Genomic DNA, 57,671 nt, shown 5'->3' on the forward strand with positions numbered 1-57,671 from the left:
CCTGGCTGTTCCGGTTCTGGCTGCTCTAATTCGACAATTGTAATCGAGCTTTCATCGAAAGCTAGTTGAAGCTCATGATCCATTCCATAGCTCATCGACATTTTAATATTTGTCGGAGTAGATAAACTATCAATCACAAACCTAATATTTCTTGAATTATCTTCCACATTGTCGCTAATAATTTCAACGTCTTGATAAGCTCCGTTTACTTGTGTTTGAAACTTATTAATAACATGCCTAGCTCCAAGCTTGAAAGAAACACTATGTTTACCATCCTTCACAACTAAAGTGGCAGGCTTTGAAAAATAGGCTGCCCATCCGCTCGGAGCAGGCTGACCATTGTAGATCACATCATAGTTGATTGTATATTCTCCATTTGGAAGAACCTCTGCAGCTTGTGCTTGATGTGGTGCAATATTCTGGATAATTCCTAAAGCAAAAATAAAAAGTGCGACGATTGCTTTAAAGGTTTTTTTCATTTTTATCCCCTTTTAACCGTAATTTTACGAATTAATACAGCACTAGACCCGATTAATAATGCCAACAGGATGTAAAGATTTGTTGTGTCACCAGTTTCAGGGTTGGGCACGGTGCCGTTTGCGCTATTACCGCCTTCACTATTTCCTGACACAGCTGCAGCATCATCTTTATCTTTACTTTTACTGTCGTTATTTGTTTGAGCGGTTTCAATCACCTTCATGCTTCCTTCATTAAATGAAAGTCTGATAGAATACCAATGATCATATGAAGCATCCGCAATGACGTGAATTTTTGCATTAACTGGACTCGAGATAGAGTCTACTGCAAATTGAACCGTTTCATTTTCCCCATTTTGAGAAACAGTTGTTACATTTTTCAAGCTTCCTGCTGACTCAACTTGGAACTCTTTAATCATTGAGCTTGTTGTTGTTAATTCCACCAGCGTTTGCCCATTCTTTACAGTCACCTTAGCAGGTTTAGCAAAATAGCCGTCTGCCATAGATGCCGAACCGCTATCAGGCTTGATGACGGAATATGGAACACTATAGCTTCCATCTGCCAGCTGCGCGGATGTATGTATAGTTGGCGCTAAAAAAAGAAATAAGCCAAATAGCATAGCTAAACATGAACGAAATGTTGTATTCTTATTCAACTCTTAAATTCCTCCTTCATAAATGATTATCATTCTCAATTATATTGAAATAAAAAAACTTATTATCATCCTATTAAATAAGCCTTCTCCATCTAATTGATTATCATTCTCAATATTATTCAAAAAAAATAATCCTCTTGCAATCCTCCTCTTTCAAAAATCATCTAGGTAAATAGGATGACACACCTTACGAATCCAATTGTAATTGATAATGATTATCATCGTCAATAGTTTTTCACACTTTCCCCACATTTTTTAAAATAAATTAAAATTTGCCAACACTTTACCTCTCTTATCCGTTATCTATATGAAGCTGATAAAATAAAGCATTATGTATCGAAAATGGGTGATTTCATTGCAAACCATGTATGAAGATTTAAAAGCTGATTTGCGGCGCTTTGCTCTCTCTATTGCCAGCCATCAGCAAGATGCACACGATTTAATCCAAGTAGCCTTGGAAAAAGCATTATTTGTCGAAGATATAGAAAGCTGGCCTCGCTATAAACAAAAAGCATGGTTTTATCGGGTAATGAAAAATCATCTTATCGACGAGCGCCGAAAACATCAACGTGAAATGGAATGGGATGAAATGATGGATTTAACTCTACCTTCAGGAACCATTAGTGCACTGGAAATGGTTGATTTATTAAAACGATTGCCGGAAATCCAAAGTGATATTGTCTTTAAAAAATATTGGGTTGGCCTAACGAGTAAGGAAATTGCCGAAAATCTCAACATTCCAGCTTCGACAGTCAGATATCATTTATCAAAAGCGATAAGTGCTTTAAGAAATTATCTTGAGGAGGAATAATTATGGGACAGCGTATTGGAAATATCGGATTATTAAACATAATGAACGCAACAGAAGAAAGTATTAAAAAGATTGACTATATAGAAAATGTAGGTACGCTAATGTATTCACCCAATAATGCACATTTATTAACAAGCTTGAGCATTGGAAATATTGGCGAATCGATTTCTGTAGAGAAGGACTATCAAGTAACAAATGGAATGATTTCATTGGATGCTGCATTTTTACAGGCTGTTAAAGAACCTCTCTCGATCCTTATTAATGGAGCTATTATCATCAACGAGGATGTTACAGCTGATTTACTGAAAACAGCTGAGATTCAAATCATTACCAATGGAGTCATCTATTCTCCACCGCATCTAAAAGGGGCTGTGCAGACGAAAATGAAAAAAACTTCAGGTACTATACTTACCTACGAAGGAAAAGAACCAAGACCTGAAATAGGGAAAGTAACGATTAATAACAGTTATCTTCAATCCCTTTCAGGAAATGAAAACATCATCGTCAACGGGGTACTCACTATGGATGAAATGCTTGATATGGATATGTTTGCTGAAAAACTAAACCGCATAGACGTCAACGGGGTTGTTGAACTTTACGAACATCAAAATGCCTACTTTACGAATAAAGGACTTGTTAACGGATCAAAAACAATCATTCCTAATGGGTATAAGCATATTAAATCAATGCGATCGCTTGACCGCCATTCTATTCGGCGTTTTAAAAGCCAATCTATTTTTACAAAAAAACCAATAGTACTCGAGAAAGATATTACGAGAGAGATGTATGCGAACGCCTTTCAATTTATCCATACAACGTCCTATATTGTATGTCATGAAGAAATTGAAGATTTAGTTTTTGAATCACTTCATAATTTTGAAAATGAAGTTTATATCTACCATGAAAACATGCGGTTTATTAACGAAGAGCAATGGGGAAAAATGGATTTCCAAATGTTAGATGATGGAACAACGCTGATTGTCGAAAAGGAATTAACGATTACGGCTGACCTTAGCATCGATGATTGCAAAAAAATCGATAGTATTATTCTGCTAGGAGAAATTCATGTGCCCAATTCCGAAGTAAAAGCTGTTTTACAAAAACATATAAAGGTTTTTAATGGTCTAATAATTGATGATTCACTTACAAATGAAACAGTAGAAATAAGAAATATTGGGGAGCTAACATTATAGAAAGGAGCAGTGTGATGGAGCATCCATACATGCTTGAAATTGCTAAACAAAAGGCTCAAGAGATGATTGATTCCGCTTCTTCTCCTAACTCGTATATTGAATTTCCATTTGAGCCCCATCGTCAGCCAAGGACAATTTGGGATGTGCCTGGATATAAAAAATTATTTTCATCATATAGTATTTCAATTATCGGACAATGGTTTGATATGGTTGCATTAATGGTAGTATTTGGTTATATTTGGGACGCGCATCCATTTATGCTCGCTTTAATTCCGGTAGCATATGGAGCACCCCAAGCCTTGCTGTCGCAATTCGCTGGCGTACTTGTTGACCGCATCAATAAAATCAGGCTGATGGCATTCGCTGATGCGGTTTCCGTACTATTAACTGTAAGCTTGTATTTTGCTGGTTCTCCATGGACTGCCTTAATTCTGCTTGCCATCCGAGCTTCAGTGAATGTTGTACATTACCCGGCACAAGCCAGTCTTATTCGCGAATTGATTCCTGACTCCATGCGGATCAAAGCGATTACATGGAATGGCGGAATCAACCAGGCGGCGAAGATTATCGCCCCTCTAGCCGGAGGTGCATTGCTCTCACTGTTTCCTGCTAAAAATCTATTATTGGTAACTGCGGCAGCATTCTTTATTTCAGCTTGCTTGTTGGTTTCACTGCAAAGGCAAATCCACTTAAAGAATAAAGCGCTTAATTTAACAGAAAATCAGCTTACCTTTATGCAGCAATGGCGGATTGGCTGGAAAAGTGTTGTCACGAACAGGATCTTAGCCATGACTGTCTCACTCTCATTATTAGGGATGATTGTTATTCAACTGGTGGATGCCCAATTCCCTGCTCTTTTCCGTGATATTGCGCCAAACAATCCAGAGTTTATGACTTGGATTATTTCAGCAATTGGCACAGGGTCAATTAGCTCTATGTATGTGCTCAATCGCTTAAAGGAATTTAAGCAATTGAGTTGGTGGCTATGCAGCTCACTCGTGCTAATTGGCATCGGATTCACCGGAATCGGTCTACTGCAGGCTGGCTTTGCAATCGGCCTCGCCATTCTATTAGGAGTATTGTGCGGTATTGGCTGCGGCATATCAATTATTATATCTAATTATGTGATTCAAACAGTCCCAGAAGCTGATCATGTCAGTACAATTGCAGGAATATTCCAAACTTTAATGAGTACTTCAGTATTTGTTTCCCCATTAATTGGCGCTGCAATAATTCAATTAACGAGTGTTCGTGCCGCATTTATCAGTTGTGGAACATTGCTGATTTTATTTGCGGCTGTACCGATTTTATTTAAAAAACGCCAACCGTCATTATTGAGGCAAAATTCTATTTAGAGCAATCACGGCACTTTTAAAAGTGCCGGATTTTATTTTGATATTTAAGCAGAACATTTTTTCAATTTTTCTATGTTAAACACTTTATCAACAACATGCCAGTCTAAACTGACCTCCACACCTTCAATATAACCATCAATAATCACCATCGTTTTATAAAAATAGGCTCATTCAATCCCCCACTCCCCTTTTAAATTGACCTTATTATAGTTTTCATTACTTAAAAAAGGGTAAATAAAAATTGAAGTTTCTAACAGGAGTGACTACGATGCTGAATAGGAGTGAAAAGCGCTTAATTATCCATGATTTGCTATATTTAAAAAATTTAAAATCAAGACTTCCATACGGGAGCAAGGAAAAAATTGATACACTGAATGAAGAAATCTCCTTCATCGAAAATATTATTCAATTGCACAATATGACACAGAAAGAGATTCAAGGATATATTTCATTTTTGCAATCCAATCAAAACAGAGAATATTATTATGAGTAAAAGATTTAGAAGTTTTTTTCGTCGTAGTCTTTATATTCATCACACTACAAAATATGATTATTTAATTCCTCAATTCGTTGAGGTTTTTTTTATTCATTAATATTTTCTAAATTCGTTAAATTTTCTAACAATTATATTGACAATCGTTAACATTATGATAATATTTAAAACATTGTATTGTATATAAAACTATCTTTCTTGAAGTTTTAATTAGGCAATACTTAAGCCATTTCTAAATGGTTACTTAGAAACGATAAAATAATATGATAAGGAGATTTCTACTATGAAAAAACTATTTTCCTTGCTTTCCGCATGCCTTTTATTTTTAGTCCTTTCTGCATGTGGAACAAACAGCTCTTCTGGTGCAAATAATGGAGAGGCAACACCGATTACATTTGCAGAACCTGCTAGAATCCTTTCATTTGCTCCGCTATATGTTGCTATTGAACAAGGCTATTTCGAAGAAGAGGGCATTGATGCCAAAATCGCATCCGGAGGCGGTGGCTCACAAGTAATCGCGACTGTTTTATCTGAAGATTCCCAATTCGCAATCAGCGCTCCCCGCGCTATGCTTTCTGCTATCGAAGCAGGAGAAGATTTGGTAGCTATCCAAGGGCTTAACTCTGCCTTAACCTACGAGGTTGCTTTTTCTAAAAAATTCATGGAAGAAAAGGAATTAACGAAAGATTCATCTTTAGAGGATAAAATGGCTGCTTTAAACGGTGCTACTATCGGCTCTAACCAAGTCGGGGATTCAGGAGATGTGTATCTGAGATACCTGATGGAAAAATATGGACAGGACCAAAAAACGCTAGAGACAGTAAAAATGGATGGAACTGGAGCTAAAGTCGGCGCGATGCAGGAAGGAATTATTGATGGCGGCATTGCCTCTGCCCCATTCTCTGCACAGGTAGAAGCGGAAAATGGCGGACTATTAGCCTTTAGACTAAGCGATGAGGATATGTATGCTGAACTTGCATGGGAAATCGTTTTTGCTAAGCGTGATTATATTGAAGAAAACCCGGAATTGGCTGCTAAAGTGGTGAAAGCTTTAGGTAAAGGAATTGAATTTACGAGAGAAAACCCTAAAGAGGCTGGTTCTGCAATCGTTTCTTATTTTGAAGGAGTAGATGAAGAAATACTGCAAGCTTCATTAAAAGGATTAAAGCCCACTTATGTCGGTTACGGTGAAATGACACAAGCCGCTTGGGACAATGCCCAAGATCCTTTAGTGGATTTAAGTGACATCTCAGGAGTTCCAACTAAACATGATACAACAGAGGATGTTCTTTGGACAAACAGCTTTATTAAAGAGGCTTTCTCTAAATAATTCATAAGGAAAGGATGATTCTTATGGCATCTGCTGCAGCCAGCAACCCAAAATTACAAAGCCAATTTTTAGACGTTACCTATGTAAACAATAAAACAGGCAGCGAAGTGATTGCACTAAAAAATATTAATCTCACAATTGAAGAAGGGGAATTTATTTGTATTGTAGGTCCATCAGGTTGTGGTAAAACTACTTTTTTAAATACGATCATCGGATTTATAAAACCGAGTAATGGATCAATTCTTTTAGATAACAAAAAAATTGAGGGGCCTGGGCGCGATCGTTCAATGGTTTTCCAATCACCCAGCCTGCTGCCTTGGAGGAATGTGAAGGATAACGTCATGTATGGGGTAGAACTGCAAAAAAGAGTCACATCCGAAACAAAAAAAATCGCATTAGAATATATTGAAATGGTTGGTCTTAAAGGGTTTGAAAATCATTTTCCTCATGAATTATCAGGAGGGATGCAGCAGCGTGTTAATTTAGCACGGGCATTAACTGTCGACCCCTCACTTTTACTATTAGATGAACCATTTTCTGCACTTGATGCTCAAACTCGTGAATTCATGCAACAGGAACTATTGCGCATTTGGAGTGAAACTAAAAAAACAAGTATTTTTATTACTCACCAAATAGATGAAGCTGTCTTTTTAGCTGATAGAGTCTTTGTGTTCGGTGCCCGCCCTGGACATTTAGTAGATGATATCAAAATACAATTAAACCGTCCTCGTGCGTTAAAAATTAAAAGAGAACCTCAATTTTTAAAATATGTTGATCATATTTGGGGGTTAATTGAACATGAATCATCTAAGCAAGGATTTGAGGTGGAGTAGAGAATGAAAAAAGACGAAACGATAACCCTCGGTAAATTTAAACAAACAAAGAAGAAAATCTCTAATTCACAGAGAAATTTTATGATAAGTACCTTTTCAGTCATCGCCTTTTTAATTTTATGGGAAGTCTGCTCATATTATAAACTAGTGAACCCTTTATTTATCAGCTCGCCCTTAAAGATTGTCGAGGCAGCGGGAGCATTATTTGTAGATTCGGCGTATTTGAATCATATTGGCGTAAGCACCTATGAGTTTGCGATAGGATTTCTTTTCGCACTCATAATCGGCATACCGATTGGCATTTTTGCTGGCTGGAATCAGATTTTTAACGCTATTATTAACCCGTTCGTATCTGCATTGTATGTAACACCAAAGGTAGCATTGCTTCCTATTATTATCATTGCTTTTGGCATAGGAATCACTTCAAAAATTGTCGTTGTGTTTTTAATGGCGTTTTTTCCTATCGTCATGAGTGCCCAAAAGGCAATGAGCACGCTTGATCAAAATTTAATTAAGGCTGCACGAAGCTTTACTGCATCGGAGTTTCAAATTTTCAGGACCATTGCCCTCCCTTCAACAGTCCCTTTTTTGCTTAATGGAATCCGAATTGGATTAGGACAAGGATTAATAGCCATTGTTGTAGGCGAAATGTACGCATCAACAGCTGGAATTGGCTATCACTTAACACATGCCGGACAAAACTTAAAAACAGCTGAAATGTTTGTCGGTGTTGCAGTCATCGCTATATCTGGTGTTATTCTTACAGGAATGATTGGGTTAATCGAGAAAAAGTTCTCTTCTTGGAAGCCTGAATGAGTGAAGATTAATGGGCGATCTTTCTAACAGTTACTTCTTAAAATAAATGAGCTGCCATTTAGACAGCTCATTTATTTTTCAAGCCCATGAACAATCATTTATATATCCTGAGCTATGCACGTAAGGTTCTCCGCGGTATAGGCGACCTCTTGAAAACTTTTTCCTAATATGTTAATCACTTCTACAATATCAGTAATCTCATTTTTAATTTTATTATTTTGCAGCATCGTATCTTCCATTGTTTTGACGATTTGTTCAAAATGACCCTCAGTTGACTTCATATAAATATGGCCATTTTCCACATCTTCACTTACCTTCTCCAATGATTTAGTCAGCTTATCTATTTGATCATTCGTATTAACAATAAGAGAGGACACATTTTCTACTGACTTTTTCGTTTGATCGGATAATTTGCGGACCTCACCTGCTACGACAGAAAAGCCTCTGCCAGCTTCACCCGCTCTTGCCGCTTCAATTGCAGCATTTAATGAAAGCAGATTCGTCTGATTAGATATATCTGTTACAATCTCAGTAATATCTTGCATTTGCCCTAACACTTCCAATAGCCCTTCTATATCCGTTTTAATATCTTTTACTGAATATTGAATATCAGACATAACTAACACTTGCTTATGAATATGGCTTTTTCCGTCCTCTGCATTCTCTTTAGCATGCATTGAATAATCCGTGCCTTTTTCTGCATGGATAACTACCTCATTAGACTGTGCAATTAACTCCTGAAAGGATGCATTCGTTTCTTCAGAAATAGCTGCTAGATTTTCAGTCTCTGCCGCAACTGCACTGCGAACCATGCTTTTTTGACTTTCAATCTGCGATTTTAGCCGTTCATTTTCAGCATCATAGGCTTCCAAAACTAATTGCTGTTCTAGATTCAAGATTTTTGTAACTGCTTTTATTGTCTGAAAATCTGTTTTTTTATCTATCGGCAGCTCTTCAATGATTTCCAATAAAGATAGCTGCAAGTCTTGAAATGCACACATATACCATTTCGTTTGCAGTCCGATTTTCAAATGAATATGAGCGATTTTTAATCGCTTTTCAAAATAATCGTCATTGACAACTCCGTCAAACATTTCAATAATATGTTGCTTAAGCGTCTTTTTTAACTTGTCTATAGAACTATGACGATTGATTATTTCCAGCAAGGAAGCTTCATAGTGCAGGTTTTCATAAAACCTCTCAACGACATCATCTATTTTCGCCATTACGTATGGCTGCAATGCTTTTATATATTGTAAATCTTCTATTGTAAGATGAATCATTTTTAATTGCCGTTCCACATCTATCCGTGTAGATAGAATAATTTCTCCGTCGTTCTTATCTATTTTTAACCCTATCGCTTGTTCTTTCTGCTTTGCGAAAAACATAAAAATTCCCCCGATAACAATTATATATAGGTCGATTATACTATATAAAAACATGAAAACAGCAAAAATTTGTGAAGATAAGGTGAGAGAAATTACCTATTTCTTCTTATTGGGAGAATTTGTTGTTATGGCTAAGCAATCCTTCTTACCAAACATTATTTTCAAAAATACCGCTAACTATAAAAATTATTTAAAACGCTGATCTATCTCAACACGAAAATATTCATTAACTAAGTCAGTGTATTTCTCATATATAGGACGTATTGTACCAATATCACTTGCGATGATTTCACACCCTCTATCATCATAAATGTAAAAAATAACATTGTTCGTGAGATTGATAAAGAATACATCTGGATGATATAGACGATAAGGATTATGCAATCTTGGTTTCAACACTGGAAAATCTTGGTTACAAATAGCTTTAATAAGTAACGGATAACGAATATCCTGTTTGCAACATTGTAACGAAAATTGGGAGGTACAATAGTCCTCCGTATTTTCTTCATCATCAAACATATAAGGAAGCATTTCTTGTTTTAAACGAAACCGAACATCTTTATTTTGTATATAATGACGATAGACCATCATTTTCTTTTTGCTTTTTCTTACAAAATCCTTGTTTTGATAGACATTTGTTACTAAAAGAATTTTATCTTCTGCTGAGAAAAGATCATTAAAAAGTGAGATGGCCTGGGTATATACTCTGTTAAAATAATCAGGATTTAGCTCTGTTTCATTTTTGAATTGATATAGGTCTCTAGCTAAGTCAAAATGAATACTTATATTCGATTGATAATAAAGACTAGGCTTCAATACAAGTCCAGGGAAAGTAGTATTTATATATTCTTGTAATTCCATTCGTTTGTCTCCAATCTATCATCCCATTTTGCCTATACGCTAAAAGCGAATAGCCTAACGCAAGTCAGCTCATAATTTCCTGCTTTTTTCACCTGATTTAATAATAATATTTATGAAAGTTGAACTACCACTTTCAACATGGTTCTCTATATTGGATACATCTATATCTGTGGCTATTTTCACGGTTTTTCTCTCATTTCCTTTTAAGTTTACAACATAAGGGGCATGATTGTTCATGAGCGAAACCATTTGCACATCATCTTCGAAAGAATATTTTTCATAGAATTCAATGTTGAATTGGACATCCTCTCTACTGTGATTTTCAAACAAAAGCTCACATTCACCACTTAATGTTGATTCATCGTTCATATCAAAATGACAGCTGCTCTCATCACGCTCATAAGAAACTGCATAAATACCTGATGCAATTGTTTTCTGAAACGAACTTGCGATAATTGATGGTGCAAAAAGTGCTAGAATGATAGCAATCAAAACAACACGGACATGAAATTTATTCACGGATTTGCTAAGGAAAAATATAGCTGAAATCAATAATGCTAAAGAAGCCATACCGACATAATACCATCCATTAACAGATTGAACAGGAATATTCAATACCGATGCAACTGTCTCACCATAAGGATTTTCGTGTGGAAAAGGGAAGTTTAATGCAATAGCTGCAATGAAAAGAATAAGTGCTAGATAGTACAGTTTTTTATTTTTTATCATATCAATCACCTCCATTACTAAATATCATGCAAAATATTCGCCTAATTTATTGATTCTATGGTAAATGAAATTTTTACCTATCCGCAAGATCATTTTACTAAAATACTCATTTAATCTAAAGTTTTCCATAAAAAGGAGGCCTATCTTTTATAGATATGCCTACTACAGTTAATTATTTTATTTCATGTGAAGATATATAACAACTACAGGATCAATACATCTTAGGCGGTTCCTCTAACCAACCTTTTGACATCATTAGTTTTGCACCTTTTAATAAAAATTCATATGTATCCTTGCCAAGCACTGCTGTTTTCGTCAATACATCATTCCTCAGAATAAAACTTTCGCTGAAACCTTGGGCACCTAGACTAAATCCTCCTAGTAAAAATGCACAATGTATCATCATTTTTTCAGAAAAAGGAGCTTCTGTTGAATTTGTAACCGTACCACCTGGTGTAGCCGGTGGTTTTATATTACTTTCAAGTAACAAATCCTCCGTAGACCTAACAATTTCTTTCGATAATTCTTGCCCTATTGTGAAATATTTCCTTACTTCCTCGTCTTTAGAGCATTGAGAAAAACCCTTCATTAATTGCATGCCAGTTATATTAGTCTCAATAGTATGGTACAGTATTCCAAATTCAACAGTATTTATATCTCTTTTATGGCCAAATATATTTGTTCCTTTCATATATGATTTATTATGGATATAATCAACTGTTTTAGGCATAAGAGTGTAGTTTGGACGAGAAAGGTAATCGTTTTCTATAAGATACGTTGTGAAATAATCATAATATTCTTGAGTTATATTTGTTAGTTTCCTATATAACTGGATAATATCTCTACGGTAAGCTGTAGTCATATGCAACACATAACTGCCCATACTAATTTCTTTTAGCACCCTGCAAAGCATAATATCAAAACCATTTTCATATAACTGCGGAGCATCTAAATGAACATCTTCTTTAGTAAATCCGTTTGGGATTACTGCTCCTTCTTCTGCAAACATTTGTATGATTTCGGTAACCATTTGTTGAAGTTTATCTCGCAAATCAGACATTAAATCCCTAGCTTCCTGATCAACCGATTTTTCAATAAAATAATCCAGTACACGAATAATCATAGTTTTACTCTGAAATGTCATCCATAGAGCACCAAGTTCAGCTGCACTCATTTTTTCTTTATCTAACATTGAAATTTTCCTCCTCTAAATTCTCTAGTTATAAATTTCCACAAAAATTTTTTTCTATGCAAAAACTTAGTATGGTGTTTTTATAAATAGTTTTAAAATACAAAAATTTCAGTTATTAATTGAAATGGTCAAAAGTTACAGGTTTCAAACGGATTGAGGATATTAAAAAACAATCTTTAAGTATAAAGGACTGCAGTAGCTGAAGTGAAATTCAAAATCATCACAACAGAATTATGAGGTGGGTCAAAATTTTGATAATTTAGCCGAATTAACGAGGGAATTTTATCGCTAAATCCACTGATTTAATAGGATACGAATTCACTTTCAAAGACCGATTGATTATAAGCATAGACACCATAAAAAATTGTCTCTTTTAGAATAAACATACGAGGATAAAATAATAGATATAAATTTAATATTATTCTTCTCCACATAAACTCCAGATAACTTATTTATAATATTCTAAGGGGTGAAATAATGAGGAAATATAAAATTCTTGTTATAGAAGATGATCAAGAGATTCAGGAATTAATTAAGCAGTTTTTACTGACACAGCATTACACTGTTGAGGTGGCGTCAGATGGATTAGACGGAATGAAACTTTTTAATAAACAATCATTTGACTTAATTCTATTAGATGTTATGATGCCTAACCTTAATGGGTTTGAAGTCGCTAAAATGATTCGTGCACAATCGAAGTTACCTATTATCATTCTAACCGCTTTAGAGGAAGAACAGGATCAAATGAAAGCTTTTGACCTAGGTATTGATGATTATATTACCAAGCCTTTTTCTTTTCATGTTTTGATTAGACGTGTTGAGGCAGTATTGAGACGAACTTGTGAATCAAGTACTTCTAATCACTTAATATTCAAAGAAATACATATGAATTGTGATGCATATAAGGTCTATATAAATCATGTCGAAATACCTGTAACAACAAAAGAATTCGAGTTGCTACAACTGCTGCTTAAAAACGTAAAAAAAGTGCTTACAAGAGAAAATATTATTGAATTAGTTTGGGGATATGATTATTGCGGAGAAACACGAATTATCGATACACATATTAAAAACCTACGTAAAAAGTTAGATATACCTTACATAAAAACAGTAAAGGGAATTGGGTACAAGATAGATGATTAATGTTTTAAAGCGCATTAAGATGAAGAAAATTACCTTAAAACTCTTTTTGATTACATCTACAATTTTATTAGGATTTGCTTTCATTATTTATTTATCGTTATACTTCTTTCTTCCTACGTTTTATAATCAATATAAAACCAATCAAATTCAAACTGGGATAGAAGAATTAATTAACGATTCAAGGGATCTGAATCTCCGTAATGCAATACCACTTATTGATGACTTTGCAAGAAAAAATAATGCAATGATTTATCTACAAAATGGTGAGGGTTATATTATTTATTCTCCCTTGTTATCATTTTTTGAAGGTAGCAGCACAACACCTCCAAATGTAAAACTTGATAAAACAACGCCTTTTGGCGATTCAAATCATCCTGTCAATTCATATGAGGTTACAACGCCAATTCAATTTCAAGATGTTACGCTAGATTTGATAGTTTCTGTAAACTTCCCGCCAATTGATGAAGCTTCAGAAGTATTAATCCTTTTCCTTCCTTATATTAGTATCATTGTAATCATTATTGGTGTAGGTAGTGCCTATTTGTATTCAAGATTTATTACAAGACCTCTTATTTACATTAATCAAGGCGCTCAAAAAATGGCGGATCTCGATTTTTCTGAAAAAATCGAAGTTCATTCGAATGATGAATTAGAAGAGTTATCCAATAGTTTAAATAATTTATCATTTAATCTTCAACAATCTATGCTTGATTTAAAAAAAGTGAATCAAGCTTTAAAAACTGATATTGAGAAAGAAAGAGAATTAGAAAAAAAGCGTAGAGATTTCTTTGTAATCGTTGCACATGAATTAAAAACCCCATTAACAGTAATGAAGGGGCATATAGAAGGAATGTTGTATCGTATCGGACCATATAAAGACCGGGATGCTTACTTACAAAAAAACTTTCAAACCATTCGGGAAATGGAGCAATTGGTTCGAGAGATTTTAAGCATGTCCAAATTAGAACAACATACATTTAAATTACGAATAGATGAAGTTAATCTGGCAGAGTTAATTAATTCCGTCACAAATAGTCTCAACTTTTTTGCTTCTGAAAAAAATATTCAAATTATTAAACAAATTGAGTCTCCTATTTTTGTAAATACGGATCGTGTCCTTTTAGAAAAAGCCCTTAAAAACATTATTCATAATGCGATTATGTATACTCCTCAAAACCAAAATGTGTGTATCACTTTAAGTCACAGCTATAATCAAAATAATGTTCATATTCGGGTGATGAATACAGGGGTAGAAATCAAAGAAGAAGATCTCAAACATTTATTCGAACCATTTTATCGCATTGAAAAATCAAGAAATAGAAATACTGGGGGCAGCGGTTTAGGATTATATATTGTGAAGCAAATTTTCAATACTCTCTCTATTAGATATTCGCTGAAAAACACTGAGAAGGGAGTAGAATTTATGTTTATAATACCTCTAACTAAAAAGTGAGCTTTGTGATTTACTTTTTTGAACCTTTAAAAATAGAGTACTCCGAGGATTACCTCAAGAAAATATTCAGCCTGTAGTCAATTTTGACTACAGGCTGAATTTAATTACATAATTTATCTTTACTCATGCATAATTAAATGCTCCATCCTACTTGATGATCTGTATATTCTATTTAATCTATATCGTTAGAGGATAGAAATTTTTTGCATTGGATGCAATCGATTGTATTTATGTTGCAAAATTGAATTTTCTTAAACTCAATGGGTGTAATATTTGAGGAAAAATTAAGTTTATACCCACAATAAGCATGATTCCAGTCTTTTACTATATGTCTAATTGTGTTTTTTCTATTCAATACTGTTGGAAAATACATATTACATTCCTCATTTCGTTTATATTTTATAAATTATTAAAGAGGCTTAGCCTGCCCCTCCACTTTTCCGCCTTCATGATCTCCATCTTGATTAGGAGGAAGTATTTCTTCCGGAACACCTTCGAGATTTCCATTATCCGGAAAATGCACACCAGGAATATCTTTCAATAAGTCTTGCTGTTCGTCTGGTTCTTTTTGATTTAGACCAGTATTGTATCCTATGATCACGCCTAATAATAACAATGCTGTCAATAAGATAACGGAAATTACTATTTTAATAAACATCTTCTCATCCTTTTTATTGTTCTGATTTGTTCTCTAATTATCTATGCATAGCACCGTTTCCCTTGGTAGAATCTATTATTATTTCCTATTTAACTGTTTGATTACTAACTTTCTTTTCTCAAGATAAATCGCTTTATCTGACTGTCTAGCCACAGCCTCTGAGTGAGTGACAACAATAATACACTTATTCTCTTCATGAGCAAGTTCTCTAAATAGCTCTATAATTTCATTAGAAGTTTCTTGATCTAGATTTCCAGTAGGTTCATCTGCAATTAATAAATCTACATTACAAGATAATGCTCTAGCAATGGCTACGCGTTGCTGCTGACCACCACTAAGTTGCAGTACCTTTCTTTTTGATTCTTCTTCTGTCAATCCTACCTTTTCTAATAACTCAAGCGCTCGCCCTTTTTTATCTTTTACATCCACACATGTAATTTCCATAGCTGTGACAACATTTTGAAGAGCAGTCATATACGTAATGAGATTATATGATTGAAAAATGATTGAGACATTTTGGTTTCGATAGTTATCAAGCCCTATCTTCTTTATATCGTTTCCTTTGAATACTACCTTTCCTCCACTTGGTCTATCTAATCCACTAGCTAAACTAAGAGCTGTCGTTTTTCCCGATCCCGATGGTCCTAAAATCGTATAAAAATGACCTGATTGAAAAGCAAAATTTACATTATCAAGTATCGTTATTTTTTTATTATTACTTTTATAGTAGTAATTAAGGTTTTCAAACTGTAAAACTGTTTCCATTTCCATCCCCCTACTCATCTTTTAATAAGATTTCTTTTGGATTTAACCTTAGAATCGATAATGCTGGAATAATTGTCGATAAGATTGCGATTAAAAATCCTACTATACCTAATTGCATCATATCCTGAAATGTGACCTTTACATCAATATTGTCAATAGGCTCTACATCTTTGCCTTGATCAGGATCCTCTCCAAAAAACATCATGGTGTTACCTCCGTTACTTTGCTCGTGTTGCTGTTCTTCATAAGCAGTAATTTCTTTCTCTAATAAACTATCTCCCATTTTTTGAGCTACAGCTTCACCTGTAAAGATAGAGAGGCTAAATGCTAAAATAGCGATACATACCACTTCTACTAACAGTTGTCCAATTAATTTCCCTTTTTTCTCTCCAATTGATAAAAGTATCCCTAATTCTTTCCGGCGCTCTTTTATCGTTAACATAATGATAAGACCTAAGATAATTGAACCAGTAATGGAAACTAAATAAATGATCCATTTTGAAGTAGTAGCCATGTTCTCGATTGGGCCAATCATTTTTTTGTATAATGTATCATGGGCATCCATTTTAAATAGCTCAAAATCAATATCTGTTTTCTTTCCTTCTTCTTTAAATGCTTCGATATTTTCTGGATCGTTTAAGTAATAAATTGCTTTATCAATGCCTGTAGCCTGTTTATCTTTACTTGCAGTGATCTCCTTAACTGATTCATAGGGCACATAAATTTTGTTTGCTGGATGAAACATTGGCGGTGCTACATCATTTTGACTAGACATATCTGATGTTTCATATATTCCTATTACTTCTAATTTTAATGTTGAAGAGCCCTCTGCATTTTGAATTTTTATCTCATCACCGATTGCTATATCATTATGTTCTGCCAATTGTTTTTCAATTAAGGCGACTTTTTTACCTTTGTCCTCATCTGTTATAGGGTCTCCCTCAACTACTTTCTCGATTCCTTCAGCAAATTCTTTCATTAATTCAGAGCTTTTCACACCGCTAACGGCTAAGTCTGGCATTTGCATTTCGCCTTGGCCACCGCCTATGGCCCCGCCAACCGCGCCTTCATTTTGTTCAGCATTTATGGGATTGAAGCCATCCGCAACTCCGTTTTCCTCTTTTATATAGTTGTAGTTTTTAACATAGTCAGATTTAGCTAACTTATCTGCTTCCTCCGTTAAAAGTTCAGGGAATTGTACGGGTTCACCTGGATTTTCCTCTCGCTGTTGCAGCGCGTATTCTTGCATTATTTCATAATTGAAACCTACAGTTACATCGACTCCCAACTTCTTTCTAACAAGATCATTTGCTGTTTCTGTGACATTTTGCATGGCGAATCCTGCTAATACTAGATTAGTAATCACTATAAAGACGCCAAATAAGATAAGCGATTTAACTTTTCTTGCCTTTACACTTAAAAATGCGCGTTTAATAAAATTCAATTTTAAAAACCTCCTTTGATGAAACAAATATATATTGTCAATCTGTAGTTTATATGGAGGTTGTTAGGAGTTTAGCTGGAGGTTGTTTTTGAAAAAAGGATAATAATATATAAAATCACATGAAAAAAAACGGAACATTTAGGATTGTATACGACATTCTGAATCATATAAAATTGATAACCTCCCATTATGCAGTCCGAGCTATGTTGAATACATGAACTTCCATCTTTAACTAGCTGTGCAATGACTTTTACATCATTTTAATTGGAGAGTTATCGTCTATCTCCTTACTATGCTGACACAAATGTCATTCTAGCGATGACGGAATCCGTTTTCCACGAGTCTGTTAGTCTGTATATCCGATCAATAAATGTTCTGAATCCTTCTTGCATATTATTAAAAAAGAAAGTGGTTCCAAGTTCCATTCCTCGATAATTTTGTGCTGTAGCTACATGATGCAATTAAAGCAAATTTTACATTCAATAAACACGACAGGTTAATTAAAGAGGATATAAATATAAATTATCGAATGTCTTTATATTAAATCCTAAAAAAGGGGGAGGATTTATGATTGAAGAAGGTGATTAATGGCGTATCTTTGTAGAGAATGTAAAGAGAACAGCAATTTAAGTACCCACTTTCAGGGTAATAGAAAGGGAGAAAATCTCATGAATAAATTAGTAAATGAAAATCTGGATGAAGCGAGAAATATACTGGTAAAGGAAATTGCTTCATTAAGTTATGTTCAATTTAATAATAAACCTGAAATGAATAAGTGGAGTATTGCTCAAGTTTGTCATCACTTAATCTTAGTGGAAGAGGCAACGATAAAGGCTATTTTATGGGGATTAAAAAAAAGTGAAAGTACACAAAAAGATCGTAAGGAAGTTAAGCAAGTATTATTGGATAGAACGAAGAAGATTAAAGCTCCAAAAATCGTTGAACCAGATGAAAAACCATTTGAAGTTCAGCAAATAATTAAGTTGTTAAACGCTTCGAGAGAAAGACTGCTAACTTTCCTTAATACTATTGAAGATAACTCCATATTGGCGAATAAATCAATGGAGCATCCTGCTTTGGGTGAATTACCTCTTGATCAATGGGTTGAACAAATTTATTTACATGAAGAGCGACACATAGAGCAAATAAAAGAGATAAAACTGCATATAGCAAACTTAGGTTAATAAACTGATTCTTGTTTTAGAAATAGGAATCAAAATACCCATAAGGGATTTTCTAACATAATTTCAGTTGTAGAATCCCCTATTGCTGAATTTAAAGAGCGCTCTCAATCTATAGAGCGCTTTGAATGATAATCTATCAATAGTATTCACTTTAATCCATCAAGCTTAACGTTTTTCCTTAATATGTAATTAAAACCTCAATTACTATTCATCCAATTCAAAGAAGTTCCAGTTAGACCTGGACTTAAAACTACTGAATATATGAAAGAAAAATCAGTTGAGCTTTTTAAAAAATCCTTGCAAGGTATGTAGTAATATGTGGTCAATGTATACATACCTTGCTTAAAATGACTGTTATTTCAAAGTTAATTCCGTAACAGCTTCCACGTGTGCAGTTTGCGGGAACATGTCTACCGGCTGGATGCTGTTTACTTTGTACTTTTTATCAAGAATGGCAATATCTTTTGCCAATGTTGATGGATTGCATGAAACATATACAATTTTTTCAGGCTGAACTTTTAAGATTGTTTGCAGCAATTGCTGATCTAGCCCGGTTCTTGGAGGGTCAACAACAATTACATCAGGCTTCCATCCTTCTTTGACCCATTTTGGCATCCATTCCTCTGCTTTGCCAGTTACATATTGCGCATGGGTAACGCCGTGTTTTTTTGCATTCTTTTTCGCATCTTGAATGGATTCTTTAATGATATCCATTCCACGAATTTCACGGGCGCCATCTGCTAGCCATAAACCGATTGTGCCTACACCGCAATAGGCATCGACTACTTTTTCTTTTCCTGTAAGTGCGGCTGCTTTTTTCACTTCATTATATAGCTTGACTGTTTGTTCAGGGTTCAATTGAAAGAAAGTGCGTGCAGATAGTTCAAATTCTATGTCCCCAAGCATTTCCTGTATGAACGCTTCTCCATCAAGATGCAGGCTTTCCTCACCAAAAATAAGTGACGTTTTTTGGCCGTTCACATTTTGAATGATTGATTTGACTGCCGGCAGGCGCTTTTTAATTTCTTCAATTATAAGGCTTTTTTTCGGCAAATCGCGTTTACTTGTAATCAAGACAATTTGCAGCTCGCCTGTTTGCACCCCTACTCTTGTTACGATTGTTCTCACAATTCCTTTTCTAGTCTTTTCATTATAAATTGGAATGTGTAAGTCCTGCAGTATCGATTTTACAGTTGTTGTTGCCTTAATCGTATGAGGCTGTTGAACTGTACAGTCTTCAATATCAATTAAATGATGGGTGTTCATGCTATATAGCCCCGCAATTACTTTGCCACCCTTTACACCAAGCTGGAATTGGCTTTTATTGCGATAACGCCATGGATCGTCCATTCCGATTGTCTCTTTTATATTCAGCTTTTCAAGGTTTAATTTCGTGTGCCTTTCAAGAGCTTGCTTTATAATATCGCGCTTCTCTGCAAGCTGGCGATCATAGCGAAGGTGCTGAAGCTGGCAGCCACCGCATTCGCCAAATAACGGACATGGCGCTTGTACACGATAGGGAGATTTTTTACGGATTTTCTTGATTTTTGCTTCTGAAAATTTTGGATTTACTTTTGTTGCTTCAGCGACGACTTCCTCTCCTGGCAGCGCCCCAGGAACGAAGACCACTTGCTTTTTAAAGTATCCGACACCCTCTCCATTAATTCCTAGACGTTTAATCGTTAACGGGAAGGTTTGCTTTAATTTTAATTTAGCCGTTTGTTCTTTATTCATTTGCTGTTTCATTGGGATTTATCACTCCAAATTTATTCAATGCTTCTCCATAAATATAGGGAAGCATAGCTAAGATAAGGGTGCCAGTCCTTTGCATAGTCTTCCATTTCGGCATATGTCGGCTTAGCTTCTAATTGATAATGTTTTTTTAATGCATTTTGAATACCTATATCTGCTAAAGGATAGAGATTTGGTCTGCCGAGGCCAAACATAAGAAAGTTCTGGACAGTCCATGGTCCGACTCCTCGCAATTTGATTAGTTTATCATGAATATCTGCATCAGACATATTTTTTAATTTTTCAAAGTCTAATTGTCCGTCCATAACTGCTGTCGCCACACCGATGGCATATTCTGCTTTTCTGCCGCTGAATTGAAGCTCCCGCAATTCCTCTACCTTTATCTGTGCCAGTTTTTCCGGCTGAGGGTAAAACCATGCTCCATCTTGCTGAAATCCGAAAGTTTTCACAAATCTCTCCGTTAACGTATGAGCAAATTTTAGATTCAATTGCTGATGCACAATACACTTTAACAAACAGCTGTATGGATCAAAGTCTAATACAAGCGGTGTGCCGTAATGTGCAGTAAATAGCTCCTTTAAATCAGTTTGCTGAAAATGATTATAAATACCATCTAAAGGGAGGTGCCATTTAAACAGCTCCTTTAGCCGGTCTAGGGCTTGCTCCTTCAGGGAATGTTCTATTCCTGATATTTCAAATGCGGGATGATCTGTTGTGCCGATGGCAGTTACTTCGGCTACAATCGGCTCATTCTTTATCATCATCGGGACTTTCACTGCCCGTTTCTGCAAATCGACATGATGGAGCGGATCCATTTTTAAGCGGTCCAATACGAGATCAAAGTTATATGGCCCTTGTATATTTATTGTTTCCACAACGATTTCCGTCCTTTATTGTTTTCCTCGTATTATAGCATTTTTCATAAAAAAAACCGACCTTCTCATGATGATCGGTTTTGAGTGTTTTCTTAATATAGCATAGGCTCATGTATTGCTTGGCTCCACATTAAGTCATCCAATGTTTTAAAGGTGTACCCACGTTTTTTCAAATCTTTGATTGCTTTTTCTAGCGCATCTGCATTGTCTTTAGAAACAGTATGCAACAGCAAAATACTTCCCGGGTGTATTTGCTTCATTATATTGTCATAAGAATATTGCCAGCCCCGCTGCTGATCCGTTTTCCAATCAACATAAGCTAGCGACCAGAAAATATGGGCATAGCCTTCTTCCTTAGCTAGCGCCAGTGTTCTTTCACTAAAGATTCCTCGAGGCGGACGCAAATATGGCATTTCCTTAATACCTGTGAGCTTTTCAGTTTGCACCCGAACCTTTTCCAGTTCATTCGTAAACTTTTCTCTGCTGACAGTCGTCATGTCAGGATGGGTCCATGAATGATTTCCTATCGTATGCCCCTCTGCAGCCATCCTTTTTACAAGATCAGGTGCTGTATTTAAATAATGTCCAGTAATGAAAAAGGCTGCTGGTACTTGTTCTTTTTTTAGAACATCTAAAATTTGCCCTGTATACCCGTTTTCATAACCATTATCGAATGTAAGATATATATCTTTTTTATGTGAACTCCCCTTATATACTGCTCCATGTCTTTCTAAAAGCACATCTAGCTGCTTGCCCGCTTCTGCAGGCACTTCATTTTCAGCTTTTTTGATTCCCCAATGGACCGGTGAATTCCCGTACTCAGCATGAGCAGGAGTACAAACAATAAATAACGCGAAAAATAATAAAATTATTTTTTTCATGAGGTAATCCTCCTGTTTTTCTTATTGTTTGTACTATGGGAAAAAATCATGCGATGATAAAAGTTTCCATTTTAAAAGGGAGGCACCCAGTTGGCCTCCCTTTTGTTCAATCATTAAAATACGCGTTCTTTAAATTGAGCCAGCTTTTCTAGAGATGATTTATCAACATCTTTATGGAGGCTGTTTCCATGAGAATCCATTGTTACTACTGCTGTAAAGCCTTCGACTTTAAGATGCCACATTGCTTCAGGAATTCCAAAGTTCATTAAGTCGACACCTTCAACAGCTTTAATGCAGTCTGCGTAGTATTGAGCGGCACCGCCAATAGCATTTAAGTAAACTCCGCCATGCTCTTCAAGGGCTTTAAGTGTTTTCGGCCCCATTCCGCCTTTACCAATCACTGCACGAATACCGAATTTTTTCATAATATCGCCTTGATAAGGTTCTTCTCGAATGCTTGTTGTCGGACCGGCTGCCTTCACATGCCACTGACCTTCATCATCTTGCATCATAACTGGGCCGCAATGGTATATTACCTGGCCGTTAAGGTCAACTGGCGCATCATTTTCCATTAAGTGATGATGGATTGCATCACGGCCAGTGTACATTCTGCCGTTGATTTGTACAACATCGCCAACTTTCAGCTCACGGATTTGTTCTTCTGTAATTGGCGCTTGCAGCGTTACTACTTTTGATTCTTCAACTGTCTCTGCAGCTGCTGCTGACTCTTTTTCAGCTTCAGATGCAAAGTCGATTTTTTCTCCTTCTTGGTACATCCATTCGCTGATTTCACCCGTTTCAGGGTGAACAGCTACGCCTAGACGGCGATAAGCCCAGCAATTGTATGCAACAGAAACGAAGAAGCTTGCAGGAATACGGTTCATTACGCCAACTTTACAGCCTAGAAGAGTTGTTTCGCCGCCAAAGCCCATTGTACCGATTCCTAGTTCATTCGCATGCTCCATGACGTATTCTTCAAGCTTGCGTAAATCTTCGTTAGGGTTAACGTCCTCAACTGAACGGAAAAGCTGTTCTTTCGCAAGGTCGTATCCAGATGAGCGGTCTCCTCCGATGCCTACACCAATAAAACCGGCGCTGCAGCCTTGCCCTTGTGCCTGATAGACAGAATGCATGATGCATTTGCGGATGCCATCAAGGTCACGTCCTGCTCTTCCTAAGCCTTCTAGCTCAGTTGGCAAGCTGTATTGAATGTTTTTATTTTCACATCCGCCGCCTTTTAGAATAAGACGGACATCTATATAATCTTTTTCCCATTGATCGAATTTAATGACAGGTGTGCCTCCGCCTAAGTTGTCGCCGCTGTTGGCGCCTGTTAGTGAATCAACAGAGTTTGGACGAAGTTTCCCATTTTTTGTAGCTAGAGCAATCGCATGTTTAATCGCTTCTTTTATTTGAAGCTGATTTACACCAACTGGCGTTTTGATTTTAAAAGTCGGCAATCCTGTATCCTGACAAATCGGTGATACATTTTCATCCGCCATTGAAATATTATTTGTGATTGTTGCCAAGCTCATTGCAGATCGAGTGCCTGCACTTTCCTTTGCCTTAGCTGCCTTAATTGCACGACGTACGTCCTTCGGCAAATTCGTCGAAGTTTCTACAATCAAGTCATACATACTCGCTTGTAATTTCTCCATATTCATCTCTTTAATATTCCCCTTTCCCTTTGCTACCATCAAAAACAAACCCTTATGTGAAAATTAGAATTATTATCGTATATCATTATAACCCTATCCTCCAACGATGGAAAGACAAAGCTTTGCTCATGCAGGAGCATCACCTTTAAACAAAATAATGTCGAAACCTGTCGGTGACAGGCACCGACAGGTTTCGACATTAACTTTAATTTATCATTTTTTAATCGCGGTTTTTGAATTCGCGCACTTTGGATTCAAGGTCGTCAATCATTTCTATTAGACGGTCAATATCCTCTAATTCAGTGTTTTCTGGTTCTATTGCGTCAAGCACATCCATAAACATATTTAAACGTTGCTTTAGGAAAACAACTTGGTTGTCTTTATTTTGTATAGGATTACCCAAATCATTCGCTCCTTTCATTACAAATAACATCCTACCCGAAAATCTAAAAGGATGCAATCAGCATTTCCGCTGCCATTGTCGAAATTTGTAGGTGACAGGTACCGAAGTTTATGGTTGACAGATTGCGCAGTTAGATGAATAATGACTACAGATTTGTTTTTAAGGAGTTTTTGTATGATTTCTCAAACTTTGCCGATTTCACCTGCTTATGATCCATGGGAAGCTTATATGGATATGGATGAATTCGGAAAATTAACTTTATCAAATATAGAATTTACAACCACTGTATTGTGTAATATGCGTTGTGAACATTGTGCTGTGGGCTATACCCTTCAGCCTAAAGATCCAAATGGGCTTCCTGTTGATTTATTATTGAGGCGGCTAGAGGAAATTCCTCATCTTCGCTCTTTATCAATTACAGGTGGAGAGCCGATGCTTTCAAAAAAATCTGTAGAAAATTACGTTATCCCGCTTTTTAAGTTTGCCCATGAAAGAGGAATACGCACACAGATCAACTCAAACTTAACCCTCGATCGCGGTAAATACGATAGTATTATTCCCTATTTAGATGTATTACATATCTCACATAACTGGGGAACAGAGGAAGATTTTATTGAAGGCGGCTTCGCGATGATGGAGCGAAAGCCAACTGTACAGCAGCGGCAGGTGTTATTCAATAGAATGATTGAAAACAGCCGCGAGCTCGTACAAGCAGGTGTAATGGTATCAGCTGAGACCATGCTCAATAAGCGGACGCTCCCACACCTTGAACACATTCATAAACAAATAACAGAAGAAATGCTTTGTCAAAGACATGAAGTGCACCCAATGTATCCGTCAGATTTCGCTTCTTCCCTTAAAACCTTATCATTAGAAGAAATGCGGAAGGCCATTCATCATCTACTTGATATTCGCAAAGAAGAAACATGGATGCTTTTCGGTACATTGCCATTTTATCCGTGCAGCGCTACAAAAGATGACCTTGAGCTCTTACAGAGACTGTATTCTTCCAAAAATGTGACAGTTAGGAACGACCCTGATGGACGTTCAAGACTTAACGTTAACATTTTCACAGGAGATGTTATCGTGACTGACTTTGGCGACACACCGCCGCTTGGCAATATCCAAACGGATAAGCTCCCAGATGTATTTAATACATGGATGGACACAAAGCTTGCCAAATCTTTAAACTGCCATTGTTCAGAAGTACGCTGCCTTGGACCAAATGTATTAGTTAAAGACAGCTATTATAAAAATATTGACTTTCAGTCAAGAGAGGCAAATGTTTCAGCCGTAATAAAATAATTATTTTCCATGATGCCCTGCTTAATATTAAGCCAGGGCATTTTTTTGTTACACAAATAATCCTCACAACTAAAAAACACCGCCGGGATATAAATCACCGGCGGCATTATATTCACTTTTCTACTTTGAATTTTGCCGCTTTCTAACGCGGCCTTTCTGAAACAACAAACCCATAAGAAATGTGATCCTGAATAGGAATCCACGCACCTATTCCTTGGGAAGTGATGTTTTTCACAACAATCATCTTTTTATTACCTTTCAGCATTAAATATACTTCGCCGTAAGTTACCTTCCCTTTTTCATTGATTGCTGGCGCATAAGCATATAAATAACCTAATCGATTAATAGCAACATGATATTTATGATCTTTTTTTGTACCAGCACCAATAATCGTTTCAAATGCTAACGGAAGACCGGTTTTTTCAGTTGCTTTTAGCAGCATCATATTTTTCACATCAGCCGAATGAGGAATTTTGGCTGTTAAGCCCCCTCTTACTACCTTTTGCATTTCTTGTACATAATGAATTTGGTAAATAGCATTGCCGCCGCGGTTATCAAAATAATTCGTATTTACCTTTTGGTATTCCCAATTCGGTGAAGTCTCTGCTGATTCATAATTTAGCGGCCATTGCCCTAAATAAACAATCGCTCTGTATCCTACTGCAAAAGGAGTGCTATTGACGGTTGTTTCATTCAACATCCGGATTAAATCTGGATTTTCAATCTTAATTTTAGAAGAATCAATCAGTTCTTGTGTCAATTCACTCGGCTGCAATGTAGGCATGTCCTGAGCAGGATTCGGATAAGTATTTTCTTTTGTTATATTTAACACGGAACTCGGAATGGGTATACCTACCTGTTCCCTTTCTTCCTTCTGCTTCACTTCCTTCTTATCAGCCTTCTCTGCAAAAGCAACAGGCTGAACAAGCATGCTTCCCATAAGGGCAATGATTATCGTCAAGAGTAATTTCTTCATTACACTTGCTCCTTTCATTTCATTCGTTTTCGTTAGTTTTTTCGTAGTTCCATCATATTATCCTCATTGTCTTATAAAAATGTAATACTTTTGTAAAAATCTGAATATTTACAATTTTATAATTTTGTTTTATAATAGTCATAATCAAACAAAAAGGAGGGCAGCTAAATAATCATTCGCTAAAAAAATGAACCATAAGAAACTTAAAAGGTTGGTGATTCATGAGTAAGAGCGAGTCAAAGGCAGTCCTCAGGAAAAAAAATAGTTCTTAAAATACTTAAAAGGAAACGACTCCAATGCCACCTGGAGTCGTTTTTGATCGTTATAAAAGATAAAAACCAATCCCGATAATGAAATAAGCTGCGAGCAAAATCCCGCCCTCAAACCAATTCGATTCACCATCATTAGATATCACAACCATTAATAACACAGCGGACACCATTGTCACTAACTCTGGGATTGTAAAAACCAATGGCATTGAAACCGGAAATAGTAAAGAGATTAATACGAGAAGAGGTGCAACAAACATTGCAACCTGCAATGTGGAACCAATAGCAATTTCTACCGCCACATCCATTTTGTTTTTAACAGCCATGATGATAGCGGATGCATGTTCCGCAGCATTGCCGACAATCGCAACGATGATGACTCCGATAAACAATTCTGACCAGCCAAATGCCTCTCCCACTTCTTCAAAAGTATGAACGAGATTTTCTGACACATAAGCAACTGCTAAAGTTGCCAAGCCTAACACTGTAATAGCCTTCCATTTCCCCCATTCCGGGACTTCCTCCTCGTCGCTTTCAACACTTTCTTTTTGCGATTGATAAACTCCTCGATGTGTCACAAGCTTGAAAAATAATGCAGCTAAATACAATATGATAAGAATAATTCCTATACCAATACTAAAAACCATGGTCTTTTCTTCCGTCAAAGACATGGAGAAAATCTCGGGTATGACAAAGGCAACAATGACAGCAAAAATAAGCAAGCCTGAATTATGACGGGCGTCAAAAATATTAAATGATTGCCGCTTAAACTTTAAGCCACCCAAAAAGAATGACAAGCCCGCAACGAGCAGCAGATTTCCTAATACTGATCCAGTGAGAGAAGCTAAAACGACCGAAATTAACCCCTCTTTCAATGCAAAAATAGCAATGATCAGTTCAACCGCATTACCGAATGTGGCATTAAGAAGGCCGCCGATTCTTGGCCCTGCAACAATGCTTAAGCTTTCTGTTGCCCTCCCCATATAGCTTGCTAACGCAATGATTGTCACACAATATATGATAAAAAGTATCGTGCTTCGCCAATGAAAAATTGTGCCTATAATGGATAGTGGAAGACCCACTGCTACAAGCCCAAAGAAAGCCTTATTCAACCTCACCACTCCTCATTTATACTCTTCCATATCATCATGAGTTTGTTGACACTTATTATTCCAGCTATTAATAATAAAAATTTCCCTTGCCAAACCACAAAGGCTAGAGGTAACATTTTCTATGAATCACATTTATTTAATACATCCTGAGGTAAAGAAAATGAATAAAGAAAACTTAAGATTTTGGATACTTGTCAGCATCGTGGCTATATCAGGCTTCAGCCAAGGGATGCTGCTTCCGCTTATTGCCATTATTTTTGAAAATGATGGCATCTCTTCAAGTCTAAATGGTTTAAATGCAACCGGCTTATATATTGGCATCTTGCTTGTTTCTCCTTTTATGGAGTATCCACTGCGGAAATATGGGTATAAGCCGATCATTATTCTTGGCGGACTATTAGTCGTTGTATCTCTGTTGTTATTTCCACTCTGGAAAACATTTTGGTTCTGGTTTCTATTGCGATTGCTTATAGGGATCGGTGACCATGCCTTGCATTTTGCAACGCAAACATGGATAACATCCTTTTCCCCGCTCAGTAAGCGAGGTAGAAATATATCGTTGTATGGGTTGTTTTTTGGCCTTGGTTTTGCAGCTGGTCCTTTAATGGCACCGCTTGTAAAAATAAATGAGGCGCTGCCTTTTATCATCTCTTCACTATTATGTTTAATCGCCTGGCTGTTTTTATTCACCTTAAAAAATGATTATCCTGAACAAACGGTTGCCGTCAATTCTTTGAAAGAAACGTTCAAACGGTTTAAAGAAGCTTCAAAATATGCCTGGGTCGCTTTTATACCTCCGTTAGGTTACGGTTTTTTGGAAGCATCCCTAAATGGCAGCTTTCCTATATATGGCATGCGCATCGGCTTGAATGTTTCGAGTGTTTCATTGTTGTTGACGTCCTTCGCTGTAGGCGCCATCGTATTTCAGCTGCCTCTTGGAATACTAAGTGATAAATTCGGCAGACGGAAAATCCTGATGATTATTTTATTCATTGGCTTCACTTTATTTGGTGCAGCAAGTTTCCTTGAGGAATCAGTTATACTTTTAGCCGTCACATTGTTTATCGCAGGTATGGCTGTTGGATCAACGTTTTCCCTCGGAATTAGCTATATGACCGATCTTGTTCCAAAAAACCTGCTTCCTACCGGCAATTTACTTTGCGGTGTTGCTTTTAGTGTAGGAAGCTTAATCGGGCCTTATGCAGGTGGTTTGTTTATTCAGTTTTTTGAATCACTCAGCTTTTTCACGTTCATTAGCTTGATGATGCTACTCATTTTCCTTGTCATTACTCTATTTGGAAAACAGAAGGAAATCATGCGTGCTTGAAAAATCTATCGAAAAAAATAATTATCCTTTTCAAGTGAAGCTTCATATTGTAAAATATAAGAAATAAATAATTTTCCTATGAGATTTTTGCTGTCACCTTAATGGTGGCAGCTTTCGTCGTTTAATGGGGGTATTGATGTTGATTATTCTTCTCAATGAGAATGGAGGAAAGATAAATGGAAACCGAAATAAAACCTATGTTGAAGCAAAACAAGCAATCATCCAATGATATTCTCGAATCAATAAAGCCGCATGCAGAATTGATTGCAGCTCTATTTTGCGGGGTCTTGATTTTGACAGGCTGGCTGCTTGATCGCAATGATTTAAGTACTTTATCTGTTATTACGTATATGCTCGCCTTTATTATCGGAGGTTATGCGAAAGCTAAAGAAGGCATGGAAGAAACATTCGCTAATAAAGAATTGAATGTGGAAATGTTAATGATATTTGCCGCGATTGGTTCTGCTATCATCGGATATTGGACAGAAGGTGCAATCTTAATTTTTATATTCGCATTAAGCGGAGCGCTAGAAACTTATACGATGAATAAAAGCAATAAAGAAATTTCTGCTCTTATGGACTTACAGCCAGAAGAAGCATTGTTAATCAATCATGGCATGGAAGAAAAAATCCATGTATCTAAATTGTCGATTGGAGATTTAATATTAGTTAAGCCTGGAGAAAGGGTCCCATCGGATGGGAAAATCATTCGCGGCCAGTCAACTCTAGATGAAGCTGCGATTACAGGCGAATCCATCCCGATTTCAAAAGGAACAAACGATGAAGTTTTTGCAGGCACGGTCAATTTAAATGGCGCGCTTACGGTTGAGATTACAAAACACAATCATGAAACTCTTTTTCAAAAGATTATCCAATTGGTTCAGACAGCACAAAGCGAGAAATCGCCAAGCCAGCTGTTCATTGAAAAATTCGAAGGAAAGTATGTAAAAATTGTGCTTATCACTGTAGCAATTATGATGGTCCTTCCCCACTTTCTGTTAGGATGGAGCTGGAATGAAACATTCTATAGAGCAATGATACTACTTGTGGTCGCTTCTCCGTGTGCATTAGTCGCTTCCATTATGCCAGCAACCTTATCAGCGATTTCAAATGGAGCGAGAAAAGGGATTCTTTTCAAAGGCGGCGTTCATCTTGAAAATTTAAGCCACTTAAAAGCAATTGCCTTTGATAAGACTGGGACATTAACAAAAGGAAAGCCGGAAGTAACAGATTTCATTACTAAGCCAGGCATGGACGCTGATGAAATATTACTAAAGACCGCTTCTATCGAAAATCAATCGGCACACCCGCTCGCTACTGCATTAGTTAATTACACAAAAAAGCGATTAAATCAAACTCTGCTGCAGCCTGAAGAACTTCGGGATGTATCTGGCTGGGGTGTTGAAGCTGTTCTTGGCAGCGAAAATTGGAAGATAGGCAAAACAGCCTTTTTCGATCAATCAGAAATTGCTGCATTTGCTAATGGTTTAGAAATTCAGCTTGCAAATGAAGGGAAAACGATTGTTTTTATTCAAAGAAATAAGGAGATCGTTGGCATGGTCGCTTTTAAAGATATTGTTCGAAGCGAAACAAAAGCCGCCATTAAACAGCTCCAAGATCAAGGAATTTATACGATTATGCTTACAGGTGACAGCCAAGCGACGGCTTCTGCAATAGCCGCTGAAAGTAAAGTTGACCAATACATCGCTGAATGTCTGCCGGAGGAAAAAGTCAATCATGTTAAATCTTTAAGAGATAATTATGACAATGTGGCAATGGTAGGTGATGGAATTAATGACGCACCAGCCTTAGCAACTGCAAATGTTGGAATCGCTATGGGAGAAGGAACTGATGTTGCACTTGAAACTGCTGATGTCGTCCTTATGAAAAATGATTTGCCAAAAATCGCTGAAGCGATTGAGCTATCACGCAGAATGAACAAAATCATTAAACAAAATGTTATTTTTTCGATTACAGTGATTATGTTCCTGATTGCATCAAACTTTTTGCAGGTGCTAGATCTCCCATATGGAGTGATTGGACATGAAGGTTCAACAATCTTAGTTATATTAAATAGTTTAAGGTTGCTGAAGAGCTAACGACGGGACATTTTCTTCTAAAAAAAAGCGGTAGAAGTCACATCACCATGACTTCTACCGCTTTTAATTTTAATGATAACCGTTTTGTCCGTTTGCTGATCCTGAAGTTTTCTGTTTAGGCTTATTCTTGCCTTTTTGCTTTGTTCCGCCATCTTTTTTTGTCATGATAATTCCCCCTGCAATCATATTGTGTTGCAATAATAGTGTATGTCGTTTATGAATGCATTAATAAGGTAAGTTCTGCTAAGCGGCCTGTCCCGTTCTCCTTTTGCTCATCATTGCGTTAATCTCTCCGCCTATCATAATAATAATTGCGGACATATAAAACCAAATCATTAAAATGATAATTGCGCCAATGCTTCCATAAGTTGCTGAGTAGTTGCCAAAGTTGCTGACATAATAAGAAAAAGCATACGATGCAGCAATCCATCCGACAGTAGCAAAAATAGACCCAGGCAGGACGCTTACCTTAGTTAGCTTCTTATTTGGTGCAAACCAGTACAAGCCAGAAAATATTATAAAAATAATCATTGGACTAGCTAGCCAACGAAGCATATTCCAAAGTGTAAGAAACTCGTCTGACAATCCTAAAACATTAGAAAAGAAAAGGCCAATCTGCTTGCCAAAAACGGGCAGCAGTAAAGCGACAACAAAGACAAAAATCATGGAAATGGTCAATAAAATGGCTACGCCTCTAGCGATTAGAAAAGAACGGCTTTCAGGCACATCATAGGCGCGATTGAACGCTCTTACAATCGCATTTATACCATTTGAAGCAGACCATAAGGTGGCAATAATACCAAAGGATAATAAAGTTCCGTTTCTTCTAGACAACTCACTAATACTATTCTCTATTAAATTCATCGACTCTTCAGGTGCAAAATCGCGGACAATACTAAAAATATCCTCCTGTGTAAACGGTAAATAAGGCAGGACAGCAATTAATACGATTAAAAGCGGGAAAAGTGAAAGTAGAAAGAAATAAGCCAGCTGAGCTGCAATTCCAAATACATCATCTCTTTGAACTCTTTCCCAGAGTTCTTTTCCAACTGCAACAGCTTTTTCCATTGTCCACCCCCATTAAGACTATTTTTCAGGTATGATATCTTCGTTATACTCTGTTCTTTCTTCAATTCTTGAATCTTTTTGATAAAATGCTTCCTTTGTATTCATTGCTGCATCTTTTAATTCTTCAACTGTATTTGTAATAAAAGCCACATCCTCACCTACTTGTTCAGCGGCAATTTTTATTCTTGTTGAAACACCCTTCACCTGCTCGATTGCTTCGTCAGGATGGTTTATGTAATATTTCACACTGCCAGTAGTTTGCTTGCATTTTTCTATTGCTGTCTCCCTTGTACTGCGATCTAGCATACTTAATGCTCCACCAGCAAGTGCACCAAATAATACACCTTTCCAAAATAATGATTTCCCCATGCTCAAAACTCCTTTTTATCATTCTTATTTTGATAGTTTGAAAAAACGCTTCTTCTTCATTTTCTGCTATTTTTGCCTGTTCATGCAAGCAATATCAACATTCAGATGATAAATGTTCGAATTTCCTGTTGACATTTATATGCTTACATGGAAAGATGAAAATACTTATGATGCTTGGGGAGGAAACACTACATGAATTTATCACAAAAATCGAACGAAAATGTGGAGTATATGGTCGAAAAAATCAAAGAGAAATTAAAGGTACTGAACTTTGGCGCAATTAAACCTACGCATTTTGATGAAGAAATGTATGAAGAACTTAGAGACATCTACGATTTAGTAATGAAAAAGAACTCTTTTAGCCCCAACGAAATGCAAGCAATTGCAGAAGAGTTAGGAAATCTGAGAAAGAATAAATAAGGATAGCAAACGCAGCCAGATAATGGCTGCATTGCTTTTTTAATCCTGGTTTGTAAGAATAATCGGACCTTCTCTTGTTAAAGCGATTGTATGTTCATACTGTGCAGACAATGAGCTGTCAGCCGTTCTTGCAGTCCAGCCGTTTTCATCCATCTTCATATGGTATTGCCCCATATTGACCATCGGCTCAATTGTAAAGACCATCCCTTCTTTTAACCTTGCCCCTTTACCTGGCAAACCAAAATGTGGAATATCCGGCTTCTCGTGAATCACAGCACCTATACCATGGCCAATAAAATCACGCACGACAGAAAACCCTTCACTCTCAACATACGTTTGAATCGCATGACCAATATCACCAATCCGATTCCCTGCCTTCACCTGCTCAATTCCTTTATAAAGAGCCTCTTTCGTCACACTTAATAGCTGCTTAATGTCGTCAGGCACTTCCCCAACTGCGTATGTCCATGCAGAATCTGCTAGTGCACCGTTGTATTTAACTACCATATCAATCGTGACAATATCACCTTGAGACAACGGTTCCTTTCTTGGGAATCCGTGGCAGATTTCATCATTTACACTTGCGCAAGTAGCATATTTATATCCGCGATACCCTTTTTGCTCTGGTGTTGCACCATGTTTTTTTAAAAAGCCGTCAACAAACTCTTCAATTTCCCAAGTTGTTACACCGGGTTTCATTCTTTTAGCAATTTCCTTATGACAAGCTGCAAGAATTTTTCCAGCTTCCGCCATTTTTTCAATTTCCCTTGATGATTTTAATACAATCATATATAGACCTTCCTTCAACAATATATACTATAGATTATTATATACTTCTATTTTATATTATCGTTGGAAGGAAGGTTTTTCAAAAAAGTTATTTTCATTCGCAAAAATTTAAAATCACACTTCAAATTATGATGATAGTAATTTTAATGACTCTCTTATGAAGGCAGGTAAGTCATCTGGGGTCCTGCTCGTTACGAGTTGATTTTGGCATACGACCACTTCTTCATCATGCAAATTAGCACCTGCATATTCCATATCAACGTGAATGGACTTGTACCCCGTCGCATCGCGTCCCTCTAGTGTTTTAGCGGTGATAAGTAGCTGCGGTCCATGACAAATGGCGAATACTGGCTTTTTAGCTTCCATCATTTCTTTCGTAAATAGAACAAAGCGTTCATCTGCGCGAAGAATATCAGGCGAGAATCCTCCCGGAATAAATAAAGCATCGTAGTCAGCAGCTTTCACTTCGTCTATGCCTTTATCTATTTGCACTTTATCATTTCCTTGTTTCCCTTGAACAGATTTTCCAGATTCTTTTTCAATCGCTACCACTTCATGTCCTGCTTCCTTAAATTTATTAGCAGGATCCGTGTATTCAGAGTCCTCAAACATATTTGTAATTAAGCATGCAACTTTTTTACCCAATGGTAGTCACTCCTCTTTCGATAATTAATATTTCTATAGTAGAAGATTTCCCTAAAAAAAAATCTTAAAACCTTTAATAAGTTTTTTCCGATTAATAGAACTTCATGTAAAATCGATATATAATAAAAATAGTTAATATAGTATCGTCATTCCAGCGGCAAAAAAATTTATTACAATTAAGATACTAAGAGATTACATTTATTCTACAGCAGATGATAATAAGCCTTTTTTTGATATGATATTGTTACCAACAATGATAGGTAGGGTGAAAAAAATGATCGGTAATCGAGTAAAAAAACTTAGACAAGAGAAGAAGATGTCTCTATCAGAACTTGCTGAACAGGCTGGCGTCGCTAAGTCTTATTTAAGTTCTTTAGAGAGAAACCTGCAAACAAACCCTTCCATACAATTCCTAGAAAAAATTGCTGGTGTGTTAAACGTTCCAGTCGATCATCTAATTCATGAACAAATTAATAAAGATGATTTGGATGCTGAGTGGATCAATATTGTAAAAGAAGCAATGGAATCGGGTGTATCAAAACAGGAGTTTAAGGAATTTTTAGACTTCAATAAATGGAAAGTAAAGAATAACAAGTAAAAAAAACCCTTACATCCATTTCAAATGGGCATAAGGGTTTTTTCTTATATAAATTTCGTCTCCTTTGTATTTGTTATAAGGAAACGTCTAATATCCTCTTTGTCCAAACCTATTTCTTTCGCTTCCAAAATGAGCTTTAACCATTCTTCATCTAGGTTTTCAGTTGCCAACAAAGAATCTTCCAACAATCATCCCTCCAAGTATATTGATCCCTGTCCGAGGCAATCTGCCATCATGGTTGCTCAATTAATCTCTCATCTAGCTGATCACCTAATCATAGTCCATTTCTACCACTTCTAAAGAATTATCATTTATTTTCAGACAATTTAGATATAATCTTATTTTACACTTATCTCTCTAGAAATACTGCTGTTTTTTCATCATTTTTATGCAAAAAATGACAAATTTTTCAAGTCTGAATACTTCGGAAAGACCCAAATTTTTCTTAGTGAAAGCTGAGCTTATGCTAATCTGATTTTGTATTTTTAAAATATTCTTTATTAAGAACGTATTTTTAAGTATAGTCCATACGAATTATTTTTTAAAATAGGAAATTAATTGATTTTCTCATTATTTATAACTATTTACTACAATTATCTACTGTTTTCGAATATTATCTCAATATTTCATAAAATCATTAATATTCATTCGTTCGTTATAATGAATTAAATAATAAACCAGAGGGAGAACTAGTGAATGATTGGAGGAAAGTTAAAAACTTTAAGGACTAAGCGTGGATTTTCAATCAATGAATTAGCACGTAAAGCGAAAGTATCAAAATCATATATTAGCTACATGGAAAGAGGCTTACAAAAAACCCCTCGCTTGACATCATTACTAAATTAGCAAATTCTCTTGAAACACCTGTTGAAGATTTTCTTGTTCAAAAAGAGTGGATATTGGATGAAGATTGGCAGCTTCTAATTAAACAAGCGGTATTAAACGGCATAACGAAAGAAGAGTTCACACAATTTTTAATTGGAAGGAAACATAGTAAATAAGTCGCCAAATAAAATTGACGACTTGTTTAGATAAGACATTATTTTTGTAGGTCTACAGCAATCTTTGCACCTACTACTGCATTATGCTTCACTAAAGCGATATTAGCTGTTAAGCTTTTTCCTTCAGTTAATTCTTTCACCTTACCTAGTAAAAATGGCGTAACCTCTTTACCGCTTATAGCATTTTCCTTTGCTTCAGCCAAAGCCTTTTCTATAATATTGGTGATGTCAGCTTCTTCCATTGCATCAGTTTCAGGTATTGGGTTAGCAATGACTATACCACCCTCTAGCCCAAGATCCCATTTCGCCCTAATTAGTCGGGCAGCTTCTTCAGTTTCATCTACACGATAATTCACTGCATAAGGACTTGTCCTAGTATAGAAGGCTGGAAGTTTATCTGTTTCGAAACCAACCACAGGTACCCCATGAGTTTCTAGATATTCTAGTGTCAAACCAATATCTAATATGGATTTAGCTCCTGCGCAAACTACAGCGACATTTGTTTGTGCCAGCTCCTGTAAATCAGCAGAGATATCCATCGTTGTTTCTGCTCCGCGATGAACGCCGCCGATTCCTCCAGTAACAAAAACTTCAATGCCGGCAAGCTGCGCACAAATCATTGTAGCTGCCACTGTTGTTGCACCGTGCTTTTTAGTTGCCACAAGATAAGGGATATCTCTGCGGCTTGCCTTCGCGATATCAGTACTTGTTGCTAAAAATTCTAATTCTTCATCAGATAAACCAATTTTAATTTTTCCATCTATAATAGCAATCGTTGCAGGGACAGCTCCATTTTGGCGAATGATTTCTTCCACTTCTTTTGCCATTTTAACATTTTGCGGATATGGCATTCCGTGTGAAATAATGGTAGATTCTAACGCTACAATCGGTTTATATGCTTTCTTTGCCTCTAATACTTCATTTGAATATTCCAGCCAGTTTTCTGTCATGATTATCTCGTCTCCTTATGAAAAATTCTCTTGGAAGGTTTCTTGTAAACGTCTATGATTTAATTTTGGATTAACAGTATCGTACGATTGCAATGTCAAATTTGAACAGGAAATGCCGATTTTGCATGCATCTTCAACACTCATACCTTTTAAATGTGCATAAATAATTCCTGCAACAAGAGAATCTCCGGCACCTGTCACATCTGCCACCTTTACTTTTGGAGGAAGAATGACTCCAGCCTCCCCCTTTTTAGTAAAGAAGATTAAGCCTTTGTCTCCTCTTGTTATGACAACCTTTTCTACTCCTTTTTCCATAATTAACTCTGCTGATTTAAAGAAGTCGCCTTCTGTTTCAATTTCAATTCCGGACAAAACCTCAGCTTCATCTCTGTTCGCAATTAACCATGTAACTCCTTTTAATTGCTGTGGAAGTTTTTTTACCTTTGGCGAAGAGACAGGGGTGATACACAATGGTATATCATCTTCCTCACATCTTATAATGATTTGCTCTAATACATCAGCAGGAAAATTAGTATCTAAAATGACCATTTCAGATGAGGCGAAATGTCCCCATTTCTTTTCAATTAGTTCTTGATAGATATTGTCATAAATAGACATATCCGCAAGTGCAATCGCCATTTCACCTTCATTATCAAGAACAGCTGTATAAGTGCCAGTTGTGTAGTCAGCCATTATTTGTGAAGGAGAAATGTCGACAAAACACTCCGTTTGTTTCATTAACCACGATCCTTCATGATCCTCGCCAACCGCAGTTAATAATGAAACATCAGTGCCTAGTCTGCCTAAGTTCTCAGCGATGTTCCTGGCAACTCCGCCACATGATTGCGAGCTTTGTGCAGGATTCGATGTGCCCGTTTGCAGTTTTTCGATACTCTGAATCTTTCTATCAATATTGGAGCCGCCGACACATAGAATATCTTTCTTCTTTGGCAATACGTAAGCTCTGCCATGAATTTTCCCTTGCTTTGTTAATGAAGAAATATATCCAGCTACTGCTGATCGCGATAGTCCAGTTTTATTTGCCAATTCAACTTGTGAAATAAAAGGATTCTCTTGGATAAGTGCTAAAATATTCATTTCTTTTTCATTCATGAATGCTTGTCCTCCTTTCATCAGCAAACTTTTGTCTATATTATAAACTTTTGTCTAAAAAGAAAGCAAGTGTTTTTCGAAAAAATCAACTAATTCGCCTCCCGAAACTTTTTCTAGACTTTATTATTCATTAGGTATATAGTTACCTAGGTAACTATTTTCATTAATCGGAGAGAATGCGATGAATAAGCAAAGCGAACTGTTTCACTCAATAAATCAAGTATCACGTCATTATTCAAAAATATTAAATGAAAATCTTGTTCCGCTTGGTATATATTCGGCCCAATGGAGCATTATTTTCCTTTTAAAAAGAGACGGTGCACTATCTCAAAAGGAAATTTCGAATTACTTAGGTGTCGAAGCACCTACGATGACGAGAACATTAATTCGCATGGAAAAATCAGGCTGGATTATCAGATTACCTGGAAAGGATAAGCGGGAAAAAAAGATAGAGCTTACAGAAGCAGCATTAAATGAGTACCCCGTATGGCTAAAGGTCGTACGCAAGACGGAAGATGAGGTGCTTCATCAAGTATTAGATGAAGAAATAGATGACCTCCTTAAGCTCACTCAAAAATTAAAAAACAATCTCGGTTAAGTTAGATATTAAGATATCCGCCTTGCCGAAAAGTTAGGAGGACATCGGTTTGAAAAAAGAGCCTTTATGGACAAAAGATTTTTTAGGAGTATCATTTATTAGCTTTTTTCTTTTTGTCGTTTTTTATATTTTGTTAACGACACTACCCATTTATGTATTAGAAGATTTAAATAGCAGTGAATCGTCAGTAGGCTTAGTTACAGGGGTATTTCTTATCGCAGCCGTATTATGCCGGCCATTTACCGGAAAGTGGATTGATGTTATAGGAAGAAAGAAAATCTTACTTTTTGCAGTTGCAATCTTTTTCATTTCAAGCTTATTGTATCAATTGGCAAGTTCTGTCACGTTTTTAGTGATATTACGCTTTCTTCATGGTATCGGCTTTGGTATGGCGACAACGGCAACTGGAGCAATTGTAGCCGACATCATTCCTGATAGAAGAAAAGGTGAAGGCCTTGGTTATTACGCCTTATTTATGAATCTGGCAATGGTTATTGGCCCTTTCACAGGATTAACGATTGTTCAATTTACTAATTTTTCCTGGTTGTTCAATCTTTGTCTAATAATGGCCATCATTGCATTTATCCTTTCTTTTATTGTCCATATTCCTGAGGCATCGCCTGCTAATAATGAAAGCAAAAATGAGCCAAGCGGCTTTTCAATCTCAAGTTTCTTCGAGAAAAATGCCGTTCCCATTGCAATTGTCGGCGGTATACTCGCACTTGCTTATTCCGGTGTTCTTTCATTCATATCCATTTATGCGAATGAGTTGGGATTAATTGAAGCGGCAAGCTTTTTCTTTGTTGTTTATGCTGCCTTTATCATTGCTTCCAGACCATTTACAGGAAGATGGTTTGATATGTATGGTGAAAACCGAATTGTCTACCCGGCAATCATCTTATTTGCGATTGGAATGCTCATGCTTAGTTTTGCTACCAATACATTCTTTTTCCTGCTGGCCGGAGGATTAATCGGCTTAGGTTACGGAAATCTATCGCCTGCGTTGCAAACAATTGCCATTCAGAACTCAGATTCTTCTAAAAGCGGCTTGGCAACATCAACCTTTTTCACCTTCTTTGATTCCGGCATTGGCATAGGTTCCTATGCATTAGGGGTCATCGCAGTGTATACTAGCTTCTCCAACCTCTATTTAATATTGGCTGGCGTCGTGCTTCTCGCTTTTGTTGCCTACCACTTCCTGCATGGAAAAAATGTATTAAATGTACAAAAACAAGCGAAACAACAATTAACAAAAAACATCACCTAAAAGGCATAATCACTGGATTCCTGTTATTGACCGTAAAAATAGAAACATGATTAAGTTCTTTAAAGTGCTCGTTTATATAGGCCTATACAATGAACCATTGAGAAATGCCAGTACTTTCTATAATTTCTTTATCATAGTATCCTTCGCTCTTATACATTTATATTGCAAAGGATACTTTTTCTTTGTCTACCTTTGATCTTCCAAGTTTTTTTCCACAATTTTCACTTGCAGCCAATCCCTCCTAACTCTCAGCTAATCTGATAGAATTTTTGATTGGTATGTCAACACTTATTGTATTTTTTAAATATTAAGATAATATTTACCAGAAACACTCGATATCGAAAAGAAATTAACATCGCTTTCTCTCTTCTATATCCAAAGAAACCTCCATTATTTCAAACATGTAGCCTTCTATATAGCTATCACTACCCTATTCTTCTAAATAATCTCCGTGAAAATTGTTATTACTCAAAAATTCATCGACACTAGGTTGAAGAAGATTATTGTCTTTATTTTAAATAATCTGTATTTGATTCGAATTTATCAATAAAATAATCTTTTACGTTATCCTCCTTCTAGTTTTTTTTCAAACCAACCTTCCTCAATTATTATTTTTGCGGCATATTGTGTAGTTTCCGTCCCGTTCTACAAAATAAAAAAGTCAGCATTATTTTTGCTGACATCAGATTTAATGTTATTGGTAATACAATATAATAATAAAAAATTTTTAGATGCTACTTATAGCAAGTAGAAATGCACCATTAAGAGTAAAAAATTTATGCCCACTTTAGTAACCATTTTATCTAACACATCCTATCCTTAATAGAATATTGTTGTCTTCATCGTTACAATTTAAAGTTAACATACTTATATTTAGCTAATGTTAATAGATTATAAATACTTTATTAATTCAATAATCGTGCCTTTGTTGAAGATCATAATCTGTTGAATAATGGCCAATTTTTGAATAGCTCCTAAATGTAAAGTCGTTTGATGCTCTTTTAAAATATTTAAGAGCGCTTCTTGAAATTCTTTAATATCGAATGAGATAACAAATTCATTTAATTCTCCAGCCATATATTCTACATATTGCATGATAAGTCTTCGTATGTTCTTTTCATCACCTACTAATTTAAATGGACTATGAGATAAATTAACTCCCGATTTTTTTATCACACCTTCAATTTTTTCTAACTGACGATATATAGTAGGCCTGCTTACATGAATTTGCTGGGTAATATCATTCATTGTTACCCCATTGTTAGTAATAATCATTCTCAAGGTTTGAAAATAAGGATTCTCTCTCTTAAAATATAACCATAATTCTTCTAGTGTACCGTTTTGTGGCTTTACTAATCTCACCCCATGAGTTTCGCTCTTCTCAATTTTCCATTGCGAAGGCAAACTTGAATCCATTAATACTAAATCCCTCCATAGCGTACTCTTTGAGAAACCTGTCTTGTTTGATAGTTCATTTAAACTGCACCAACTGTCTTCATAAAATAGATGATATATCAACTTTGAATATCGATCGTTAAACCTATTCATAAATTACTCCCTTTTTCTTGCAAATAATATTGGGTCTATTATTATTGAAAAGATAATATAAAATTTAAAACAAGTGATAGGTAAAAAGTCGCTCTTATGATGTAGGAAGATTCAAAAAAAAAAATGACTTACTAACTATTTGTTAATAAATCATACCATATCTTAATTTATCTAAAATCTCAGAAATGATCAGCCAGATTTTATATTTGAAATACACATTTTCATATGTAGACGATGAATTTGAAAATACGTCACATGTTTACATCATTTGCAGTTGATCAAAAGTACTGCTAATAGAATAGATATATGTTGCTTATATAACTTCTAAGTTACCCTTAAAAATTTATTCTGCTACATTGGTTCACTATACTAATTCAACATTTAAGACACCGAAAAGTGTTCAGAAATGGTGAGGTTAATTTTGAGTGGTCAAGTTGTCGCAAAAAAAGAAATTAATAAGAGCGATGAAGCTAAAATTGTATTACAAAAAAAGGGCATAAAGATGAAAAAAATTAAATTAAGTGTATTGGGGTTAGCAGTTATAGCTGTTTTGTCTTTTGGATTAAATGGAGTTAGTCCAAATGAACATTCTTCCTCAGAAATACAACATACGGAAATAAAAAGTCTTAGTCATGGATGGGGCATTTAGAAAAAGGGCTGAGACAGAAGTATTTCAGCCAAAGAAACAACCGATTTATTACGAAATTCAGTTTAGAGTTTCGTAATAAATCGGTTTATTTAAATTATTCAGATTTAAGAATCGTTCATTTAGTTATGACCAACCTTGTATTTTAAGCATAAGAGGTTTGCTACCTCTGTGCTTTTTTTATCGTTTTATATACTAAAAGCAACGCTGTCGATTAGTCACTCACCCTACAATACTTTTTAAGTAACTGGTTTTTAGAGAATCTAACCATAGCTCTTTGTTTATCTGGGATTCAGTAGTATCACCCTAGCAGAAATAGGTGATATTTATAATTTCAAGACACCTTGTCAGTTATTGGCTTTTACGAGGACGGAGCATCCATTTATGAGGCTGGTGAGGGTAAATGGAAGGGAAAGATGGTCACTTCTTTTTTGCATTGGGCAATGTATCACGCCGCACGATTGATAACCGTATATTCACCAATATTCAAGAAATATAAAAAATGAAACAATCGGAAGAAAAACATTATAACGTGGTGATTAGTAATATAGGGAAGGAACTGATGAGAGTCCTCTTTCATTGACTTCGAAAAGAAGAATCTTATAATGAAGCCTAATAACAGCCCCATTTTTTTAAAATGAGGCCATTATCAGGCTTCTTTGTTATGCTTACATTTCTACTTGATAATTGAATTACAATTGTTTATAAATTGCTTGACTTTCTATAGTTAGCCTCTTTCTATTGGCTATTCTTCCACCCTAGGCAAAATTAAAATTTCTACACGCCTGTTAAGCTCTCTTCCTTCCGCAGTGTTATTGTCAGCTGTGGGCTGGAATTCTCCAAAACCTTTTGCACTGAACCAAGCTGGATTTAAAGATTCGTTCTCCAGCAGTACTTTCATGAAATTCACAGCCCTCATCACACTTAGCTCCCAGTTTGATGAAAATGAGGAGTTTCTTATAGGCACATTGTCAGTATGGCCGCTAATAATGATATTCCTTGGAGGATTTATTACTAATAAATCGGAAATTTCCCGAGCAATGTGCAAATCAGCTTTTCGCACATCTGCACTACCGGAGGCAAAAAGCACATTGTCCCGGATTGTTACTAATAAACCTTCGGATGTTAATTCTGATTCTAATTTATCATTTAAACTTTTATCATTAATATATCGATTTACTTTGTTCTGAAGTTCTTTCAATTCCTCTTGATCCTTCGCTTCATCGAAAAATTCATTAGGTATTGACTGCTTTTCAACTGGTTCCCTTTGACCTTCCGGCATGGTGCTCGGAAAATCCATCACAGCACTTCCCCCAGAAAACACTTCATTAAATGCTCGGGAAAGCTGTTGAAACTTTTGAGCATCCACAGAGCTCATCGCAAACAAAACAATAAATAAAGCGACGAGCAGCGTAAGTAAATCGGCATATGGAAGCAGCCATGATTCATCAACATGTTCTTCATGATCGTTACGTTTCCGCCTTTTACTCATCCATTGTCACGCTGCTTTCATTTAAAAAGACTGTTCTTTGTATACCTGGTAAATAAGATGATAGCTTTTGCTCAATGACTCTTGGAGATTCACCTTCAAGAATTGAAAGAATTCCCTCAATCATGATTCTTTTTTGCTTTGCTTCAATTTTTGATTTGCGCTTTAATTTATTCGCAAAAGGATGCCACAATATATATCCGGTAAATATCCCGAGCATTGTAGCCACGAATGCAGCGCTTATGGCTTCTCCTAATACATCCATATCACTCATATTTCCAAGGGCTGCTATTAACCCAATAACTGCTCCTAACACACCTAGACTAGGTGCATAAGTACCTGCCTGCGTAAAAATTTGAGCACCGGACAAGTGTCTTTCCTCCATTGCATCTATCTCTTCATTCAGAACATCTCTTATGTAATCAGCACTCTGTCCATCAACCGCTAATAGTAATCCATTTTTTAAAAAAGGATCCTCTACTTCTGATATGCGCGCTTCTAAAGAAAGCAGTCCTTCTTTCCTTGCAAGCTGTGCCCAATCAGAAAATTGGCGAATGAGCTCTTCAGAATCCATTATGTTTTTCTCTTTAAAAAGAATGCCTACAATTTTCGGAACACGTTTGATTTCACTTGTTGGAAAAGCTGTAATAACTGAAGCTGCCGTCCCAATAATAATTATAAGAACAGCGGCAGGGTTTAGTAAAACATCAAACCCAACACCTTTCAAAATCATCCCTAATACAACTGCAATGATTCCTAATCCAACACCTATCCACGTTGTTTTATCCATCGAGTATCACACCTATCTAAAAAATATGACTTTAAACCTAAAAAATACCATAATTCGGAACAAAAATTGGTAAAACAACCTTATCTCTTCTTATTTCGACAAACTCTTTTATAAGTTAAATTATTTTTAAAGGTCTTTTTACCTATTTTATTTCACAAAAAAATAGACAGCTACCTGTCTATCCAATTACAATAATTTATTATTTATTTTTTCCTCATAATTTTTAAAGACGGATGAATTAGTATTGATTTTTCTCTTCGATAACAAGCGGTTATACTTCAGGATTTTTTCATTCAGTTCTTGATTTAATTGCTTTTTTGCTTCTTCAGTTTCACATGCTTTAATTAGATCTTTAATTGTGATCATTTCTAATTTTATTTCACTTTCTTCTGAAGTGTAGCCAGCATTTTTCATTATTCGATAAGCCATTCTTACATTCTCAGGCACAGATGCCAATTCATCTTTAGGGAGAGGTTTACCTGCTCCTGGCAAATGATCAAACTGCTTTTCTCTCTGTGCTTGCTTAATTCTTTCCTCAGCTAGAATGGAGAATAAATCCATTGCCCACCCTCCTTCGACTTTACAGCTATTATATTCCTTTCATACATAGCAGACAAATGAATGGAAAAACTACAGTTGTACCTTTAGAAAGGAGAGATGATATGTCTCGCGGAGAACATTTTAATCATAAGAATAAGCAGCACCCAGGTGAGTACCCGAAAGATAACGGCATTAAGCCGAAAGCAACAGAAGCACAGGAAGATGAAGAATTTCTAGTCGTTCAAGAGGCGTTTAAAAACCGCGTCGGAGAAGATGAAGACAGATGAACACAAGTGATGAGCAGCTTGAAAGCCTATTATGGCATTTAGCTGCTCGTTTTTCAATTTGATCCCACTCGATTCACCTGAAAACGGGTTTCCTTTCGCTTTTGCCTTCACTTCATTGGATACATTGCTTGCTTTGGAGCAAGATTTAGGTACTTCTTATAATGAGTGCTAATCTCAACTAAAAGACGAATTCAGCCATTCAGCACAAGCTTCAATATCTTTAGAAAATACTCTATCCTTCGTAATGGATGGAACAATCTTTCTTCCTTCATTGTATAGCTTCTTTGTTTCTGTTGCCATTTTACCAGTCCCTTTAATTTCCACTGCCTGCATCGCACAAATCAATTCAATGGCCAATACCTTATTTACATTTTGAGTAATTTGGTATGCATGGCGAGCCCCGATCGTTCCCATGCTGACATGATCCTCTTGATTTGCTGAAGACGGTATAGAATCAACACTCGCTGGATGGGCTAATGTTTTATTTTCTGATACGAGCGAAGCAGCGCAATATTGCATGATCATCGCACCTGATTGCAGACCTGGATCAGGGCTAAGGAAGGCTGGCAAATTATTTAACTGCGGGTTTACAAGCCGCTCAATTCTTCTTTCCGAAATATTAGCGAGTTCAGCTATGGCAATTTTCATAAAATCCATCGCAAAGGCAATAGGCTGACCATGAAAATTGCCTCCGGATATGACCTTTTCCCCATCATCAAAAATAAGCGGATTATCTGTTGCAGCATTCATTTCAATTTCCAGCTTTTCCTTTACATATTGTAAAGTTTGCCATGTCGCACCATGAACTTGAGGAATACAGCGCAGAGAATAGGCATCCTGCATTCTCACTTCACCTTGTTTAGTCGTTAGCTGGCTATCTGCTAAATAGCCTCTCATTCTTTCAGCTGTTGCTACTTGTTCAGGATACCCTCTTGCCACATGAATAGACTCATCAAATGCATCGATAATGCCATTGAGTCCTTCCATTGTCATCGCGGCTATTTTCTCGCTTTTGTATGCAAGATTCTCAGCTTCAAGATAGGCAATAACGCCTTGAGCAGTCATCGCTTGTGTACCGTTAATGAGTGCTAGTCCTTCCTTCGCTTGCAGTATCAGCGGCTGAATACCCAATTGAGACAATATTTCTCCAGCATGGTGAACTTCCCCTTTATAAAAAACCTCTCCCTCACCAACAAGTGCAAGAGCGAGATGAGACAGCGGGGCCAAATCTCCGCTTGCTCCTAGAGAGCCCTGCTGTGGTATAACCGGGTGAATTTGTTTATTAAGAAATAGAATCAGCATATCAACCACTTCAGAGCGAACGCCAGAATACCCTTTGATCAACGCATTTGCTCTCAATAGCAGCATCGCACGCGAAACGTCCTCTGAAAAAGGTTCACCTACACCACAAGCATGCGAACGGATCAAATTGATTTGCAGGTCCGTTACATTACACGCATCTATATAGACATCACTAAACTTTCCAAATCCAGTTGTAATGCCATAAATGGTTCTTCCTTCTTCTACTATTTTTTCCACTGCCTGATGACTCTTGATTACATCCTCTCTGCTTTGCAATGCAATAAATACTTCCTCTTGTTTAAATACGACTCTTCCTACATCTTGAACAGTTAAGTTTTTTCCTGATAATTCAATCATTCCATTACCTCCTTATCACATTAGCACAATAAAGAAAAGGCCAAGTATCAAATAATCAGTTGATACTTGGCCTTTTACAATTTTTATATGAAAATAGATGGATGTTTACCATTATTATCATTCCTTAAATAAATCTTATTTTTCATTCATTGTAAATCTCATAATTATCCCCTGTCAATTAATTAATACCATATTTTAACAAGTTAGATTAGCACTTAAGTAGTGTAGTAAAGGATTCTATCCTCTTTTACTTTCATCAGGCAGTTCATACAAATTACTCCTACTTTCCGTTATAATTATATAGTAAGTAATCATTCTCCCTTAGTGGCGAGGGAAAAATTGTTTTTTATTAGAAAGGAGCCATTATGAAATCACTAGTATTAGCAGAGAAGCCTAGTGTTGCACGTGAAATTGCCCGTGTTTTAGGCTGCAGTAAAACAAATAAAAGTTATATTGAAGGCAATCAATATATTGTTACTTGGGCATTGGGACATTTAGTCGAGCTGAAAATGCCTGAGCACTATGACAATAAATATAAACAATGGAACTTGGAAGATTTACCGATTATTCCTGATCAAATGGGATTAAAGGTGATGAAGCAAACAAGTCACCAATTTAAAGCAATTGAACATTTGTCAAAACGGAATGATGTGAAGGAAATTATCATTGCAACGGATGCTGGACGTGAAGGTGAACTTGTTGCACGCTGGATATTAGAGAAAATCCGCTGGAAAAAACCGATTCAGCGCTTATGGATTTCTTCAGTAACAGACCGCGCTATTCGCGACGGCTTCAAACAATTAAAGCCTGGAAAGCAGTTCAATGATTTATATCAATCAGCTGTATGCCGAGCTGAGGCAGATTGGCTCATTGGCTTAAATGTTACCCGGGCATTAACAACAAAATATCAAGAGCCATTATCCGCTGGGCGCGTACAAACGCCTACCCTTTCGCTAGTCATGGAAAGAGAAAAGGTCATTCAAAAATTTGTTCCTAAAGAATATTGGACAATTAAAGCAGCTATAGGTCCCCTACAGGCTGAGTGGGAGCAAAATGGAGAAAAGAAAATCTTCTCTAAAGAAACAGCGGAACAGATTGTCCACAAAACAAAAGGGCAAGCAGCTGCCATTGTTTCAGTAAACCGCAAAGAAAAAATGGAAACACAGCCTTTGCCTTATGATCTAACAGAGCTGCAAAGAGATGCCAATAAGCGCTTTGGATTTTCTGCGAAAAAAACTTCAAATGTTTTGCAGAAGTTATATGAACAACATAAGCTTGTCACCTATCCGCGTACCGATTCACGCTATTTAACAAAGGATATGGAAGGAACGATGGCTGAACGTCTGCATGGAATAGCATCTGCCTATAAAGATGAGGTGAAGCCTGCGCTGATGAACAAAGGAAAAGTTCTTGCTAAACGTGTCTTTAATAATGAGAAAGTGACAGACCACCATGCAATTATTCCAACAGAAGAGAGAGTTCATTTAAGTGATTTATCTGCGGATGAACGGAAGCTGTACGACATTATCGTCAAGCGATTCCTTTCACTTTTCTACGAGCCATATAAGTACGAAACAATTCATGCAGTGATTAATGTGAATAAGGAAACTTTTATTGCCAGAGAAACAGCGGTTATTGATATGGGCTTTAAAAAGATTACCGGAAATACTGAAGAAAAAAGCAAAAATCAGCTAGCCTCCCTTCAACATGGGAAAAACTTTACGGTGCAATCGGTAGAGGCTGAAAATAAATTAACTGAAGCACCTTCCCGTTATACAGAAGCTGATATTTTACAGCAAATGGAGAAATTTGACCTTGGCACACCTGCAACAAGAGCAGAAATCATTGAAAGATTGCTTGCAACAGAAGTATTGGAAAGACAAAACGGACGTTTGCACTCCACACAAAAAGGCAAGCAGCTTATGGATTTAGTGAATGATGATTTAAAATCTCCAGAGCTGACAGCTAAATGGGAAAAAGAACTGGAACAAATCGCACGCGGAAAAGCGGATGCTAAAGTCTTCTTAAAAAATATTAGGCAGCAGACGAAGCAGCTCGTATCTGAAGTTAAACGGAGCGATAAATCCTATAAGGCCCATAATCTAACAGGCTCTAAATGCCCGGAATGCGGTTCATTCTTAAAAGAAAGAAACACGAAAGATGGGAAGGTCCTTGTTTGCTCCAGTATGGAGTGTAATTTCAGAAAAAGAAAAGATCCAAAGCTGTCGAATCGCCGCTGCCCGCAATGCCATAAAAAGATGGAAATGCATAACGGAAAGGCAGGGGTATACTTCCAATGCCGCCCTTGTAATGTCGTGGAAAAGGCGACTGATAAAAAGAAGAAAGTCAATAAACGAGAAGAAAGAAAGCTTGTTCAAAAGTACACTCAAAAAGATGATTCTTTCGGTACAAGCCTTGGCGACTTATTGAAACAAGCACTGGAAAAGAAAGATTAATTCATTTAACAAAAAACTATAAAAGTAGGCGAATCAACTTAGGTCAGATTGATTCGCCTTTTTGGTTTATCTAATCTAAAATTGCCAACTATGTCACATCGTGATATAGTCACAATATGATATAGTAAATGAGGTGAATCACTTTGGATATTGATAAAGTGATTAAAAAATACATTCCGATGTCTGAAACGGCATTTTATATTTTATTGTCCTTAAAGAAACCTAAACATGGCTATGGCATTGTTAAACATGTAGAAGAAATTACATTTGGCCGAATTCACTTAGGTTCAGGGACAGTGTATGGGACCTTGACAAAAATGCAAAAGGACGGAATTATTGCTGTTTTTGCAGATGAGCAGCGTAAAACAGTGTATGAGATGACGGCTATTGGAAAGTTTTTAATGGCTGCGGAAGTTTCCCGATTAAAGGAACTATATGAAAACGCATTAAAATATGAGGAGGTAAATGATGATGAGGATTTATAAACCTTTTTGGAGCTATAGTATCCATAAAACAGAAGCATGGTTAGCTGAAATGGCTATAAAGGGATACGAATTAAAACGGTTTAATCGCGTGACAAGATCCTTTCATTTTAATAGCAGCAGTGCAAAACATATTACGTATAAAATTGGCTATGACAGAACAAAGCTTAATCCAATCTCCTCCACTTTAGAAAATGATGGCTGGGCGTTCGTTGATCAGCAAAAAAGCTGGTATATATTAAAAAATGAAAGAGCAATAGAAGAAATACATACAACCCCTGTCCGATCCGGAATAATAAGAAGAAATAACCTTCTTTCCTTTTTATTCAGCACTATATTCATAGTTATTACCGCAAATCTAGTATTTCATTTGTCGCTAATTAGCATGAACCTTTTTAATGACGGCCAAGTGACTATCGTACAAAGCCCGCTTTGGATAATCACCTATACGTTTTGGACATTCCTGTTGGCATTATATCTATTATCTATTTATTCTTTCATCAAATTAAAAAGTGAAAACAAAAAATTGAATAATGAGCATAACGTAATGGATGGCTTATATGATAGTTGCGTGTCAAATTCCAGAAAGCAAGAAAAGCAGATGAAAAAGGAAGGAAAAATGATTAAACATACTAGATTTGGCTGGATGTATTCACCAGACAAGCTTGAAGAATGGCTGGAAGCGATGGAAGCCAAAGGGTATCACTTAAACAGGGTAAATAAACTTGGTACAAGCTTTTACTTTATAAAAGGAGAGCCAAGAAATATTAGCTATTGCACAGACTATCAAAATATCTCTGATGAAAACAATTTATATATGCATAAAGAATCAGGGTGGTGCCATATATACAGCTCCTACTCTTCCATGCAAAAATGGACGATATGGAGTAAGGAATATGAAGAAGATGAAATAAAACCGCGGATTTTCACAGATTCTATCAATAGAATAAAGCATGCAAAAAAAGTGGCTAGTGCTTATACATTATTATTTCTGCCGGTTTTGATTATATATATTTTCATCTTAACTTTACAGCTGCCCCTTTTAAATTTTAGCTTTTCTATTGATACCCTTAATCCTATCCTTTACACCTTTGTATTATGTTTGTTCAGTTCGTTTATCATCCGTTCATGGCTTTACTACTTTAGAATGAAGGGTGATTCACAGTTATAATTGTTTCTTTTTTTAAATAGAAAAGCTACAATTAAAAAGAATATTTTTACAAAAGGAGTGTACATAGAATGAGCAAATTTAACCAAAACTTGGAGAAGTACGCTGAACTTACCGTTAAAGTAGGCGTAAATGTGCAAAAAGGGCAAACGCTTGTCATTAATACTTCATTAGATTCAGCTGAATTAGTTAGATTAATTGTAAAAAAAGCGTATGAAGTCGGCGCCCATAATGTTGTTGTCAACTGGAGCGACGATATCGTATCACGTACTAAATATGAGCTTGCTCCTGATGAAGCGTTTAAAGAATATCCTCACTGGCGCGCTCGTGAAGTCGAAGAGTTAGCCGAGAACGGTGCAGCCTTCATCTCTATCGTATCTGCCAGCCCTGATTTACTTAAAGGAATTAATCCGGAAAAGATTAGCACTTTCCAAAAAGCTGCTGGTCAAGCAATGTCGAAATATCGCAAATATATTCAATCAGATAAAGTAAGCTGGACAGTCATTGCCGCTCCTTCACAATCATGGGCTAATATGGTTTTTCCTGAAGCAGCTGAAGAAGAAAGAGTCGATATGCTTTGGGATGCAATCTTTAAAGCGACACGCTCTGATTTAGAAGATCCGATACATGCCTGGAAACAACATGATAGCAATTTGCATGAAAAAGTCGATTATTTAAATAGCAAACACTACAAAAAATTGCATTATAAAGCTCCTGGTACAGATTTAACGATTGAATTACCTGATAAGCATCTATGGGTTGGTGCAGGCAGCGTGAATGAACAAGGCCATGAATTTATGGCAAATATGCCGACAGAAGAAGTCTTTACTGTCCCTCATAAAGATGGTGTCAATGGCACTGTAGCAAGTACAAAGCCTTTGAGCTACGGCGGAAATATTATTGATCGTTTTTCCGTTACCTTCAAAAATGGCAGAATCGTTGAGGTGAAAGCTGAAGAAGGCGAAGAAATCCTGAAGCAATTGGTTGAAACAGATGAAGGCTCTCATTATCTTGGCGAAGTCGCATTAGTGCCATATCAATCGCCAATATCACAATCTAACCTGCTTTTCTATAATACACTTTTCGATGAAAATGCATCCAATCATTTAGCCATTGGCAGCGCCTATGCCTTCTGTATTGAAGGCGGTAAAAAAATGAGTAGCGAGCAATTGGCTGAAAACGGACTTAATGAAAGTATTACTCACGTCGACTTCATGATTGGTTCTGCTGAGATGGATATTGACGGAATTACAGAAGACGGCAAGTCAGAACCAGTATTCCGCAAAGGAGATTGGGCGTTCTAAAACAAGTTCCAGCTGAGTGATTTCAGCTGGTTTTTTATTCCCTTTATATTAATTTTAGACATAGGAAAAAGACCGCGGCGCCTTCTTTTTTAAAAAGAAGGCTGCAGCCTATGTCCTGCATCTATTCTCTTTAATTTCTGCGTAAAAATGCTCTGCTCAATTCTCCGTCCTCATCAGCAGCCAGCTCAATCGAATATTTATCTACCTCAAAAACAGCCGTTACTTTTCCTCCATTTTCTTGTTTTTTATACTTTGGTTCGCCAAAAATGGTAATAGCCTCGTTTAAGGTCGTTTTCATTCTTTCGCCAGGAATTGATACAGCAGTCACATTGCCGTTATCTTCATCATAATAATATGTCGTTTCCGGATACATAAGAAAGCTGACATCATTCACAATACCCTCTTCAATAAAATATGGATTAGACTTTTTTATTTCTGAGATATTCGTGCCTATCGGATATGGACTGCCCATTGGAATACCTAATTTAGCACGTTCTATCACTTCAGTTGTAATTTCGAAATTATGGTAAGGGAAATATTGCTCCTCTTCCTCCCTCCATATTTCAATCCAATCTTCCGTTAAAAGTCCGGCTTCACCAATCTGATCTTCTTTAATTACAGATTCATCATGTATGGAAAATGAAGTATAGTCTTCCGACAGCAGCCATGTAGAAAATACCCAGCTGTTATTGTCATCCTGATGGTGAGCTGTTTGAATATATCGCTGGTTTAAAGATTTTGCTTTCACATCAGTTAAGTTAATCAGTTTATCACTATCTTCGCTCACTATTTCACGTAATTCTCCGTCAACAATCGTCAATAACCTAAGTGAAGAATGGGTATCGTCTATATCATGCGACAAGACAATTAAAGATTTATTATTTGTATTAATTGTGTAGACTCCACCCTTTTTCACTTCAAAACTACCTTCAATTGAGTTCTGCCGATAGGCCAGTTTCTTATTTTGTTCAGCTAAGTAAAATGCATAGCTGTCTTTATTATCGTCTTCTGCATACAGAAAAACTTGATAGCTTTTATCGTCCTCAGTAATTTCAACTTGATATAACGCTTCTTCTTGCAGCTCTGTTACTTTTATTGCATCACTGTAACTTTCATTCGTTTCATGAGCAACTGTGGCATTTGGCTCCAGCGTTTGATAGTCTTTACTCGAATTCACATTTGACTCTTTTGTACAGCCGGCCAAAACAACTGAAAACATTAATATATATAAATAATTCTTCATTAGATTCTCCCTGTAAGTAGAAAAGCTTATTATTAGATAAATTTCTTAGTATGCGTTTTGTATCTTGCATGATTGCATACATTAAATATTTTATTTAATCTTCTTTAGTTTAAAAAACGGAAATATCTTCACCGCTTCGATGAATTTTTTATTACCATTCTAAATTGTAACAAATCTGAAACAATACTACAAATGTAATAAAAATCAGTAAACTTGCTGTAATCTCAAGATTTCTTAAGAATACTATGTTTAAATATTAATATGTTAGGTTAAATCATTTATGTGCACTTCTACATATTGAATTTATTGTTATGATATAAGTTGCAAACATTATTTTAAAAAGGGGACTGGCAATCTAATGTTAAAAGAATTTAAAGAGTTTGCGCTCAGAGGAAATGTGCTTGATTTAGCAATTGGGGTCATTATCGGTGCTGCATTTGGCAGTATTGTTACATCGCTGGTTGATGATATAATGATGCCATTTATAGGCATACTAATGGGCGGTGTCGATTTTACTTCGCTTTCATTTGATGTTGGCAGTGCAACCATAAAATATGGTCAATTTATTCAAACTGTGTTTGATTTCCTTATTGTTGCTTTCTCTATATTTCTTTTCATCCGATTCTTGAATAAGCGACTCAGGAGGAAAGAAGTAGAAGAAGAAAAGGCGCCTGAAGTTGATGCGAAAGAGGAATTGCTTACCGAAATTAGGGATCTCCTAAAAAAGCAAAATAATAGCGAGCATAAAGAAGGAAATCGCAGCCTCGAATAGAAGCTGCGATTTTCTATATAATCATGCAACCTTTACGGAAATGATTCGTACGAATAGAAAGACAAAAAAAGAGGTGTTTCAAAAATGCATTCACAATCAGCTTATGAAAAAAATCTTTCAGCTGTCATGCGCGCCTTTGCCATTTCATTGGGTATAGCAACAATCGGTGTCATGATTGGAGTATATGTTCCTCCCTCGCTTTTCTTACCGCTCGCGATTATCGAGGTTTTGATGCTAATCTTTGCTTTCTTTCTAAGGAGAAAAAAAGCAATATCCTATACCTTTCTCTATTCATTTACTTTTATATCTGGTTTAACAACTTTTCCAATTATTAATTACTATGTAACAGCAATTGGACCGCAAGTAATCTTAACCGCATTCATTGCAACAACGTTAATTTTTGCTGCGATTGCCATCTACGCGACAAAGACAAAGAAAAACTTTTCATTCCTTGGCGGATTTTTAGCAGCTGCGCTGCTTGCTTTAATTATTGTGGCAATCATTAACATCTTCTTGCCGCTCAACGATACAGCCATGACCATATACTCATTCATTGGGATACTTGTTTTTAGCGGGTATGTTTTATTCGATTTTAACAGAATGAAGCATTATGGGATACCTTCCCATGCCGTCCCGACGATGGCACTCAATTTATATTTAGACTTTATTAATCTGTTCATCAATATACTCCGGCTAATCGGCATATTAAAAGACAGAAAATAATCCTAACCTAGCAGTAGCATACAACTGCTAGGTTTTTTCATTTAGCCCCCTGCCCCTTATTTTTATTTCAATCTGTTCATGTCGAAAAAAAATGAATTTTGTATATTTTTCCGTTTAAAACATGCTCTTTATTTACATAATAGGGAATAAAAGGAGGTTACTATTAAATGGCTGAACAAAACCAAAGCACAGACAAAAAAATGTCCCGCCGCAGATTTATCCGCAATTCCAGTTATGTAGCTGGAGGTCTTGTAGGCGGCGGTCTGATCGGTGGATTGATTGGATCCAATCTAGGCAACAAAAATCAGGATGATGCAGGGACCCAAGGGCAGCAGCATGAAAACGGAGCCTATCAACAAGCACCTCTTTATTTTACCAATCCTGAAATATTTGCGGTGTTAGTCGCTGCAACTGAAAGAATATATCCTACCGATGATACCGGACCAGGAGCAAATGATTTAGGTGCACCATTCTTTATTGATCATTCACTCGCAGGGTCTTGGGGCAATAATACCCGGGAGTATATGCAAGGACCATTCTATCCTGGTTCAAACTTTCAGGGCTATCAATCTCCATTAAAACGGCATGAAGTTTTTGATACAGGACTTGCTGCACTTCAAAGAATCAGCAACGAAAAACATGACGCTAACTTTGCAGACTTAGAGGGAGAACAGCAAGATGAGATTTTGACTTCTTTTCAGAAGGATGAAGTCGAATTGAAGGGTGTGACCTCAAAAACATTCTTCAATATTCTTCGCCAGGCGACCATTGAGGGTGTTTATGCTGACCCGGCTTACGGCGGCAATACAAACATGGAAGGCTGGAAAATGAAAGGCTTCCCTGGGCATCAAATGAGCTATTACGACAAAATTGAATCTGATGAATTTATGAAAATAGAACCGAATAGTTTACATTCGTATACTAAATAATGTCCCTTAGGAGGATATAAGACATGGCAGAAAAGTTACCAAAGACGGATGTTGTCATAGTTGGAATGGGCTGGGCTGGAAGTATCATCGCTGCCGAGCTCGGAAAAGAAGGACTAAAGGTCGTCGGATTAGAACGAGGTAAAGAACGCGGCTTAAAAGACTACTATGTCGTTCATGATGAATTGCGATATGCCATTCGTTATGAACTAATGCAAGACTTATCTAAAGAAACGATTTCCTTCAGAAATAATATGAAGGAACGCGCATTGCCGATGCGCCAGCTAGGCTCGTTTTTATTAGGCGAAGGACTCGGAGGAGCAGGTGTCCATTGGAATGGTCACAGCTACCGCTTCCTTCCTTATGATTTTGAAATAAAATCGAAGACAATTGAAAAGTATGGAGATGGAAAAATTAAAGGCCTCCAGCTTCAAGATTGGGGTATCACTTACGATGAGTTAGAGCCCTACTTTGGCATGTATGAAAAGGTAGCCGGAATTAGCGGCGAAGATTCACATTTTGGACCCGAGCGCTCCATTCCATATCCTACACCGCCAATGAAGGAAACTCCATTAACTAAGAAGTTTAAAGAAGCTGCAAAATCTTTAGGCATGCATCCCTATCATATGCCTTCAGCTAACTTAAGCGAACCTTATGAAAATCCTTATGGAGCGAAACTTGCCGGATGTCAATACTGCGCCTTTTGCGAGCGCTTTGGGTGTGAATATGGAGCAAAGGCAGATCCAACCGTTGCTGTCATTCCTTTTGTACGTGAAACCGGCAATGTAGACATCAGAAACTATGCAAATGTCACTGAAATCATTCATGAAGGCGGCAAGGCAACTGGTGTTAAATTCGTTGATGTTTTAACAAAAGAAGAATTTATCCAGCCTGCTGACATGGTTGTACTAACAAGTTATGTAATGAACAATACAAGACTATTGCTGCAATCAAAGATTGGCAAACCGTACGATCCTAATAGTGGTACAGGGGTTATCGGGAAAAACTATTGCTATCAAATCCTTCCAGGGTCAACAGGCTTTTTCGAAGATGAGCAGTTTAATACTTTTATGGGTGCAGGTGCATTAGGGGCTACTGTGGACGATTATAATGGCGATAATTTCGACCACTCTGATCTCGACTTTATTCACGGCGGTTCTATTTCCTTTAACCAATCCGGCGCCCGTCCGATTGCATCAAACCCAGTGCCAACCGGTACTCCAAACTGGGGCGCAGATTTTAAGGCACAGTCTATTAAATACTATACTCGCTCTTTAAGCGTAAGTGCTCAAGGAGCCTCTATGCCTACGAAGAATAATTATATGGATCTTGACCCAACCTATAAAGACGCTTACGGTTTGCCTTTGCTGCGACTTACTTATG

The 57,671-nt window shown here is 36.6% G+C and carries 58 protein-coding genes (1 of these 58 running past the window's edge); 29 read left to right on the plus strand and 29 right to left on the minus strand.

All coding sequences use genetic code 11. From position 1 onward, the window contains the following. Positions 1 to 479 (minus strand): NEAT domain-containing protein (locus CWS20_RS05765; RefSeq protein ID WP_193816193.1); only part of this gene is annotated, 479 nt, incomplete at its 3' end. A gap of 2 nt (positions 480 to 481) precedes the next feature. After that, complete coding sequence (gene isdC, locus CWS20_RS05770; protein ID WP_066195335.1) at positions 482 to 1,132, minus strand: heme uptake protein IsdC; 651 nt, start codon at positions 1,130 to 1,132, stop codon at positions 482 to 484. 331 nt (positions 1,133 to 1,463) lie between these two features. Here isdC and CWS20_RS05775 point away from each other — a divergent pair, with 331 nt between their 5' ends. The 7 genes from CWS20_RS05775 (at position 1,464) to CWS20_RS05805 (ending at position 7,963) form a co-directional block, all read left to right on the plus strand. Then, on the plus strand, positions 1,464 to 1,943 hold the full coding sequence (locus CWS20_RS05775; protein ID WP_162840974.1) for an RNA polymerase sigma factor: 480 nt from the start codon (positions 1,464 to 1,466) through the stop codon (positions 1,941 to 1,943). A 2-nt stretch (positions 1,944 to 1,945) separates the two neighbouring features. Continuing rightward, the gene (locus CWS20_RS05780) at positions 1,946 to 3,136 is read left to right on the plus strand and encodes a hypothetical protein (protein WP_066195332.1); all 1,191 of its coding nucleotides are present in this window, start codon (positions 1,946 to 1,948) and stop codon (positions 3,134 to 3,136) included. A gap of 14 nt (positions 3,137 to 3,150) precedes the next feature. Next, entirely contained in the window at positions 3,151 to 4,491 is a 1,341-nt protein-coding gene (locus CWS20_RS05785; RefSeq protein WP_066195329.1) for an MFS transporter, read from the plus strand. A gap of 268 nt (positions 4,492 to 4,759) precedes the next feature. Beyond that, positions 4,760 to 4,984 (plus strand): hypothetical protein, encoded by a 225-nt coding sequence (locus CWS20_RS05790; protein ID WP_066195327.1) that lies wholly within the window; start codon positions 4,760 to 4,762, stop codon positions 4,982 to 4,984. A gap of 283 nt (positions 4,985 to 5,267) precedes the next feature. Then, positions 5,268 to 6,314: an ABC transporter substrate-binding protein gene (locus CWS20_RS05795; protein ID WP_066195324.1), complete on the plus strand. Its 1,047-nt coding sequence runs from the start codon at positions 5,268 to 5,270 to the stop codon at positions 6,312 to 6,314. A gap of 23 nt (positions 6,315 to 6,337) precedes the next feature. After that, entirely contained in the window at positions 6,338 to 7,147 is an 810-nt protein-coding gene (locus CWS20_RS05800; RefSeq protein ID WP_066195321.1) for an ABC transporter ATP-binding protein, read from the plus strand. A 3-nt stretch (positions 7,148 to 7,150) separates the two neighbouring features. Next, the gene (locus CWS20_RS05805) at positions 7,151 to 7,963 is read left to right on the plus strand and encodes an ABC transporter permease (RefSeq protein WP_066195318.1); all 813 of its coding nucleotides are present in this window, start codon (positions 7,151 to 7,153) and stop codon (positions 7,961 to 7,963) included. A 98-nt stretch (positions 7,964 to 8,061) separates the two neighbouring features. Here CWS20_RS05805 and CWS20_RS05810 read toward each other — a convergent pair whose 3' ends face one another. From CWS20_RS05810 to CWS20_RS05825, 4 genes are all read right to left on the minus strand, one after another. Then, entirely contained in the window at positions 8,062 to 9,351 is a 1,290-nt protein-coding gene (locus CWS20_RS05810; protein WP_066195314.1) for a globin-coupled sensor protein, read from the minus strand. A gap of 186 nt (positions 9,352 to 9,537) precedes the next feature. Further along, on the minus strand, positions 9,538 to 10,212 hold the full coding sequence (locus CWS20_RS05815; protein WP_066195311.1) for a DUF3885 domain-containing protein: 675 nt from the start codon (positions 10,210 to 10,212) through the stop codon (positions 9,538 to 9,540). A gap of 69 nt (positions 10,213 to 10,281) precedes the next feature. Next, a complete protein-coding gene (locus CWS20_RS05820) occupies positions 10,282 to 10,941 on the minus strand; it encodes a hypothetical protein (RefSeq protein WP_066195308.1) in 660 nt (219 codons plus the stop codon). Between the two features lie 211 nt (positions 10,942 to 11,152). Continuing rightward, positions 11,153 to 12,133, minus strand: coding sequence for a DUF3231 family protein (locus CWS20_RS05825; protein WP_066195307.1), 981 nt, complete (start codon positions 12,131 to 12,133; stop codon positions 11,153 to 11,155). 477 nt (positions 12,134 to 12,610) lie between these two features. Here CWS20_RS05825 and CWS20_RS05830 point away from each other — a divergent pair, with 477 nt between their 5' ends. Both CWS20_RS05830 and CWS20_RS05835 read left to right on the plus strand, forming a co-directional pair. After that, positions 12,611 to 13,276: a response regulator transcription factor gene (locus CWS20_RS05830; RefSeq protein ID WP_066195306.1), complete on the plus strand. Its 666-nt coding sequence runs from the start codon at positions 12,611 to 12,613 to the stop codon at positions 13,274 to 13,276. Beyond that, a complete protein-coding gene (locus CWS20_RS05835) occupies positions 13,269 to 14,729 on the plus strand; it encodes a sensor histidine kinase (RefSeq protein WP_066195304.1) in 1,461 nt (486 codons plus the stop codon). The genes CWS20_RS05830 and CWS20_RS05835 overlap by 8 nt, the downstream gene beginning before the upstream one ends. A gap of 409 nt (positions 14,730 to 15,138) precedes the next feature. On the opposite strand, the gene CWS20_RS05840 is transcribed toward CWS20_RS05835, so the two are convergent. From CWS20_RS05840 to CWS20_RS05850, 3 genes are all read right to left on the minus strand, one after another. After that, a complete protein-coding gene (locus CWS20_RS05840) occupies positions 15,139 to 15,387 on the minus strand; it encodes a hypothetical protein (RefSeq protein ID WP_066195301.1) in 249 nt (82 codons plus the stop codon). 78 nt (positions 15,388 to 15,465) lie between these two features. Then, positions 15,466 to 16,152 (minus strand): ABC transporter ATP-binding protein, encoded by a 687-nt coding sequence (locus tag CWS20_RS05845; RefSeq protein ID WP_066195298.1) that lies wholly within the window; start codon positions 16,150 to 16,152, stop codon positions 15,466 to 15,468. Positions 16,153 to 16,162: 10 nt separating this feature from the next. Next, on the minus strand, positions 16,163 to 17,596 hold the full coding sequence (locus CWS20_RS05850; protein WP_066195295.1) for an ABC transporter permease: 1,434 nt from the start codon (positions 17,594 to 17,596) through the stop codon (positions 16,163 to 16,165). Positions 17,597 to 18,264: 668 nt separating this feature from the next. On the opposite strand from CWS20_RS05850, the gene CWS20_RS05855 reads away from it, so the two are divergent. After that, complete coding sequence (locus CWS20_RS05855) at positions 18,265 to 18,780, plus strand: DinB family protein (protein ID WP_066195292.1); 516 nt, start codon at positions 18,265 to 18,267, stop codon at positions 18,778 to 18,780. A 354-nt stretch (positions 18,781 to 19,134) separates the two neighbouring features. Here the strand turns inward: CWS20_RS05855 and rlmD are convergent, their stop codons facing one another. From rlmD to CWS20_RS05880, 5 genes are all read right to left on the minus strand, one after another. Next, on the minus strand, positions 19,135 to 20,514 hold the full coding sequence (gene rlmD / locus CWS20_RS05860) for a 23S rRNA (uracil(1939)-C(5))-methyltransferase RlmD (RefSeq protein ID WP_066201442.1): 1,380 nt from the start codon (positions 20,512 to 20,514) through the stop codon (positions 19,135 to 19,137). Between the two features lie 32 nt (positions 20,515 to 20,546). Next, positions 20,547 to 21,347, minus strand: coding sequence for a DNA-3-methyladenine glycosylase family protein (locus tag CWS20_RS05865; RefSeq protein ID WP_241198820.1), 801 nt, complete (start codon positions 21,345 to 21,347; stop codon positions 20,547 to 20,549). 152 nt (positions 21,348 to 21,499) lie between these two features. Continuing rightward, positions 21,500 to 22,288 (minus strand): delta-lactam-biosynthetic de-N-acetylase, encoded by a 789-nt coding sequence (gene pdaA / locus CWS20_RS05870; RefSeq protein WP_066195287.1) that lies wholly within the window; start codon positions 22,286 to 22,288, stop codon positions 21,500 to 21,502. 113 nt (positions 22,289 to 22,401) lie between these two features. After that, a complete protein-coding gene (locus CWS20_RS05875) occupies positions 22,402 to 23,952 on the minus strand; it encodes a fumarate hydratase (protein WP_066201438.1) in 1,551 nt (516 codons plus the stop codon). Between the two features lie 214 nt (positions 23,953 to 24,166). After that, positions 24,167 to 24,349, minus strand: coding sequence for an SE1561 family protein (locus CWS20_RS05880; RefSeq protein WP_066201435.1), 183 nt, complete (start codon positions 24,347 to 24,349; stop codon positions 24,167 to 24,169). A gap of 174 nt (positions 24,350 to 24,523) precedes the next feature. On the opposite strand from CWS20_RS05880, the gene yfkAB reads away from it, so the two are divergent. After that, on the plus strand, positions 24,524 to 25,654 hold the full coding sequence (yfkAB, locus tag CWS20_RS05885; protein WP_066195285.1) for a radical SAM/CxCxxxxC motif protein YfkAB: 1,131 nt from the start codon (positions 24,524 to 24,526) through the stop codon (positions 25,652 to 25,654). A gap of 142 nt (positions 25,655 to 25,796) precedes the next feature. Here the strand turns inward: yfkAB and CWS20_RS05890 are convergent, their stop codons facing one another. Together CWS20_RS05890 and cax are read right to left on the minus strand one after the other, a co-directional pair. Continuing rightward, entirely contained in the window at positions 25,797 to 26,630 is an 834-nt protein-coding gene (locus CWS20_RS05890; protein ID WP_066195281.1) for a YfkD famly protein, read from the minus strand. Positions 26,631 to 26,952: 322 nt separating this feature from the next. Beyond that, positions 26,953 to 28,011, minus strand: coding sequence for a calcium/proton exchanger (cax, locus tag CWS20_RS05895; RefSeq protein ID WP_066195279.1), 1,059 nt, complete (start codon positions 28,009 to 28,011; stop codon positions 26,953 to 26,955). 160 nt (positions 28,012 to 28,171) lie between these two features. Here cax and CWS20_RS05900 point away from each other — a divergent pair, with 160 nt between their 5' ends. Together CWS20_RS05900 and CWS20_RS05905 are read left to right on the plus strand one after the other, a co-directional pair. Next, positions 28,172 to 29,338, plus strand: a complete 1,167-nt coding sequence (locus CWS20_RS05900; RefSeq protein ID WP_066201433.1) for an MFS transporter — start codon at positions 28,172 to 28,174, stop codon at positions 29,336 to 29,338. Positions 29,339 to 29,514: 176 nt separating this feature from the next. Continuing rightward, positions 29,515 to 31,437, plus strand: coding sequence for a heavy metal translocating P-type ATPase (locus CWS20_RS05905; RefSeq protein ID WP_066195276.1), 1,923 nt, complete (start codon positions 29,515 to 29,517; stop codon positions 31,435 to 31,437). Positions 31,438 to 31,680: 243 nt separating this feature from the next. Here CWS20_RS05905 and CWS20_RS05910 read toward each other — a convergent pair whose 3' ends face one another. Further along, entirely contained in the window at positions 31,681 to 32,505 is an 825-nt protein-coding gene (locus tag CWS20_RS05910) for a YihY/virulence factor BrkB family protein (protein WP_066195274.1), read from the minus strand. A gap of 18 nt (positions 32,506 to 32,523) precedes the next feature. After that, entirely contained in the window at positions 32,524 to 32,874 is a 351-nt protein-coding gene (locus CWS20_RS05915; protein ID WP_066195271.1) for a hypothetical protein, read from the minus strand. A gap of 192 nt (positions 32,875 to 33,066) precedes the next feature. Between CWS20_RS05915 and CWS20_RS05920 the strand changes: the two genes are divergently transcribed. Beyond that, complete coding sequence (locus CWS20_RS05920; RefSeq protein ID WP_066195269.1) at positions 33,067 to 33,294, plus strand: DUF1128 domain-containing protein; 228 nt, start codon at positions 33,067 to 33,069, stop codon at positions 33,292 to 33,294. Positions 33,295 to 33,333: 39 nt separating this feature from the next. Here the strand turns inward: CWS20_RS05920 and map are convergent, their stop codons facing one another. After that, a complete protein-coding gene (gene map / locus CWS20_RS05925; RefSeq protein ID WP_066195267.1) occupies positions 33,334 to 34,083 on the minus strand; it encodes a type I methionyl aminopeptidase in 750 nt (249 codons plus the stop codon). 126 nt (positions 34,084 to 34,209) lie between these two features. Beyond that, positions 34,210 to 34,728 (minus strand): type 1 glutamine amidotransferase domain-containing protein, encoded by a 519-nt coding sequence (locus CWS20_RS05930; RefSeq protein WP_066195263.1) that lies wholly within the window; start codon positions 34,726 to 34,728, stop codon positions 34,210 to 34,212. 274 nt (positions 34,729 to 35,002) lie between these two features. Here CWS20_RS05930 and CWS20_RS05935 point away from each other — a divergent pair, with 274 nt between their 5' ends. Next, positions 35,003 to 35,326, plus strand: coding sequence for a helix-turn-helix domain-containing protein (locus tag CWS20_RS05935; RefSeq protein ID WP_066195260.1), 324 nt, complete (start codon positions 35,003 to 35,005; stop codon positions 35,324 to 35,326). A 44-nt stretch (positions 35,327 to 35,370) separates the two neighbouring features. Here the strand turns inward: CWS20_RS05935 and CWS20_RS05940 are convergent, their stop codons facing one another. Next, the gene (locus CWS20_RS05940; RefSeq protein WP_241198814.1) at positions 35,371 to 35,511 is read right to left on the minus strand and encodes an anti-repressor SinI family protein; all 141 of its coding nucleotides are present in this window, start codon (positions 35,509 to 35,511) and stop codon (positions 35,371 to 35,373) included. A gap of 511 nt (positions 35,512 to 36,022) precedes the next feature. Here CWS20_RS05940 and CWS20_RS28570 point away from each other — a divergent pair. Both CWS20_RS28570 and CWS20_RS28575 read left to right on the plus strand, forming a co-directional pair. Next, positions 36,023 to 36,172, plus strand: a complete 150-nt coding sequence (locus tag CWS20_RS28570) for a helix-turn-helix domain-containing protein (protein WP_241198813.1) — start codon at positions 36,023 to 36,025, stop codon at positions 36,170 to 36,172. 53 nt (positions 36,173 to 36,225) lie between these two features. After that, on the plus strand, positions 36,226 to 36,327 hold the full coding sequence (locus CWS20_RS28575; RefSeq protein WP_241198812.1) for an anti-repressor SinI family protein: 102 nt from the start codon (positions 36,226 to 36,228) through the stop codon (positions 36,325 to 36,327). A 38-nt stretch (positions 36,328 to 36,365) separates the two neighbouring features. Here the strand turns inward: CWS20_RS28575 and CWS20_RS05950 are convergent, their stop codons facing one another. Both CWS20_RS05950 and CWS20_RS05955 read right to left on the minus strand, forming a co-directional pair. Next, positions 36,366 to 37,277, minus strand: coding sequence for a pseudouridine-5'-phosphate glycosidase (locus CWS20_RS05950; RefSeq protein ID WP_066195257.1), 912 nt, complete (start codon positions 37,275 to 37,277; stop codon positions 36,366 to 36,368). A gap of 15 nt (positions 37,278 to 37,292) precedes the next feature. Beyond that, the gene (locus CWS20_RS05955; RefSeq protein ID WP_066195254.1) at positions 37,293 to 38,390 is read right to left on the minus strand and encodes a carbohydrate kinase; all 1,098 of its coding nucleotides are present in this window, start codon (positions 38,388 to 38,390) and stop codon (positions 37,293 to 37,295) included. Between the two features lie 181 nt (positions 38,391 to 38,571). Between CWS20_RS05955 and CWS20_RS05960 the strand changes: the two genes are divergently transcribed. After that, complete coding sequence (locus CWS20_RS05960; protein WP_066195252.1) at positions 38,572 to 38,988, plus strand: MarR family winged helix-turn-helix transcriptional regulator; 417 nt, start codon at positions 38,572 to 38,574, stop codon at positions 38,986 to 38,988. A 49-nt stretch (positions 38,989 to 39,037) separates the two neighbouring features. Beyond that, positions 39,038 to 40,255, plus strand: coding sequence for an MFS transporter (locus CWS20_RS05965; RefSeq protein ID WP_066195249.1), 1,218 nt, complete (start codon positions 39,038 to 39,040; stop codon positions 40,253 to 40,255). A gap of 891 nt (positions 40,256 to 41,146) precedes the next feature. Here CWS20_RS05965 and CWS20_RS05970 read toward each other — a convergent pair. Further along, positions 41,147 to 41,671 carry a helix-turn-helix domain-containing protein gene (locus CWS20_RS05970; RefSeq protein ID WP_066195246.1) on the minus strand — a complete coding sequence of 175 codons (525 nt, stop codon included), beginning with the start codon at positions 41,669 to 41,671 and terminating at the stop codon, positions 41,147 to 41,149. 553 nt (positions 41,672 to 42,224) lie between these two features. Here CWS20_RS05970 and CWS20_RS05975 point away from each other — a divergent pair. Beyond that, positions 42,225 to 42,452: a Phr family secreted Rap phosphatase inhibitor gene (locus CWS20_RS05975; protein ID WP_066195244.1), complete on the plus strand. Its 228-nt coding sequence runs from the start codon at positions 42,225 to 42,227 to the stop codon at positions 42,450 to 42,452. Between the two features lie 742 nt (positions 42,453 to 43,194). Here the strand turns inward: CWS20_RS05975 and motB are convergent. From motB to CWS20_RS05990, 3 genes are all read right to left on the minus strand, one after another. Further along, positions 43,195 to 43,941, minus strand: coding sequence for a flagellar motor protein MotB (gene motB, locus CWS20_RS05980; RefSeq protein WP_066195241.1), 747 nt, complete (start codon positions 43,939 to 43,941; stop codon positions 43,195 to 43,197). Beyond that, positions 43,934 to 44,728, minus strand: a complete 795-nt coding sequence (gene motA, locus CWS20_RS05985) for a flagellar motor stator protein MotA (RefSeq protein WP_066195238.1) — start codon at positions 44,726 to 44,728, stop codon at positions 43,934 to 43,936. Before motA ends, motB begins: the two co-directional genes overlap by 8 nt. 186 nt (positions 44,729 to 44,914) lie before the next feature. Beyond that, the gene (locus CWS20_RS05990; protein ID WP_066195236.1) at positions 44,915 to 45,289 is read right to left on the minus strand and encodes a DnaJ family domain-containing protein; all 375 of its coding nucleotides are present in this window, start codon (positions 45,287 to 45,289) and stop codon (positions 44,915 to 44,917) included. A gap of 101 nt (positions 45,290 to 45,390) precedes the next feature. Between CWS20_RS05990 and CWS20_RS28370 the strand changes: the two genes are divergently transcribed. Next, on the plus strand, positions 45,391 to 45,555 hold the full coding sequence (locus tag CWS20_RS28370) for a hypothetical protein (protein WP_162840973.1): 165 nt from the start codon (positions 45,391 to 45,393) through the stop codon (positions 45,553 to 45,555). Between the two features lie 174 nt (positions 45,556 to 45,729). On the opposite strand, the gene hutH is transcribed toward CWS20_RS28370, so the two are convergent. After that, positions 45,730 to 47,214 (minus strand): histidine ammonia-lyase, encoded by a 1,485-nt coding sequence (hutH, locus tag CWS20_RS05995; RefSeq protein ID WP_066195234.1) that lies wholly within the window; start codon positions 47,212 to 47,214, stop codon positions 45,730 to 45,732. A 365-nt stretch (positions 47,215 to 47,579) separates the two neighbouring features. On the opposite strand from hutH, the gene CWS20_RS06000 reads away from it, so the two are divergent. The 4 genes from CWS20_RS06000 (at position 47,580) to CWS20_RS06015 (ending at position 52,624) form a co-directional block, all read left to right on the plus strand. Next, positions 47,580 to 49,670 (plus strand): DNA topoisomerase III, encoded by a 2,091-nt coding sequence (locus CWS20_RS06000; RefSeq protein ID WP_066195232.1) that lies wholly within the window; start codon positions 47,580 to 47,582, stop codon positions 49,668 to 49,670. A gap of 143 nt (positions 49,671 to 49,813) precedes the next feature. After that, a complete protein-coding gene (locus CWS20_RS06005; RefSeq protein WP_180321513.1) occupies positions 49,814 to 50,155 on the plus strand; it encodes a PadR family transcriptional regulator in 342 nt (113 codons plus the stop codon). Beyond that, the gene (locus CWS20_RS06010) at positions 50,136 to 51,323 is read left to right on the plus strand and encodes a DUF2812 domain-containing protein (protein WP_066195229.1); all 1,188 of its coding nucleotides are present in this window, start codon (positions 50,136 to 50,138) and stop codon (positions 51,321 to 51,323) included. Before CWS20_RS06005 ends, CWS20_RS06010 begins: the two co-directional genes overlap by 20 nt. A 68-nt stretch (positions 51,324 to 51,391) precedes the next feature. Further along, positions 51,392 to 52,624, plus strand: a complete 1,233-nt coding sequence (locus CWS20_RS06015) for an aminopeptidase (protein ID WP_066195227.1) — start codon at positions 51,392 to 51,394, stop codon at positions 52,622 to 52,624. A 130-nt stretch (positions 52,625 to 52,754) separates the two neighbouring features. On the opposite strand, the gene CWS20_RS06020 is transcribed toward CWS20_RS06015, so the two are convergent. Beyond that, positions 52,755 to 53,867, minus strand: coding sequence for a hypothetical protein (locus CWS20_RS06020; RefSeq protein WP_066195225.1), 1,113 nt, complete (start codon positions 53,865 to 53,867; stop codon positions 52,755 to 52,757). A gap of 358 nt (positions 53,868 to 54,225) precedes the next feature. Between CWS20_RS06020 and mscL the strand changes: the two genes are divergently transcribed. The 4 genes from mscL to CWS20_RS06040 form a co-directional block, all read left to right on the plus strand. Continuing rightward, a complete protein-coding gene (mscL, locus tag CWS20_RS06025; protein ID WP_066195222.1) occupies positions 54,226 to 54,639 on the plus strand; it encodes a large conductance mechanosensitive channel protein MscL in 414 nt (137 codons plus the stop codon). Positions 54,640 to 54,723: 84 nt separating this feature from the next. Next, positions 54,724 to 55,362: a Bax inhibitor-1/YccA family protein gene (locus tag CWS20_RS06030; protein ID WP_066195219.1), complete on the plus strand. Its 639-nt coding sequence runs from the start codon at positions 54,724 to 54,726 to the stop codon at positions 55,360 to 55,362. Between the two features lie 167 nt (positions 55,363 to 55,529). After that, positions 55,530 to 56,291 (plus strand): gluconate 2-dehydrogenase subunit 3 family protein, encoded by a 762-nt coding sequence (locus tag CWS20_RS06035; RefSeq protein ID WP_066195217.1) that lies wholly within the window; start codon positions 55,530 to 55,532, stop codon positions 56,289 to 56,291. A gap of 23 nt (positions 56,292 to 56,314) precedes the next feature. Further along, positions 56,315 to 57,671: the 5' portion of a GMC family oxidoreductase gene (locus tag CWS20_RS06040; protein ID WP_066195215.1), read on the plus strand. The gene runs 353 nt beyond the window's last position; only the first 1,357 of its 1,710 coding nucleotides appear in the window; the start codon lies at positions 56,315 to 56,317; its stop codon lies off the right edge, out of view.

The sequence above is a fragment of the Cytobacillus horneckiae genome (genome assembly GCF_002835735.1).
Classification (GTDB): Bacteria; Bacillota; Bacilli; order Bacillales; family Cytobacillaceae; genus Cytobacillus; species Cytobacillus horneckiae.

Excerpts from the sequence above, each read along its gene's own strand:
- CWS20_RS05775 (WP_162840974.1), top strand. The coding sequence starts at position 1,464 with ATGTATCGAAAATGGGTGATTTCATTGCAAACCATGTATGAAGATTTA.
- CWS20_RS05780 (WP_066195332.1), top strand. The coding sequence starts at position 1,946 with ATGGGACAGCGTATTGGAAATATCGGATTATTAAACATAATGAACGCA.
- CWS20_RS05785 (WP_066195329.1), top strand. The coding sequence starts at position 3,151 with ATGGAGCATCCATACATGCTTGAAATTGCTAAACAAAAGGCTCAAGAG.
- CWS20_RS05790 (WP_066195327.1), top strand. The coding sequence starts at position 4,760 with ATGCTGAATAGGAGTGAAAAGCGCTTAATTATCCATGATTTGCTATAT.
- CWS20_RS05795 (WP_066195324.1), top strand. The coding sequence starts at position 5,268 with ATGAAAAAACTATTTTCCTTGCTTTCCGCATGCCTTTTATTTTTAGTC.
- CWS20_RS05800 (WP_066195321.1), top strand. The coding sequence starts at position 6,338 with ATGGCATCTGCTGCAGCCAGCAACCCAAAATTACAAAGCCAATTTTTA.
- CWS20_RS05805 (WP_066195318.1), top strand. The coding sequence starts at position 7,151 with ATGAAAAAAGACGAAACGATAACCCTCGGTAAATTTAAACAAACAAAG.
- CWS20_RS05810 (WP_066195314.1), bottom strand. The coding sequence starts at position 9,351 with ATGTTTTTCGCAAAGCAGAAAGAACAAGCGATAGGGTTAAAAATAGAT.
- CWS20_RS05815 (WP_066195311.1), bottom strand. The coding sequence starts at position 10,212 with ATGGAATTACAAGAATATATAAATACTACTTTCCCTGGACTTGTATTG.
- CWS20_RS05820 (WP_066195308.1), bottom strand. The coding sequence starts at position 10,941 with ATGATAAAAAATAAAAAACTGTACTATCTAGCACTTATTCTTTTCATT.
- CWS20_RS05825 (WP_066195307.1), bottom strand. The coding sequence starts at position 12,133 with ATGTTAGATAAAGAAAAAATGAGTGCAGCTGAACTTGGTGCTCTATGG.
- CWS20_RS05830 (WP_066195306.1), top strand. The coding sequence starts at position 12,611 with ATGAGGAAATATAAAATTCTTGTTATAGAAGATGATCAAGAGATTCAG.
- CWS20_RS05835 (WP_066195304.1), top strand. The coding sequence starts at position 13,269 with ATGATTAATGTTTTAAAGCGCATTAAGATGAAGAAAATTACCTTAAAA.
- CWS20_RS05840 (WP_066195301.1), bottom strand. The coding sequence starts at position 15,387 with ATGTTTATTAAAATAGTAATTTCCGTTATCTTATTGACAGCATTGTTA.
- CWS20_RS05845 (WP_066195298.1), bottom strand. The coding sequence starts at position 16,152 with ATGGAAACAGTTTTACAGTTTGAAAACCTTAATTACTACTATAAAAGT.
- CWS20_RS05855 (WP_066195292.1), top strand. The coding sequence starts at position 18,265 with ATGAATAAATTAGTAAATGAAAATCTGGATGAAGCGAGAAATATACTG.
- rlmD (WP_066201442.1), bottom strand. The coding sequence starts at position 20,514 with ATGAATAAAGAACAAACGGCTAAATTAAAATTAAAGCAAACCTTCCCG.
- CWS20_RS05865 (WP_241198820.1), bottom strand. The coding sequence starts at position 21,347 with ATGGATCCGCTCCATCATGTCGATTTGCAGAAACGGGCAGTGAAAGTC.
- pdaA (WP_066195287.1), bottom strand. The coding sequence starts at position 22,288 with ATGAAAAAAATAATTTTATTATTTTTCGCGTTATTTATTGTTTGTACT.
- CWS20_RS05875 (WP_066201438.1), bottom strand. The coding sequence starts at position 23,952 with ATGAATATGGAGAAATTACAAGCGAGTATGTATGACTTGATTGTAGAA.
- yfkAB (WP_066195285.1), top strand. The coding sequence starts at position 24,524 with ATGATTTCTCAAACTTTGCCGATTTCACCTGCTTATGATCCATGGGAA.
- CWS20_RS05890 (WP_066195281.1), bottom strand. The coding sequence starts at position 26,630 with ATGAAGAAATTACTCTTGACGATAATCATTGCCCTTATGGGAAGCATG.
- CWS20_RS05900 (WP_066201433.1), top strand. The coding sequence starts at position 28,172 with ATGAATAAAGAAAACTTAAGATTTTGGATACTTGTCAGCATCGTGGCT.
- CWS20_RS05905 (WP_066195276.1), top strand. The coding sequence starts at position 29,515 with ATGGAAACCGAAATAAAACCTATGTTGAAGCAAAACAAGCAATCATCC.
- CWS20_RS05910 (WP_066195274.1), bottom strand. The coding sequence starts at position 32,505 with ATGGAAAAAGCTGTTGCAGTTGGAAAAGAACTCTGGGAAAGAGTTCAA.
- CWS20_RS05915 (WP_066195271.1), bottom strand. The coding sequence starts at position 32,874 with ATGGGGAAATCATTATTTTGGAAAGGTGTATTATTTGGTGCACTTGCT.
- CWS20_RS05920 (WP_066195269.1), top strand. The coding sequence starts at position 33,067 with ATGAATTTATCACAAAAATCGAACGAAAATGTGGAGTATATGGTCGAA.
- map (WP_066195267.1), bottom strand. The coding sequence starts at position 34,083 with ATGATTGTATTAAAATCATCAAGGGAAATTGAAAAAATGGCGGAAGCT.
- CWS20_RS05935 (WP_066195260.1), top strand. The coding sequence starts at position 35,003 with ATGATCGGTAATCGAGTAAAAAAACTTAGACAAGAGAAGAAGATGTCT.
- CWS20_RS28570 (WP_241198813.1), top strand. The coding sequence starts at position 36,023 with ATGATTGGAGGAAAGTTAAAAACTTTAAGGACTAAGCGTGGATTTTCA.
- CWS20_RS05950 (WP_066195257.1), bottom strand. The coding sequence starts at position 37,277 with ATGACAGAAAACTGGCTGGAATATTCAAATGAAGTATTAGAGGCAAAG.
- CWS20_RS05955 (WP_066195254.1), bottom strand. The coding sequence starts at position 38,390 with ATGAATGAAAAAGAAATGAATATTTTAGCACTTATCCAAGAGAATCCT.
- CWS20_RS05960 (WP_066195252.1), top strand. The coding sequence starts at position 38,572 with ATGAATAAGCAAAGCGAACTGTTTCACTCAATAAATCAAGTATCACGT.
- CWS20_RS05970 (WP_066195246.1), bottom strand. The coding sequence starts at position 41,671 with ATGGATTCAAGTTTGCCTTCGCAATGGAAAATTGAGAAGAGCGAAACT.
- motB (WP_066195241.1), bottom strand. The coding sequence starts at position 43,941 with ATGAGTAAAAGGCGGAAACGTAACGATCATGAAGAACATGTTGATGAA.
- motA (WP_066195238.1), bottom strand. The coding sequence starts at position 44,728 with ATGGATAAAACAACGTGGATAGGTGTTGGATTAGGAATCATTGCAGTT.
- CWS20_RS05990 (WP_066195236.1), bottom strand. The coding sequence starts at position 45,289 with ATGGATTTATTCTCCATTCTAGCTGAGGAAAGAATTAAGCAAGCACAG.
- CWS20_RS28370 (WP_162840973.1), top strand. The coding sequence starts at position 45,391 with ATGTCTCGCGGAGAACATTTTAATCATAAGAATAAGCAGCACCCAGGT.
- hutH (WP_066195234.1), bottom strand. The coding sequence starts at position 47,214 with ATGATTGAATTATCAGGAAAAAACTTAACTGTTCAAGATGTAGGAAGA.
- CWS20_RS06000 (WP_066195232.1), top strand. The coding sequence starts at position 47,580 with ATGAAATCACTAGTATTAGCAGAGAAGCCTAGTGTTGCACGTGAAATT.
- CWS20_RS06010 (WP_066195229.1), top strand. The coding sequence starts at position 50,136 with ATGATGATGAGGATTTATAAACCTTTTTGGAGCTATAGTATCCATAAA.
- CWS20_RS06015 (WP_066195227.1), top strand. The coding sequence starts at position 51,392 with ATGAGCAAATTTAACCAAAACTTGGAGAAGTACGCTGAACTTACCGTT.
- CWS20_RS06020 (WP_066195225.1), bottom strand. The coding sequence starts at position 53,867 with ATGAAGAATTATTTATATATATTAATGTTTTCAGTTGTTTTGGCCGGC.
- mscL (WP_066195222.1), top strand. The coding sequence starts at position 54,226 with ATGTTAAAAGAATTTAAAGAGTTTGCGCTCAGAGGAAATGTGCTTGAT.
- CWS20_RS06030 (WP_066195219.1), top strand. The coding sequence starts at position 54,724 with ATGCATTCACAATCAGCTTATGAAAAAAATCTTTCAGCTGTCATGCGC.
- CWS20_RS06035 (WP_066195217.1), top strand. The coding sequence starts at position 55,530 with ATGGCTGAACAAAACCAAAGCACAGACAAAAAAATGTCCCGCCGCAGA.